General features: G+C 47.3%; 58 protein-coding genes (1 of these 58 running past the window's edge). 22 read left to right on the top strand and 36 right to left on the bottom strand.

Annotation, left to right across the window (positions count from 1 at the left end; all coding sequences use genetic code 11):
• Together hemC and Q0274_RS06820 are read left to right on the top strand one after the other, a co-directional pair.
• Window positions 1–138: the 3' portion of a hydroxymethylbilane synthase gene (gene hemC, locus Q0274_RS06825; RefSeq protein ID WP_298028473.1), read on the top strand. It extends 792 nt beyond the left edge of the window; 138 of the gene's 930 nt are visible here — the last part of the coding sequence; its start codon lies beyond the left edge, outside the window; it ends in the stop codon at window positions 136–138.
• 9 nt (window positions 139–147) lie between these two features.
• Entirely contained in the window at window positions 148–783 is a 636-nt protein-coding gene (locus tag Q0274_RS06820) for a hypothetical protein (RefSeq protein ID WP_298028472.1), read from the top strand.
• A gap of 525 nt (window positions 784–1,308) precedes the next feature.
• Here Q0274_RS06820 and Q0274_RS06815 read toward each other — a convergent pair.
• From Q0274_RS06815 to Q0274_RS06780, 8 genes are all read right to left on the bottom strand, one after another.
• A complete protein-coding gene (locus Q0274_RS06815) occupies window positions 1,309–1,548 on the bottom strand; it encodes a hypothetical protein (RefSeq protein WP_298028471.1) in 240 nt (79 codons plus the stop codon).
• Entirely contained in the window at window positions 1,545–2,327 is a 783-nt protein-coding gene (locus tag Q0274_RS06810) for a hypothetical protein (protein WP_298028470.1), read from the bottom strand. The genes Q0274_RS06815 and Q0274_RS06810 overlap by 4 nt, the downstream gene beginning before the upstream one ends.
• A 116-nt stretch (window positions 2,328–2,443) precedes the next feature.
• A complete protein-coding gene (locus Q0274_RS06805) occupies window positions 2,444–2,800 on the bottom strand; it encodes an MmcQ/YjbR family DNA-binding protein (RefSeq protein ID WP_298028469.1) in 357 nt (118 codons plus the stop codon).
• 2 nt (window positions 2,801–2,802) lie between these two features.
• Complete coding sequence (locus Q0274_RS06800) at window positions 2,803–3,999, bottom strand: replication-associated recombination protein A (protein ID WP_298028468.1); 1,197 nt, start codon at window positions 3,997–3,999, stop codon at window positions 2,803–2,805.
• A gap of 154 nt (window positions 4,000–4,153) precedes the next feature.
• Window positions 4,154–4,474 (bottom strand): hypothetical protein, encoded by a 321-nt coding sequence (locus tag Q0274_RS06795; protein WP_298028466.1) that lies wholly within the window; start codon window positions 4,472–4,474, stop codon window positions 4,154–4,156.
• A 261-nt stretch (window positions 4,475–4,735) separates the two neighbouring features.
• Window positions 4,736–5,650: a cysteine synthase A gene (gene cysK / locus Q0274_RS06790; RefSeq protein ID WP_298028465.1), complete on the bottom strand. Its 915-nt coding sequence runs from the start codon at window positions 5,648–5,650 to the stop codon at window positions 4,736–4,738.
• Between the two features lie 9 nt (window positions 5,651–5,659).
• Window positions 5,660–6,073: an Rrf2 family transcriptional regulator gene (locus Q0274_RS06785; protein ID WP_298028464.1), complete on the bottom strand. Its 414-nt coding sequence runs from the start codon at window positions 6,071–6,073 to the stop codon at window positions 5,660–5,662.
• Entirely contained in the window at window positions 6,073–7,344 is a 1,272-nt protein-coding gene (locus Q0274_RS06780; protein ID WP_298028463.1) for an aminotransferase class I/II-fold pyridoxal phosphate-dependent enzyme, read from the bottom strand. Before Q0274_RS06780 ends, Q0274_RS06785 begins: the two co-directional genes overlap by 1 nt.
• Before the next feature lie 191 nt (window positions 7,345–7,535).
• Between Q0274_RS06780 and Q0274_RS06775 the strand changes: the two genes are divergently transcribed.
• The 7 genes from Q0274_RS06775 (at window position 7,536) to Q0274_RS06745 (ending at window position 14,246) form a co-directional block, all read left to right on the top strand.
• Window positions 7,536–7,895 carry a hypothetical protein gene (locus Q0274_RS06775; protein ID WP_298028493.1) on the top strand — a complete coding sequence of 120 codons (360 nt, stop codon included), beginning with the start codon at window positions 7,536–7,538 and terminating at the stop codon, window positions 7,893–7,895.
• The gene (locus tag Q0274_RS06770; protein WP_298028462.1) at window positions 7,896–8,810 is read left to right on the top strand and encodes an HAD family hydrolase; all 915 of its coding nucleotides are present in this window, start codon (window positions 7,896–7,898) and stop codon (window positions 8,808–8,810) included.
• Between the two features lie 373 nt (window positions 8,811–9,183).
• A complete protein-coding gene (locus Q0274_RS06765; RefSeq protein ID WP_298028461.1) occupies window positions 9,184–9,465 on the top strand; it encodes a hypothetical protein in 282 nt (93 codons plus the stop codon).
• 279 nt (window positions 9,466–9,744) lie between these two features.
• Entirely contained in the window at window positions 9,745–9,990 is a 246-nt protein-coding gene (locus tag Q0274_RS06760) for a DUF2018 family protein (protein WP_298028460.1), read from the top strand.
• Window positions 9,990–10,982, top strand: a complete 993-nt coding sequence (locus Q0274_RS06755) for a polyprenyl synthetase family protein (protein ID WP_298028459.1) — start codon at window positions 9,990–9,992, stop codon at window positions 10,980–10,982. Before Q0274_RS06760 ends, Q0274_RS06755 begins: the two co-directional genes overlap by 1 nt.
• Window positions 10,982–12,538 (top strand): glutamyl-tRNA reductase, encoded by a 1,557-nt coding sequence (gene hemA / locus Q0274_RS06750; RefSeq protein WP_298028458.1) that lies wholly within the window; start codon window positions 10,982–10,984, stop codon window positions 12,536–12,538. Before Q0274_RS06755 ends, hemA begins: the two co-directional genes overlap by 1 nt.
• Window positions 12,528–14,246 (top strand): proline--tRNA ligase, encoded by a 1,719-nt coding sequence (locus tag Q0274_RS06745; protein WP_298028457.1) that lies wholly within the window; start codon window positions 12,528–12,530, stop codon window positions 14,244–14,246. The genes hemA and Q0274_RS06745 overlap by 11 nt, the downstream gene beginning before the upstream one ends.
• A 633-nt stretch (window positions 14,247–14,879) precedes the next feature.
• Here Q0274_RS06745 and Q0274_RS06740 read toward each other — a convergent pair.
• The 8 genes from Q0274_RS06740 to Q0274_RS06705 form a co-directional block, all read right to left on the bottom strand.
• Window positions 14,880–15,518 (bottom strand): DUF417 family protein, encoded by a 639-nt coding sequence (locus tag Q0274_RS06740; protein ID WP_298028456.1) that lies wholly within the window; start codon window positions 15,516–15,518, stop codon window positions 14,880–14,882.
• Between the two features lie 498 nt (window positions 15,519–16,016).
• Complete coding sequence (locus Q0274_RS06735; RefSeq protein WP_298028455.1) at window positions 16,017–16,478, bottom strand: hypothetical protein; 462 nt, start codon at window positions 16,476–16,478, stop codon at window positions 16,017–16,019.
• 619 nt (window positions 16,479–17,097) lie between these two features.
• Window positions 17,098–17,676, bottom strand: coding sequence for an NAD(P)H-dependent oxidoreductase (locus tag Q0274_RS06730; RefSeq protein ID WP_298028454.1), 579 nt, complete (start codon window positions 17,674–17,676; stop codon window positions 17,098–17,100).
• A gap of 137 nt (window positions 17,677–17,813) precedes the next feature.
• Window positions 17,814–18,431: a Type 1 glutamine amidotransferase-like domain-containing protein gene (locus tag Q0274_RS06725; protein WP_298028453.1), complete on the bottom strand. Its 618-nt coding sequence runs from the start codon at window positions 18,429–18,431 to the stop codon at window positions 17,814–17,816.
• A 371-nt stretch (window positions 18,432–18,802) separates the two neighbouring features.
• Window positions 18,803–19,753: a UDP-3-O-(3-hydroxymyristoyl)glucosamine N-acyltransferase gene (lpxD, locus tag Q0274_RS06720; RefSeq protein ID WP_298028452.1), complete on the bottom strand. Its 951-nt coding sequence runs from the start codon at window positions 19,751–19,753 to the stop codon at window positions 18,803–18,805.
• A gap of 31 nt (window positions 19,754–19,784) precedes the next feature.
• On the bottom strand, window positions 19,785–20,255 hold the full coding sequence (gene ilvN, locus Q0274_RS06715) for an acetolactate synthase small subunit (RefSeq protein ID WP_298028451.1): 471 nt from the start codon (window positions 20,253–20,255) through the stop codon (window positions 19,785–19,787).
• Between the two features lies 1 nt (window position 20,256).
• Entirely contained in the window at window positions 20,257–21,951 is a 1,695-nt protein-coding gene (locus Q0274_RS06710) for an acetolactate synthase large subunit (protein WP_298028450.1), read from the bottom strand.
• 442 nt (window positions 21,952–22,393) lie between these two features.
• A complete protein-coding gene (locus Q0274_RS06705; RefSeq protein ID WP_298028449.1) occupies window positions 22,394–23,131 on the bottom strand; it encodes a helix-hairpin-helix domain-containing protein in 738 nt (245 codons plus the stop codon).
• A gap of 112 nt (window positions 23,132–23,243) precedes the next feature.
• On the opposite strand from Q0274_RS06705, the gene pta reads away from it, so the two are divergent.
• From pta to Q0274_RS06690, 3 genes are all read left to right on the top strand, one after another.
• Entirely contained in the window at window positions 23,244–24,842 is a 1,599-nt protein-coding gene (gene pta / locus Q0274_RS06700; RefSeq protein WP_298028448.1) for a phosphate acetyltransferase, read from the top strand.
• Window positions 24,842–26,074, top strand: coding sequence for an acetate kinase (locus Q0274_RS06695; protein ID WP_298028447.1), 1,233 nt, complete (start codon window positions 24,842–24,844; stop codon window positions 26,072–26,074). Before pta ends, Q0274_RS06695 begins: the two co-directional genes overlap by 1 nt.
• A gap of 527 nt (window positions 26,075–26,601) precedes the next feature.
• Window positions 26,602–27,222, top strand: coding sequence for a hypothetical protein (locus Q0274_RS06690; RefSeq protein ID WP_298028446.1), 621 nt, complete (start codon window positions 26,602–26,604; stop codon window positions 27,220–27,222).
• A gap of 244 nt (window positions 27,223–27,466) precedes the next feature.
• Here the strand turns inward: Q0274_RS06690 and Q0274_RS06685 are convergent, their stop codons facing one another.
• The 7 genes from Q0274_RS06685 to Q0274_RS06655 all read right to left on the bottom strand — a co-directional run bounded on the left by Q0274_RS06685 (window position 27,467) and on the right by Q0274_RS06655 (window position 34,840).
• The gene (locus Q0274_RS06685; protein ID WP_298028445.1) at window positions 27,467–28,639 is read right to left on the bottom strand and encodes a HAMP domain-containing sensor histidine kinase; all 1,173 of its coding nucleotides are present in this window, start codon (window positions 28,637–28,639) and stop codon (window positions 27,467–27,469) included.
• The gene (locus tag Q0274_RS06680; protein ID WP_298028444.1) at window positions 28,632–29,294 is read right to left on the bottom strand and encodes a response regulator transcription factor; all 663 of its coding nucleotides are present in this window, start codon (window positions 29,292–29,294) and stop codon (window positions 28,632–28,634) included. Before Q0274_RS06680 ends, Q0274_RS06685 begins: the two co-directional genes overlap by 8 nt.
• Window positions 29,294–29,527, bottom strand: a complete 234-nt coding sequence (locus tag Q0274_RS06675; protein ID WP_291936948.1) for a hypothetical protein — start codon at window positions 29,525–29,527, stop codon at window positions 29,294–29,296. Before Q0274_RS06675 ends, Q0274_RS06680 begins: the two co-directional genes overlap by 1 nt.
• A 431-nt stretch (window positions 29,528–29,958) precedes the next feature.
• Window positions 29,959–30,948 carry a methionine ABC transporter ATP-binding protein gene (locus Q0274_RS06670; RefSeq protein WP_298028443.1) on the bottom strand — a complete coding sequence of 330 codons (990 nt, stop codon included), beginning with the start codon at window positions 30,946–30,948 and terminating at the stop codon, window positions 29,959–29,961.
• Between the two features lie 44 nt (window positions 30,949–30,992).
• Window positions 30,993–31,979: a diaminopimelate dehydrogenase gene (locus Q0274_RS06665; RefSeq protein ID WP_298028442.1), complete on the bottom strand. Its 987-nt coding sequence runs from the start codon at window positions 31,977–31,979 to the stop codon at window positions 30,993–30,995.
• A gap of 58 nt (window positions 31,980–32,037) precedes the next feature.
• Window positions 32,038–32,184 (bottom strand): hypothetical protein, encoded by a 147-nt coding sequence (locus tag Q0274_RS06660; protein ID WP_297880516.1) that lies wholly within the window; start codon window positions 32,182–32,184, stop codon window positions 32,038–32,040.
• A 40-nt stretch (window positions 32,185–32,224) separates the two neighbouring features.
• Window positions 32,225–34,840, bottom strand: a complete 2,616-nt coding sequence (locus Q0274_RS06655) for a valine--tRNA ligase (RefSeq protein WP_298028441.1) — start codon at window positions 34,838–34,840, stop codon at window positions 32,225–32,227.
• Between the two features lie 233 nt (window positions 34,841–35,073).
• Between Q0274_RS06655 and Q0274_RS06650 the strand changes: the two genes are divergently transcribed.
• The 7 genes from Q0274_RS06650 (at window position 35,074) to Q0274_RS06620 (ending at window position 42,953) form a co-directional block, all read left to right on the top strand.
• A complete protein-coding gene (locus Q0274_RS06650; RefSeq protein ID WP_005870677.1) occupies window positions 35,074–35,850 on the top strand; it encodes a MetQ/NlpA family ABC transporter substrate-binding protein in 777 nt (258 codons plus the stop codon).
• Window positions 35,851–35,964: 114 nt separating this feature from the next.
• Window positions 35,965–36,789, top strand: a complete 825-nt coding sequence (locus tag Q0274_RS06645; protein ID WP_298028440.1) for a peptidylprolyl isomerase — start codon at window positions 35,965–35,967, stop codon at window positions 36,787–36,789.
• Between the two features lie 235 nt (window positions 36,790–37,024).
• Window positions 37,025–37,624, top strand: coding sequence for a DedA family protein (locus Q0274_RS06640; protein WP_298028439.1), 600 nt, complete (start codon window positions 37,025–37,027; stop codon window positions 37,622–37,624).
• Window positions 37,625–37,938: 314 nt separating this feature from the next.
• On the top strand, window positions 37,939–39,345 hold the full coding sequence (locus Q0274_RS06635; RefSeq protein ID WP_005870686.1) for an aspartate ammonia-lyase: 1,407 nt from the start codon (window positions 37,939–37,941) through the stop codon (window positions 39,343–39,345).
• A gap of 286 nt (window positions 39,346–39,631) precedes the next feature.
• Window positions 39,632–40,975, top strand: coding sequence for an anaerobic C4-dicarboxylate transporter (locus Q0274_RS06630; RefSeq protein ID WP_298028438.1), 1,344 nt, complete (start codon window positions 39,632–39,634; stop codon window positions 40,973–40,975).
• A 284-nt stretch (window positions 40,976–41,259) separates the two neighbouring features.
• Window positions 41,260–41,787: an NAD(P)H-dependent oxidoreductase gene (locus Q0274_RS06625; protein ID WP_298028437.1), complete on the top strand. Its 528-nt coding sequence runs from the start codon at window positions 41,260–41,262 to the stop codon at window positions 41,785–41,787.
• A 905-nt stretch (window positions 41,788–42,692) separates the two neighbouring features.
• The gene (locus Q0274_RS06620; RefSeq protein WP_298028436.1) at window positions 42,693–42,953 is read left to right on the top strand and encodes a hypothetical protein; all 261 of its coding nucleotides are present in this window, start codon (window positions 42,693–42,695) and stop codon (window positions 42,951–42,953) included.
• Between the two features lie 321 nt (window positions 42,954–43,274).
• On the opposite strand, the gene Q0274_RS06615 is transcribed toward Q0274_RS06620, so the two are convergent.
• The 8 genes from Q0274_RS06615 to Q0274_RS06580 form a co-directional block, all read right to left on the bottom strand.
• A complete protein-coding gene (locus Q0274_RS06615) occupies window positions 43,275–43,550 on the bottom strand; it encodes a hypothetical protein (RefSeq protein WP_298028435.1) in 276 nt (91 codons plus the stop codon).
• Window positions 43,547–43,957 (bottom strand): hypothetical protein, encoded by a 411-nt coding sequence (locus Q0274_RS06610; protein ID WP_298028434.1) that lies wholly within the window; start codon window positions 43,955–43,957, stop codon window positions 43,547–43,549. Before Q0274_RS06610 ends, Q0274_RS06615 begins: the two co-directional genes overlap by 4 nt.
• 322 nt (window positions 43,958–44,279) lie before the next feature.
• On the bottom strand, window positions 44,280–44,417 hold the full coding sequence (locus Q0274_RS06605) for a hypothetical protein (protein ID WP_298028433.1): 138 nt from the start codon (window positions 44,415–44,417) through the stop codon (window positions 44,280–44,282).
• An 85-nt stretch (window positions 44,418–44,502) separates the two neighbouring features.
• Window positions 44,503–45,189 (bottom strand): tyrosine-protein phosphatase, encoded by a 687-nt coding sequence (locus Q0274_RS06600; RefSeq protein ID WP_298028432.1) that lies wholly within the window; start codon window positions 45,187–45,189, stop codon window positions 44,503–44,505.
• Window positions 45,190–45,610: 421 nt separating this feature from the next.
• A complete protein-coding gene (locus Q0274_RS06595; protein ID WP_298028431.1) occupies window positions 45,611–46,066 on the bottom strand; it encodes a DIP1984 family protein in 456 nt (151 codons plus the stop codon).
• A gap of 17 nt (window positions 46,067–46,083) precedes the next feature.
• Window positions 46,084–46,764: a DUF799 domain-containing protein gene (locus Q0274_RS06590; RefSeq protein WP_298028430.1), complete on the bottom strand. Its 681-nt coding sequence runs from the start codon at window positions 46,762–46,764 to the stop codon at window positions 46,084–46,086.
• Window positions 46,761–47,255 (bottom strand): DUF4810 domain-containing protein, encoded by a 495-nt coding sequence (locus Q0274_RS06585; protein ID WP_298028429.1) that lies wholly within the window; start codon window positions 47,253–47,255, stop codon window positions 46,761–46,763. The genes Q0274_RS06590 and Q0274_RS06585 overlap by 4 nt, the downstream gene beginning before the upstream one ends.
• Before the next feature lie 9 nt (window positions 47,256–47,264).
• On the bottom strand, window positions 47,265–47,942 hold the full coding sequence (locus tag Q0274_RS06580) for a CsgG/HfaB family protein (protein ID WP_298028428.1): 678 nt from the start codon (window positions 47,940–47,942) through the stop codon (window positions 47,265–47,267).
• A 98-nt stretch (window positions 47,943–48,040) separates the two neighbouring features.
• Between Q0274_RS06580 and Q0274_RS06575 the strand changes: the two genes are divergently transcribed.
• The 3 genes from Q0274_RS06575 to Q0274_RS06565 all read left to right on the top strand — a co-directional run bounded on the left by Q0274_RS06575 (window position 48,041) and on the right by Q0274_RS06565 (window position 51,690).
• Complete coding sequence (locus Q0274_RS06575; protein WP_298028427.1) at window positions 48,041–48,721, top strand: response regulator transcription factor; 681 nt, start codon at window positions 48,041–48,043, stop codon at window positions 48,719–48,721.
• Window positions 48,718–49,770, top strand: coding sequence for a HAMP domain-containing sensor histidine kinase (locus tag Q0274_RS06570; RefSeq protein WP_298028426.1), 1,053 nt, complete (start codon window positions 48,718–48,720; stop codon window positions 49,768–49,770). The genes Q0274_RS06575 and Q0274_RS06570 overlap by 4 nt, the downstream gene beginning before the upstream one ends.
• Before the next feature lie 972 nt (window positions 49,771–50,742).
• Window positions 50,743–51,690: a hypothetical protein gene (locus tag Q0274_RS06565; protein WP_298028425.1), complete on the top strand. Its 948-nt coding sequence runs from the start codon at window positions 50,743–50,745 to the stop codon at window positions 51,688–51,690.
• An 80-nt stretch (window positions 51,691–51,770) separates the two neighbouring features.
• Here Q0274_RS06565 and Q0274_RS06560 read toward each other — a convergent pair whose 3' ends face one another.
• The 5 genes from Q0274_RS06560 to Q0274_RS06540 form a co-directional block, all read right to left on the bottom strand.
• Window positions 51,771–52,580 carry a hypothetical protein gene (locus Q0274_RS06560; RefSeq protein ID WP_298028424.1) on the bottom strand — a complete coding sequence of 270 codons (810 nt, stop codon included), beginning with the start codon at window positions 52,578–52,580 and terminating at the stop codon, window positions 51,771–51,773.
• A 642-nt stretch (window positions 52,581–53,222) separates the two neighbouring features.
• Entirely contained in the window at window positions 53,223–54,854 is a 1,632-nt protein-coding gene (locus Q0274_RS06555; RefSeq protein ID WP_298028423.1) for a DUF6138 family protein, read from the bottom strand.
• 90 nt (window positions 54,855–54,944) lie between these two features.
• Window positions 54,945–55,685 (bottom strand): sulfite exporter TauE/SafE family protein, encoded by a 741-nt coding sequence (locus tag Q0274_RS06550; protein WP_298028422.1) that lies wholly within the window; start codon window positions 55,683–55,685, stop codon window positions 54,945–54,947.
• Window positions 55,686–55,804: 119 nt separating this feature from the next.
• On the bottom strand, window positions 55,805–56,488 hold the full coding sequence (locus tag Q0274_RS06545) for a hypothetical protein (protein WP_298028421.1): 684 nt from the start codon (window positions 56,486–56,488) through the stop codon (window positions 55,805–55,807).
• 228 nt (window positions 56,489–56,716) lie between these two features.
• Window positions 56,717–56,926: a hypothetical protein gene (locus tag Q0274_RS06540; RefSeq protein ID WP_298028420.1), complete on the bottom strand. Its 210-nt coding sequence runs from the start codon at window positions 56,924–56,926 to the stop codon at window positions 56,717–56,719.
• Window positions 56,927–57,059 lie beyond the last annotated feature (133 nt).

The raw sequence follows: 57,059 nt of genomic DNA, 5'->3' as shown, positions 1-57,059 counted from the left end.
GGCAGCGAGAGCATCCACCAAAGCATCGTCGCACAAAAATCTCAATACCAAAGCGTAGGTGCGGAGCTTGCACGCGTTTTTATCGAAAAGGGCGCAAAGCAGCTTCTCGCGCGCGCTGAAGAGATGGCGAGCCTATAAGAAGCCCTAATGCAAAAAGAGCAAATGCCACTTTTTATAATCAAAGATTATTGGATCAGGATTTATATCGATCTGGGCGCTACTTCGTCCATCACCATGATTCTTTTTGAACTCGTCACTAGGGGTATTCACTGGCATTACTGGGTTGGAGTTTGGATTTTAACCTTAATAGGCCTTTTGGGGATAAATAAAAACAAATTTTTAAGCTTCTATCCCGGCAGAATAGAATATAACAAATCCTCTGCAAACTATCAAGAAACGATAGTTACAAAAAAATCTATCGACATAGCGCGTATTGATAAGGTAGCGATTTATAAATTCGTAGATTTTGCGGTAGAAGAATTTAGCTATGATAAAAATATTGGCACCTTTAAAAAGCTTATTTTAATGGCTTTTTCGTGGATATTGTATTTGATGGATTTGATATGCTTTGCCATTTTGCGGCTAAGGGGTAGGATAAAAAGTATAAATTTATATGTCTTGATATTTTTAGACGGCGAAAATGGGGTATTCGTCAGTATCCCACTTGCGATGTTAAGCGATTTTGAACGAAAAAATTTAGAAAAATATTTAAAAGATGAACTCGATCTAAACCTGGAGGATATCGAGGTTAGAGATAGGCTTTTGAATATAAATTTTATGTAACGCCGCTAGCTTACGTGACGATGTAGAATTTTACGTCGATATGAAATTTCTGAGATTTATGTGGCGAAATGCTAGATAAATCTGAAAGCATCGAAGTAGCGTATAAATTCTGGAATTTATACGGTAACAATGCAAAAAATTTAATGCTGCTCATCGGCGGGTAACTCCATGGGCTTTTTGCGGGTGCAAGACGAGGCGGATCTGCCGCAAATTAGTCCTAGCGAGTTTATAATGATAGAAAAAATTGCGCCGAATTGGTATCTTTTTAAAACCACATAAAAAGCTCTGCCGCAAGCGGGTTTGAAGCTTCGCGGCGATCTAAATTTAAAAGTGCTACCGGCGCCTTAATCATACCGCCGATCAAAAATCGCGCGAATTTTAAATTTAAAAGACGATCTGCGAATTCCGTCTACCGCGACTTTTGGGCGAAATTTTAAAATTTTGAAGTCTAAATTTAAACAAAGCGCCGTCAAAACGCGCCGCGTCTCCGTAAATTTAGAGCCAAGGGGCGAGGCGGCGGTAGCCTTAAACGCCACCCGACCCAGGCTTAAACTGCGCAAAGTCCACTCCCGTCGCGTCCAAAACCGCCCGCGAATAAAAATAGAGGCTGTAAAATAGCTCATCGTCGTAAAAATACTCCTCCCAGCGCTCCTCGTCATTCTCGTCGCTCTGCGGCCACAGATATTTTTCCGCAAGCATATCCGAAAACCTCGCCAGCGGCGCTGCGTGCGAGATCTTATCGGCATCATCGCAAATCTCAATCACAAACGCAAAAAATCCGCCGAGCCGAGCCGCGATAAAGCCCGCTGCATCATTTTGCCGGCTTTTATCCGCATTTCTATCCGCCGCATTCTGATTATTTCCACCGATTTCGTCTGCCGCAGCGTTTTGATTATTTTTATTCGCGTTTTTGTCCGCCGCAGCGCGCGCCTGCATAAAGATGCGCGCCAAAAACAGCAGCGCAAAAGGGGTTCGTGCCAAAGCGTACTTTGATGTTCTATCTCGTTAAAAATCTTATCAAGCGCGTTCTGAAGGGCCTTGGCGTCAAATTTTTCCCGCTCGCTCGCATCCGAGCTCTTATCCGCCGCGCTCGTTTTAAATTTACTCGCCTGGCTCGCTTTAAATTTTATCGCCGCGCCATCCGCACTCTTAGATTCCGCCTCGCCGCACTTCGCCGTGCCCGTTTTAAGCTCCGTCTCTCCACCCGCTTTAAATTTCGCAGCCTCGTTATCCGCCTTTTGAAATTTGGACTCGCTCTTTTGCGCTAAATTTATGGAATTTTGCGCCGCGCCGCATCTTGTCGCATCCGTAGAATTTTTCCCGCAACCGGACTTGCTTTTTAAATTTTGCCCTGCTCCGGGCTTGCTTTTTAAATTTTGCTCGCCGCCCAAGCCGCGCGCCGCATCACAAGCTTCGATTGCCCGTGCGAGTTTCTCAAAAATTTTGGGAAATCCGCTCGCCCTGCCGTAAGCGGTCGTGAGCCTGCTCCACGGCACGTCCTGCACTTTTAAATTTGCGATATATTTTAAATTTTGCTCATTCATCCGCGCTCCTTGCGAATATTTTTAAATTTAAGCCTCACGAGCCGCTAAAATCTGCGCTCTCGGTTCAAATTTAGCCTCTTTCGCACGCAAATTTAAACCGAGCCCAGGCGCAAATTCTACCTCGTAAGCTCCCTACTATGCTCGATTAGATCCTCGATCTGTTCGCGCGGCACCGCATCAAGGCAGACGCTGATCCAGTGCTTTTTATTCATATGATAGGCTGCAAAAATTCCTTTTTCGTCACGCAAAATTGCCGCCAAATCGGGCGAAACTTTTAAATTTATCACGTCGCTTGAGCCAGGAAGTGCGCGACCGAGCTTTTCGTTTGCAAGCCCGCGCATCAGAAGTGCAAACCACTTGCGCTTCCCTCCTGCGTGACGAAAAACCGCAAAATTGGGATATTCATCCCACAGATACTCGCCATCCGCGTCGTAGCGCTGCTTCATTAGTTTTAGGACGCTGCTGAAGTTCATTCTCACTCCTTGATATTGATCTTTTCTTTGCGCAATCGCGCCAGCCACTCATCCAGCGTCTTTTCAAAACCGATCCCCTTGCTTTCGTAAAATTTCGCCGCCTCGCTCATATAGGCCTGCTCGACCCAGCCGCCGAAGTCGTGCGGGTATTTGTAGTCTGCGATCTGCTTGTCGGAGTTGACGAGATAGCGCGGCGTAGGCAACGGTGCAGCGGAGCGGACGAACTTCAAAGCGGCGTTGATGCCCAAATACGCGGCGTTTGATTTGGGGCTGTGCGCCAGATAGATCGCGCATTGCCCTAAGATAATGCGAGCCTCGGGGTAGCCGATCTTGCTGACGGCAGTTAGCGTGCTAGTAGCGATATTCAGGGCGTTTGGATTGGCATTGCCGATATCCTCGCTAGCTAGGATCACCATCCTGCGCGCGATAAAATCCGCGCTCTCGCCCGCATCTATCAGCCTCGCGACGTAATACAGCGCGGCGTCGGCGTCGCTGCCGCGCAGGCTTTTTATCATCGCGCTAGCAAGCTCATAATGCAGATCGTCGCTGCTAACGCCTGCAGCGACGGCATTTGCGCGCAGCGTACGAAGCGTATCCAGCGTAATGGCGCTATCTGCTAAAAGCGCAAATTCGAGCAAATTTAACATACTCCTCGCATCGCCGCTGCTGGAGTTTAGCAGGTATTTTCGCGCCTCTTCGTCCATCTCAAAGCCGATCTCGCCCTGCACCCGCGCCAAAAGCGCCTCCAAATCCTCGTAGCTAAGCGGCTCGAACTCAAAGATCATCGAGCGCGAGCGGATGCCGCTGCTTAGCACGAACTGCGGATTTTCCGTAGTCGCGCCGATGATGATCGCGGCGTAGTTCTCCATCGGGATGAGCAGCACCTCCTGCTGCGTCTTGCTGAGGCGGTGGATCTCGTCGATGAAAATGAGCGGCTTGATGAGCGAGCCGGCGTGCGAGGATAGAATTTTGCGGATATCCTCGACCTTCAGGCTCGTGGCGTCAAGCTCGTAAAAATCGTAGTTCAGCTCGCTTGCGATCACGCGCGCCATCGTCGTTTTGCCGCTGCCTGCGGCGCCGAAAAATATGCTGTGCGGGATGCTGCCTGCGGCGACGAATTTTTTAAAAACCGCTACGATCTTGCCCTGCCCCACGATCTGCTCTAAGCTTTTGGGGCGAAATTTCAAGCTCAAACTCATTTTGCAACCTTAAAAATTTTGCACCGATGATAGCGTTTTTATGATTAAATTTTTAAATTCGGCTAAATTTAAAGAGCGGTTTGGGTTTTACATACGGCGAGGATTTGAAATTTATGCGCGGTGAGAGCTTGAAATTTGCGGCCCACAGCGAGCTTTAAAATTTCAGTAGAATTTTAAAAATTTTATGCCGCGCGCGAGCTAGCGATATAAAATTTTGCGGCAAGAATAGATCGCGCAGATTTAGCGAGCTTGGCGGCTTTAAATTTAATGCCTTGCGCTGCGCGATCGCGCCGTCATACATAGCGCGCCCAAAAATTATTGTCTGTGAGCGAGGCGAAATTTTAAAATTTAGCCCTATTTTGGGGCTAAATTTTATCTCGCGGCGGGCGACGAGCCGCCAAATTAGCAAATCAATAAACGCAAAATCGATAAAGTGCAAAATCACGATGCTCACATAAACCCATCGCGTAACCATCGTGACTATCGCCTCGCCTGCGCAGAAACTATCGTATTAATCTCGCGCCTACGCAACGCGAAAAATATAAAATATAGTCGCGCAATCGTCGCAATAACACGCGCGATCGCGTAAAACTCATCGCGCCAATTCCGGCGCCAGCGTGAAATTTAATCGCGCAAAGCTGCGCACCTGCGTAAAATTTAATCGCGCTAAGCTACGCGCCCGCGTAAAATGCGTAAAAGTTACCGCGCTAACGTCGCACTGGCGCAAAACTGCTGTCTATTTAAAAAGCTCGGTAGAAAGATACCTCTCGCCGGTATCGCAGAGGATCGTAACGATCACTTTGCCCTTGTTTTCGGGCTTGGCGGCGATCTGAGCGGCAGCATAAACGTTCGCACCGCTTGAGATGCCCACGAGCAAGCCCTCTTTTTGTGCCAGCTGTCTAGCCGCGGCGAACGCATCGTCGTTCTCAACGCTCAAAAAGCCGTCGATGACGCTTCTATCAAGATTATCAGGGATAAAATTTGCGCCGATGCCCTGGATCTTATGGCCGCCCGCACTACCGCACGTAAGAAGCGGCGAGCTAGCAGGCTCCACGCCGTAGGCTTTGAGATTTGGATTTTTAGATTTTAAAAATTTCGCCGTACCGCTGAGCGTGCCGCCGGTACCAAATCCCGCGACTAAAATATCTACCTTGCCGCCGCTTTGCTCCCAAATTTCAGGTCCAGTGCTTTGAAAATGCGCCTTTGGATTGCTCGGGTTATCAAACTGGCTCGGGATAAAGCTATTTGGAGTGTTCGCCGCTAGCTCATTTGCCCTATCTACCGCGCCTTTCATTCCAAATTTTGGATCGGTCAGCTCGATTTTAGCCCCGAATGCGGCTATGAGCTTTTGGCGCTCGATACTCATCGAGCTTGGCATCGTTAGAATGAGCTTCATACCGAGCTTTGCTGCGATCATCGCAAGCCCCACACCCGTGTTTCCGCTGGTAGGCTCTATCAAAACGCTATTTTTATCGATTTTGCCTGAGCTTAGCGCGTCTTTTACGATCTGCCATGCGATGCGATCCTTGACCGAGTGGCTTGGGTTTAAAAATTCCGCCTTGGCTAGGATGAGGGCATTTTTGCCAAACGTATTGATTCTGACTAACGGAGTATTGCCGATGAGCTCCGTAACATCGTTTGCTATTTTCATATTTTTCCTTTAAATGCTGAAATTTAAATACTGGACGCTTCGCGCCATCATCTCCTCGTAGCTGCTTAGAGGCTCGTTAAATATATCTGCCAGCTTGACGTCAAATTTCTCAAAAAACGCCCGCAGTCCGGGATCACTCATCTGAATGCTAGTCATCCGCAGATCCTTTTCAAGAGCGGTAAAAATTTCACCGAAAGTAATCTCGCTAGCATCTCTGGCTAGGTGATAGCCGCCGTTTTTACCTTTGATGCTACACACTAGCTTTTCGTTTCTAAGGGTATTTAGAATTTGCTCCAAATAATTCTTAGAAACTCCCGTACGCTCGGCGATCTCTTTTATACTTATCGGCGCTACTTCGCTAGCTTTGGCGATCTGCAAAATCGCAGCCAGCCCATAAACGCCCTTTGTGCTTAAAAGTGCCATTATTTCAGTGCCTCACTAAGATCGGAAATCAAATCATTCGCGTCCTCTATACCCACGCTTAGGCGGATTAAGCTCGTAGGCACGCCAGCGCGGTTTAGCTGCTCCTCGTTTAGCTGCGAATGCGTCGTGCTCGCAGGATGAGTGATGATCGACTTCGTATCGCCAATATTTGCTACGACGGAGAAAATTTTAACCTTACTAACCGCCTTTAGCGCTGTTTCTTCGCTATCTACGATGAAACTCATCAGACTGCTTGCATAGCCGTTTTTAAATTTTGCTTTGATTGCGGCATTAAACGGCGAGCTTGCAAGCCCCGGATAATTGACCTGCTTTACCTTCGGATGATTTTGTAAAAATTCTGCTATTTTTAGCGCGTTTTGCGAGTGTTTTTGCATGCGAAGCGGCAGTGTTTCAAGTCCCTGGATGAGCTGAAACGCGTTAAACGGCGATAGAGTTGCACCAATATCGCGAAGCAAGGATAGGCGAATCCTAAGCGTGTAAATATCAAAATTATCTACTAAATCCGCATAAACTAAGCCGTGGTAGCTCTCATCAGGTTCGTTGAAATGTGCGTAACGCGGATTGCCTTTGAGTTTGGAATTTAATCCCTTGCCCGAAACGATCGCGCCTGCGATGCTAAGCCCCTGCCCGCTTATATATTTGCTAGCGCTGTGGATTACGACATCGGCGCCGTCATCAAGCGGATTGTAAAGCGCAGGGCTTGGGATCGTGTTATCCGCAATCGTTACTACGCCGTGCTTATTTGCGATTGTAGCGATTTTAGTGGTATTTGCGACCGAAATTTGAGGATTTGAAAGCGTCTCAAAAAAGATCGCTCTAGTCTTATCATCGATTAAACCTTCCAAATTATCCGCCGTTTCGGAGTCAAAAACCCTAGCTTCGATACCGAAACGCTTGATCGTATGCGCCAAAAGCGTAGTTGCGCCGCCGTAAATTTTCTCGGCGATGATAATATTTTCGCCCGCTGCGGCTAAATTTGCCACCGCAAAAAATATCGCCGCCTGCCCGCTAGAGACCGCGATGGCGGCTTTACCGTTTTCCAGCGCCGCAAGTCTCGCCTCAAAAACATCAGTAGTAGGATTTGTCAAACGCCCATAAATTGGCCCTAGATCACGCAGCGCGAAGCGATCGGCGGCCTTTTTGCTAGAACCGAAGTTAAACGCGGTGCTTTGATAAATGGGAACTGCCATCGTGCCGTAGCCGGCGACGGAGTCGTAACCAAAATGAGTTGCGAGGGTTTCTTTTTGCATTTTTGTCCTTTGTAAAAAATTTGGCGAATAATAGCGAAATTTTAAAATAAAGTCAAGTATTTTTATATGATTTTAAAATGCCTATAACAAGGGATTTATAGAAAAAACATTATTAAAATATAGTTTTACAATATGCGCAATTTTGCCAAAATTTCGAATTTTGCTATAATGCGCGCTTTAATTAAGGAAAGATCATGCAAATCAGAGAAAAAGATGAGCGCGTTAAATATATCCGCGCATTAGAACGCTTTGTAAAATCCGCCGTAGTGCTGCTAAAGCGCGAGGATTTCGACGCAGAGCTTTTTGCGAAGCGAATAGCTAAAAACTACGAAATTTTATCTAAAGCGGCCGCTGTAAATCTCGATAGTCCCTACACCAAAGCGCTTGAAAGCTTTGCCAAAAACGTCCTTGATGCTAGCGAGGCAGGACAGATCAGCGATGCTGTGTTTAGATCGGCGCTGCAGCATGAAGCAAACGCCTTGCAAAAGCTCAAAAACAATAAAAGTTACAAAAAAGACAAGCATAAAATCGATTTTTTAAAGGATTATTAGATGAAAACCGTGATTTTTGATATGGATGGCACGCTGCTTGACTCCTCGAGCGCGATCGAAATCAGCGTCAATAACACTCGCCGCGAGCTCTACGGCCTAGCGCCGCTACAAAAGAATTTCATCGTCCACACCATCAACGATCCAAGCCAAAACGCCTTTTTGGAATTTTACGGCAAAACCGAAGCGAGCGCCGAAGAGCTTGCTTTTTTCGAGAAGGAATTTGTAAGCAATTACCGCGATTTTGCCGTGCTTTACGAGGGTATCGAAGATCTTTTGCACTCGTGCAAAAAAGCAGGATTTTTTCTCGCAGTCGCTTCCAATGCACCTTCCTATACCCTAAGCGCGATCTTAGAAAAAACGGGCGTGCGCAGGCTATTTGATCTGGTCGTAGGCGCGGACGAGCAGATGCCCTCAAAGCCCAACCCTGCGATGCTGCTACACGTAATCGCGCGCTCGCCGCACAAAAACGCGATTTTTTTGGGCGATAGCAAAAAAGATGAGCTAGCCGCACTCCGTGGCGCGGAATTTTTACAAAATTTAGAATTTCAAGGCGGCAATGACGGCGAGAGCTTAAATGCCAGCCGTGACACTAGTAGAAAGAATTTCAGCGCTAGCAGCGGAAGCTTAAGCTCTTGCGGCGAAAATCTTAACGCGGATGAAAAAATCCGCCCTAACGACACAGGTGCTGACGGAGCGGCAACGCTAAGCTTTAAAGGCGCTAAAATTTCCACAAAAGCAGAAGCGACGGAAAGCGCACGAGCTGCGGCAGCGCGATATTTTCAGGCAAACTTGGCAGATCTAAAAGGCGCAAAACTTGAGTATTTGCAGGTATGCTGGGGGTTTGGCGAGCCTAGCGAACTAAGTCGCAATGCCCTAAGCATCGCGCAAGCGCGCGAAATCATCGGCGGAATTTAAAGCAGCCTGGCTTTTTAGGCATAGCTAATTAAAAGTAGTATTGCAGCATGGCAAAATCACGCTTAGGCTCTTAAAACGGAGTAAATTCCATCCTCGCGTGCAACGCAAGCGAGCTTAAATTTAAAAATAATCCTTGCGCGAAAAATTCCACTAGCACAAAAACCGAAATTTCATCTGCGCGAGTGGAATTTAAAATTTTAAAGTATCTTTTGCAATGCGATATTTTATCTGCGCGAAAAATGAAATTCTATCTGTAAAAGGGGGCGGAATTTTAAAAATTTAAAGACGCCCTCTCGCGGCTTAATTTAAAATTTGCCTCGAAAACCAGACTTAAAATTTAATGCAAACGCGATTTTAGCATTCTACCGCGTCCATGAAATTTCAAATTCTCGCAAAGCGGCGGAATTTTAAAATTTTAAAAAGCCTGATCTGTGTTATACACACGATTAGATTTTGTGAGAATAGAATTTATCCGCCGCGCAAAAATCAAAATTTTACCGCACAAACAAAGCGAAAATCCTCTCCACCTGCGCAAAATTCAAGAATTTTATCGCTCAAACAAAGCGAAATTCTATCCACTCATGCGAAATCTAAAATTTCACCCGCACCACAAAATTTTAAAATTTCCGCAAAAAATCAAGCCGCTTATCTGTAAATTTAAAATTCCGCCTATCTGCAAAGCTTCGCGTTTAATCCGCCACGCGACCAAGATTAAATTTTTAAATTCCGCTCGCTCTGCCTATCTCGCAAACAAGTAAAATTTTAAAATTTATGAAATTTAAAGCTCAAAATCCCGCGCTTAAGTTTAAAATTTACCACACGCAAGCGCAAAATCTATGCAATCGTTCCTGTTTAAAAGCCCCGATAGTTTGCCGCGCCCTAACCTAAATTAAATTTTACATTTGCTATAATCGCGAAATTTTAAGGAAGGTAAATGGATATTTTTGAAGGCAGCCCAAGAGAGAAATTTTTTGAAATTTTATCCGCTGCAAGCCCTACTTTAGTGCAAAACGAGATCGAAGAAGCTCTAATCCGCCTCATCGCCTGTGAGCGGCTCTGCAAAGCGCGCGGCATTAGCGAGCGCGAGATCGAAAGCTTCATCACGCAGCAGGATCTACAAGACGAGCTAAACGACAAATTTTTGCAAATGAGCGGGAATATCCTAAGCAACAACGAATAATGCAAGATCAAATTGATTTAATTATGAAAAGCTTCATCGCAGACTGCGGCTACGAGCCTGCTAGCGAGATGTTTGATAAGCTAAGCCCCGGCAAAAAACTGCGCTCCAAGCTGCTGCTAAACATCGCGCAAAAGGATGAAAAATCGCTGCGTCTGTGCGCGATCATCGAGCTAATTCAAGCCGCAAGCCTGCTGCACGACGACGTCATCGACGAAAGCTCGGTGCGCCGCGGCAAACCCTCGATAAACGCCACTTACGGCTCCAAAAACGCCGTGATGCTGGGCGACATACTCTATTCCAAGGCATACTTTGAGCTTTCTAAATTTGAAAGCTGCATCGCCGCTGCGCTTTCGCTCGCCGTCACGAAGCTCGCAGTGGGCGAGCTGATGGACGTGAGCTTAAGCAACGATTTCAACGACGATGCGAGCAAATATCTGCAGATGATCTATCTAAAAACCTCCGCCTTAATCGAAGAGGTCGCGCGCTGCGGGGCTTTTTTGAAATTCGGTGGCGCGGAAAATCGCGGCGAAATTTCAGATATGAGCTGCGAAAAAAACGAGGGCGAAATTCCAAGCGCCGCGAAAGATCATGATAAAATTTCAAGCGCGAGCGCAAAATTTGGTGAATACGGCAAAAACCTTGGGCTTGCCTTTCAGATCATCGACGACATCTTAGACGTCACGCAAAGCTCAGGAGCGCTAGGCAAGCCGAGTCTGAGCGATTTTGCGGAGGGAAAAACCACCCTGCCCTACATCTATCTATACGAAAATTTAAATGATTCTGAGCGGCAAAAGCTAAAATCGTTTTTTAAAAAGCAGCTCTGCCAGAGCGAAATTTCATGGATCAAGGCGAAGCTTAGCGAGCACGGCATCATCGAGCGCTGTATAAACGAAGCTCGCGCCTACGGGCAAAAGGCGCTTGAAGCCGTGGTGGAATTTAAAAACGACAAGCTGGAGCAAATCGTGCGAGATATGATAGATAGGGAGTTTTGATGGCGTATATGAGCGTGAGCTTCACCCACAAAAACACGGACATCACGGTGCGCGAGAAGCTGTCGTTTTCAAACGATGTGCGTAAGAAAGAAATTTTGCGCCTTTTGGCTTCAAACTCCGCGATAGAGGAGTGTTTGGTGCTTAGCACCTGCAACCGCGTTGAAATTTTTACCGCCGTAAGCGACTTCAAAGCAGCCAGCAAATTCGTGCTTTTGGCGCTTTCACGCGTAAGCGGCGTGAGCTACGACGAGCTAGCCGAGCGCGCCGATATTTACGAGGATTACGGCGCGATACACCACCTTTTCGCCGTTGCAGCCTCTCTTGACAGCCTCGTAGTGGGCGAAACGCAGATCGTAGGCCAACTCAAAGACGCCTTTAAATTTGCCAAACAAAACTCCCACGCTGGCGCGCAGATCGCAAGAGCGATAGATGAAGCGCTAAAGTGTGCGGCACGCATCCGCAACCAGACCGAAATTTCAAAAAACCCGATCTCGGTCTCAAGCGTCGCCGTGGCGATGGCAAAGGAAAAGCTAGGCTCCTTGCAGGGCGTAAACGCCGTGGTAGTGGGCGCGGGAGAGATGAGCGAGCTAGCGTGCAAACACCTGCTCGCAAGCGGCGCAAATATCACGATCTTAAATCGAAATTTAGCCGGCGCGCGGAGGCTAGCCGCCTCGTTGCTTGGCGAAAATTCCTTGGATGCGAAAAATTGCGCGGATGAAAATCCCGGCGCAGGAAAAAATTCAAATGGCTTAAATTCCGGAAATGTCGCGAATTTCGCAGGCGAAAATGTCGCGCAAAAACAAAATTCCAAAGACAGCGTAAATTTTAATAAAAAGATTTTCACAGACGGCAATAAATCTCACATAGCAGGCGAAAATTCCAAAGGCGATAAAAATTCTGCCCCCTTCGCGAATTCCTCCGCGCAGGCACAATCCCGCATTAAAATCGATAGTCTTGATAATCTCAAAAAATACTTAAACGTAAATAGCCTATTTTTCAGTGCTACTGGCTCGCAAGAGTCGATCATTACCGATAGCTTGCTAGAACCCAAAAGCTTTAAGCGATATTTTTTCGATATAGCCGTGCCGCGCGACGTAGAGCTTAGCCAAAGCGAGGACGTCGAGGTTTACAGCGTCGATGATCTGGAGGAGATCGTAAAGAAAAATTTGCTGCTTCGCGAGGAGCAGGCGCAGATCGCCTATTCGATCGTGGCAAAATGCACGAACGAGTTTTTCAAATGGCTGAGGGCGGCGGCATCCACGCCGATCATCAAGGCTTTGCGCCAAAGCGCAAAACAAGTAGCCGAGCTAGAGCTAGCCAAAGCGCTTAAAAAGGGCTATCTAAAGCACAGCGATGCAGAGGAGGCGCGCAAGCTGATCCATCAGGTTTTTAAAGCGTTTCTGCACGCTCCGACGGTAAATTTAAAAAACCTCGGCGACGCAGATAATGCCGATAACGCGGTAAACGCGCTGGTCGAAATTTTTGAACTGCAAGAAAACTACGAAAAATTTTTAAATCAAGAAAATGAGAAAAAGGACAAACAAAATGAAATTTAGCAAGCTTTTCGCTCCAAGCCTAAAAGAGGCCCCCAGAGACGCGGTACTACCTAGCCACGCGCTTTTGATCCGCGCGGGATTTATCGAGCAGCTGGGCAGCGGGCTTTATAATTTTTTGCCGCTAGGAAAGATAGTGCTAGAGCGGATCTGCGCCGTCATCAGGCAGGAGATGGACGCTGCGGGCGCGCAGGAGGTCTCTTTTAGCGTCGTGACGTCCGCGGATGCGTGGAAAAAAAGCGGTCGCTACGCCAAATACGGCAAGGAGCTGCTGCGCTTCAAAGATCGCAAGGATAACGACTTCGTACTAAGCCCTACCAACGAGGAAGCGGCGGTTTTGATGGTAGCGGATAAGATCACGAGCTACAAGCAGCTGCCGCTAAATATCTATCAGATCAATACGAAATTCCGCGACGAGGCGCGCCCTCGCTTCGGGCTTCTGCGCGGACGCGAATTTACGATGAAGGACGCCTATAGCTTCCACGCAGACACTGCGGATATGAAGCGCGAGTTTGAGGTGATGAGGCAGGCGTACTCGCGGATTTTTACGCGACTGGGGTTAAATTTTAGAGCGGTCGATGCGGACAGCGGCGCGATCGGCGGCAGCGGCAGCAAGGAGTTTATGGTGCTAGCGGACAACGGCGAGGACGATATCGTTGTGTGCAAGCGCTGCGAGTATGCCGCAAACATCGAGGCTGCGCGCCGTGCGCCCAAAACCACGAACGCCGCAGCACCCGAGACCGACGGCATGATGAAATTTAAAACCCCCGCGATGAAAACGATCGACGCGGTGGCGGAATTTTTCAAAGTGGATAAATTCTACACCGTCAAAGCGGTGATCAAAAAAGCGCTATACGAGGATCGCAGCGAGATCGTAGCGTTTTTTATCCGCGGGTGCGACGAGCTGCAAGAGACCAAGGCGCAAAATGCCTGCGGCGCGCTAGAGTTAGTCGATGCTAACGAGGAGGAGATCGCGCGAGTGGGCTTTACGGCGGGCTTTTGCGGACCTTTCGGGCTCGGCGAGGGAGCTAAATTTTATATCGACGTCGAACTAAAAGGAGCGCGCGAGATGATCGCAGGCGCGAACGAGCCGGATTACCACTACGTGGGCGCAAGCGTGATAAATTTTAACGAATCGCGCTTTGCGGATCTCGCGGCCGTGGGCGCGGGCGACGCATGTCCGTGCTGCGGCGGCGAGCTTGGCATCACGAAGGGCATCGAGGTGGGTCATATCTTTCAGCTCGGCACGCGCTATTCAGAGCCGATGGGAGCGCGATTTTTGGATGCAAACGGCAAGGCTCGTGCGTTTTACATGGGCTGCTACGGCATCGGCGCAAGCCGCCTTATCGCCGTGGCGATCGAAAGCAGCCATGACGAGAAAGGCTGCGTGTGGCCGCGCGAGCTGGCGCCTTTCGAGCTTGAGATCATCATCTCAAATCACAAAGACGCGGCAGCGGTAGAATTTGCCGAAAAACTATACGAGCAGTGTCGCGAGCGCGGCATCCGCGTACTACTGGACGATCGCGCGGAGCGCTTTGGCGTGAAGATGAACGACTTCGAGCTGATGGGCTTTCCGTATGCCGTGCTCGCGGGAAAAGCCCTAGCGGAGGAAAGCGTCGAGTTCATCACTCGCGCAGGTCTAAAGCGGCAGAGCGTAAGCGAGGATGAAATTTTAAAATTTATAGAGAAAAAATTAGCCGAGGAAAATTAGGAAGCGCGTAAAAATTTAGCCTTAAATTTGGGCTAAATTTTATAATAAAAAAGTAGGTTCTCTCTTTAAATTTGTCGCTTTGGTCGTGCCTTCCAAATATCTGCGTAGAGTGATACTCAATTGCTCATTTGCCTCCGGCTTTTAAACTTTTTGGAAGCCCTATCGGTATGCGGCTCTCTAAACTAGCTCGACCGGCTTTGACCGAGCGGGCATTTAATTTCTAGCTCTATCGACCTCTATACGTGCCTATCGGTGCAAATTTCAGCGCATCCATCGACGCCGACTACCTCTATCCATATCTGACTGCAAAATTGCAAGCATCACTTAAAATCCACATTTACAAAGCTTGCACGGTCCGCATCTAAAAGCACGGGCCATATCGCCTCAATCAAGACGCTGCGAGGAGCAAATCGGAGAATTTAGAAAGACGGCCGCAATTAAGCTCTTTTGCTCCAAAGAAATTAAACCGCAGATCAAATCTAGCGGTAGCGCACCGCGAAACACAACGGGAAAATTTATGCTACGTACGTATTTTAAGCTTGCAGGCAAAACTACAGGAGCGTTAAATTTAGCGCTCGCGGCGGTAAAATTTAGCCCTGCGCCCGCCGCGAGATAGAATTTTAGCTTTATAATTTACTTCGAAAGACTTTGCAGCCACCTTTTAGCCGCATCCGCAGCCGCTATCAAACCGCCGCACATCATTATCAGATCCTTTATCACCAGCCTGCCCGCGCCAGAGAGATACGGGAAGCCGTGGTTCGGGCTCTCTGTTATGCCGAGGGCGGGATTGCCCAAATTCGGCACCCAGGTTTCGGGCGTCGTTATCAAAAACGATAGCGTAACGATAGCCATACCGAAGGTCAAAAGTCCGCCTACGACGCCAATTTTTGGGAACCATATGCCAAGCAGCATCAAGATGCCGATCGAGCAAATCGTCGCGCCGATAATGTAAGAAGCTGTGTAGGTGCCGTTTGATTTATGCCATTTGATATTATCCGGCACGACCAAGCCTTCGGGGTTTTTGTGCAGATTATACTCCGCGACCATTTTGCTCTTGCCGTTGTCGACTACATCTTTATTTTTCATCAGATAGCTGAAAAACGGGCTGTTCGTGACGAAAGGCACGATGCCGTCCGCCTCATACTGCACGACTTTTAGGCCGCCTATCCAGATCATGACGACGAAAATTGCAAACCTTATGCAATTTACAAATATGCTTTGCGAATTTGACAGGCAATTAAGCACCTTATATAGGAGGGAATTTTGATCCATCTGTGTTTCCTTTGCGGTAAAATTGATGCGATAGTTTATCAAAAGAGGGTTAAATAAGTCAATAGTTTTTATAAAATAATACTAATATTGTTTTAAAAAATTTTATCAAGTGAATATAATTTAAGATCTATTTGCAGATCTTTCAGCTTCAGGATCGATTGTTATTGGCAAGTTTTATGAAATTCCGGCTAAATCATGCTTTGAAATTTTAAAAAATATCTCGAGCTAGCGCAGAATGAACCCAGTAGGACGTTTGTGAGATAGATGAACAAAACATACAGCGCGAATAAACAAAGCCTGCGATATAGATGCACAAGTGCTCACAATGCCGATTTATGGGTACTCACGGGCTTTGCGTTAAAATTTCGCCTAAATCCTTACTCGTTAAATTTCATCCGCGAAATTTTGCATTTTTGGTCAAATTTTATCCAAGCGGCCGCTTATTTTCACTCGGCTGAATTTTACTTTGTTACCTAGATTTCGCCCACGCTTTTCCGGTTAAAATTTTATCCAAAATGCGGCAAGCTCGTAGCCACGGGGCTCGCCCAACCCGCTCAAGCTTTCAAACGCAAGCGTAACGCCGTTGCTTAAGCTTAGCTTCAAACCCTCATCCGTTGCGCGCTCGCGATACTCGATTCGCTCACGATTTAAAGCGCCTTTCACCGCCGCAAGATCGATAGGGGCTCCGCTAAATATCCAAGGCTCTATTTCGATTTGCCGCGCCCTTGCGCCGCCGAAATTTAGAGGCCCACTTCTAAAATGATCCGAAAAAATCATAAAAATTTCGCCCCGAAAAAAGTGAAATTCAAAGGCGCCGTATCTTAAAATTTCAGCTCCAGCGCTCTTAAAGCTCGCATCCGCAGAGCCAAGCATCGCGATGGTCTGCGCGCAGCTCAAGCCTCTTTCTACGCCCGCAAACTCGCCCAAGCGAAAGAATTTAAGCATATCGAGTTTAACCATCTCTTCCCCTATAGTAAATACACATCGCGCCTCTTAAAGCCACTAGCAGCACTGAACGGCACGCTAATAGTTACACGAGCCAGCCATCGCGCTCATCCATACTTAGGCACTCGCCGACATGGCACTAACGAGCAACGGCAAGCCAGACGCGTACATCACATAAAAGTGCGCCGCGTAAAATTTTATCTCGCGCCGAGCTAAAATACAGCGCATTTGCAAAATTTAAAACGATCGCAAAATGCCACGTCGTTTCGCAAGTTTTATTTCACACAGACTTAAAAGCTGCGACAGCCGTATGAAATTTTATATAGTGACTGCATAAATCGCGCGCCGCAAGACTCGAAATTTCACGCCGCAAGACTCGAAATTTCACGCCGCAATGCCGCAAATTTCACACCTCCCACACATCACGCAGTGTCACTCAGCCGAGCAAAGCTCGAATCTCGCGATTTACGAAAACCTCGCGCGTCGCAAGCCACACTCGAACAAGTACTGCTTGGCATTATTTTAAAATTTCACAAGTGTCGTAATATCCGAGTTTAAGAAGCGATTTTATAATCCGCTTTAGCTCATCTGGCGCTGTATTAAGAGCAAATAAACTCGTTTGAGTCCGTTAAGGCTAGCCGAAAACCCTTTTTAGATGCGCTTCGTAATCTTTCATAAAACGCTCCACATCAGGATTTTTAACGACGTCGTTGCACATAAAAGTAGGTAGCCTTTTCGTGCCTAAAAACTCATTTGCCTTATGAAAATGCAGATAAACGCCGTCCACGCCCACGCCCTCGAAAAAATCGCCCGGCTTATCAAACGCCTGAAGCGGCGCATTCCAAGTAACGCTTAGCATGTGCGATTTGCCCTTTATCAGCCCGCCTGTGCCGTAGCCGTCGTTTGGGCTCGCGCTGTGCCGCCCGTCGTTTGCCACTATCTTGCCTATGCCGCCCATAAACACCTCGTCCACGTACTTTTTGACTAGCCAAGGCTCGCCCATCCACCACGCGGGCATCTGCCAGATCACGGCATCCATCCATAGAAATTTTTCTACCTCGCCCTCTATATCGTAGCCCTCAAATATCGTAGTTTCGCGCGTTTCGTGCCCTAGGGCTTGTAGCGTTTTTTTGGCTAGCTCGTGCAGCGTCTTGCTTAGCTTGCCGCCTTTGCCGTTAAAAGGTGCTCCGCCATTGATAAGTAATATTTTCATTTTGATCCTTTGATTAAATTTATTCGTTAGCGACTCGCTGCACCTAAGTTCAAATTCCACCTCGCAGCCCTATGCGAAAATATAAGCGTAAATTTTACGAAGCGTTTAATTACTAAATTTTACTTTTACGCCGCAGTTTACCGCCCTAAAATTTCAAATTTATCGCCGTGCACTGCGATTGCTTCGGCGTTATTTATCGGCGTCAAATTTAGCTTGCCGCCGTAAATTTTTAAAATTTCGTCCGCGCTTTGCACGAAGGGCTCTTCGCCGTAGTGCGGCACGGGGTAAAATTTCACCAGATCAAGCCCCGTTTGCGCCGCAGCCCCGTAGTTGCCCGCATCGTCCATCACTGCCACGTACTCCACGCTGGGTGCAGCGATCATCGCGCCTGCCGATTCGCCCACGTACACGAGCTTGCCGCTTCGGACGCGATCTGCGATGAGGGTTAACAGATCCTTCTTTTTAAGCTCGCGCAAAAGATAAAATGTGTTGCCGCCGCTTACGTAAAGCACCTGCGCCGCGCCGATCTTTGCCTTCGCTTCAGCCTCGCTAGCTTTGGAAACGTCTAAAATTTGAAGCGTAAAGCCCATTTTAGAAAACGCCTCTTTCGCCTCGTCCACGTAGTCTCGGTACTCCTCTACGTTTGCGGCGGTCGGGATAAAAAGCACCTCCTTAGCGCGGATATTTTGTCTCGCATAGTCCTCAAAAAGCGTCGCCGCACCCGCAAAATAGGAGCATAAAAACATCTCTATCATTGTTTTTCCTTTAATTAAATTTGCGCTGATTTAAAAGCGCTCGTAAAGCTTTGCCGCAATGACTGCGAGCAATGCAACCCAAACTAGCAGAGTAAATTCTACCGCGCCCACAAAGCAAGCGCACGATAAAAAATAGCGCGGACAGAATTTTGCCGATAAAAGGGCAAAATTTATCGCCGCAGCGATTACAAAATACACCAAAGCCCGAACGGCAGCGCAAACCGCTCCACAATCACCAACTGCCTGACGGTTTCAAACTTCACTAAAACGACGCGAACCGATCAAATCGAGCTGGCTAGAGGAGTCGATCAGAGCGAACGATCAAAACGATCAAATCAAGCCGATCGATCTAATCAGCCAAGGCAAAACGGCTAGTGTTTTTTATCTCTAAAAAATCTAACGATCTTAGCCTGCAGCTTGAACCACTCGCTAAGCTCCATTATAGGATGCCCTGCGTAGTTTTTGCCACCCGCTAAATCCTTGCTTATGCCGCCGCGCGCCGCGATCTGAGTGAAATCGCCCACGCTTACGTGCCCGCCGCTGCCGCTCTGTCCGCCCATCACGACGTTACGCCCAAGCGTCGTCGAGCCCGCAAGTCCAACTTGAGAGACGATGAGGCAGTTTTGCCCAAGCTCGCAGTTGTGCCCGATTTGAACGAGATTGTCGATCTTGCTGCCCCGCCCAATTATCGTCGAGCCGAATACCGCGCGATCGATCGTCGTGCATGCGCCGATTTCGACCTCGTCTTGCAGCACGACGTTACCGTTGTGATAAATTTTAACGTGCTCGCCCGTTTTGGTGTGCGCATAGCCGAAGCCGTCGCTTCCGATGACGGCGTTTGCGTGGATTATGCAGCGCTCGCCGATGATCGTGTCATTGTAGATGACGGCGTTTGCGTGGATCACGCAGCCGCTTCCGATATGCACGTCATCGCCGATATACGCGCCGCTTAAAATGACGCAATTCTCGCCGATCGTGGAATTTACGCCGATATGCACGCCCTGCTCGATCTGCGCGCTGGCGGCGATCTTTGCGGGCGCACCGCTGCGAATGAGCGGCTTAGCAAAATGCGCGCTTAAGATCGCAAAGGCTAGATGCGGATTTTCGCACTCCAGCGCTCGCACGCCGCTTGGGGCTGCGGTGCCGATTTTTACCAATACGGCGGCTGCTTTGGTGGCGAATAAAAATTTCTCGTTTTTGTCGCTATCGCAGTAGCTTAGCTCGCTTTGCCTTGCGTTTTGAAGCGAATTTATCGCGGTGATCTCCGCGTCCGCTCCGTTAAGCTCTATGTTTAAAATTTCGGCAATTTTAGATAATTTCATTTGCGCTCCTTTGATTAAATTTTATCGCCGCTTACATATCCAGCGCGACGCTGCCGCCGCGGACGACGTCGATCGGATTGTATTTTTTTATCGTCTTTAAAAATCCGTCGATGCGGTCTGCGTCGTCGCACGCCATGATGACGATCTTGCTGTCGTCGCTGTTTGCGATGCTGCCGTTGTAGGCTTTTAAAACAGCATCAAGCCCCGCTAAATTTTCGCCCAGCGCGATCTTTACCAAAACCATCTCCTTTTCGACGAATTTTGCATCCTCAATGACCTTGTAAACGGGGATCAGCTTATGAAGCTGCTTAGTGATCTGCTCTATGACGCGCTCGTCGCCCGAAGTGACGATGCTAAGGCGCGATAGACCCGTATTTGGGATCGGCGCAACGGTGAGGCTGTCGATATTATAGCCGCGCCCCGCAAAAAGCCCCGAGATCCGCGACAAAACGCCGTGCTCGTCGGTAACGACGACCGAGATTACTCTTCTTATGCTATTCATCCTAAGACTCCTGCTCAAAAATCATATTATAAAGTGCGCCGCCTGCAGGCACCATCGGCCAGACGTTTTCGAAGCGATCGATCTTGGCCTCGATGACACTTACCTTTTTACTCGCAAGAGCCTGCTTCAGCGCATCTTCAAATTCCGCTTTGGTGCTAACGCTAAAGCCCACGCCGCCGAAGCCCTCCGCAATTTTTACGAAATCGGGCTGCGAGCTAAGATCGGTCGATGAGAAACGCTGCCCGTAAAATAGGCTCTGCCACTGCCGCACCATGCCTAAGAAATTGTTGTTTAATACGATATTTACGACGTTTAGGCCGCTCGCGCTCGCAGTCATCAGCTCTTGGATATTCATCAAAATCGAGCCGTCTCCGCTGAAATTTATAACCGGTCTATCTCCCGCATAAGCCTTCGCGCCCAATGCTGCGGGCAGGCCGTATCCCATCGTGCCCTGCCCTCCGCTACTTAGCAGAGTGCGCGGCTTGCAAAACGGATAAAACTGCGCGACCCACATCTGATGCTGCCCCACGTCCGTAGCGATGATAGCGTCCTCGCCCGCGATTTTTGCGGTACTTTGTATAACCCACTGCGGCTTTAAAATTTCATCGCTGTCGTTAAATTTAAGCGGGTGAATTTCATCGTATTTGCGGATGAGCTCGCGCCACTGCTCGAAATTTGCAGGGCTAACCTCGCTTCTAATACGCGGCAGCATCTCCTCTAGCACCGATTTCACGTCGCCCACGATCGGATAATCCGCGTTTATGATCTTTGAGATCGAGCTAGGATCGATATCGACGTGGATGATTTTCGCGTTTTTGCCGAATTCGCTAAGCTTGCCGGTGACGCGATCGTCAAATCTCGCGCCCAAGCAGATTATCAGATCAGACTCGCTAAGCGCCATATTTGCGGCGTAGCTGCCGTGCATTCCGACCATACCTAGATTTAGCTTATCATCGCTTCGCATAGCTCCCAGTGCCATAAGGGTTTGCACGACCGGGATCTGCGCAAACTCGCTAAGCTCGCGCACCAGCTCGCTTGCGCCCGCGCTAATAACGCCGCCTCCGATGTAGAGGATAGGCTTTTTGGAGTTTGCGATTAGCTCGACGGCTTTTTTGATCTGTTTAGAATTACCCTTATAATTGGGCTTATAAGTCTGCATCTTGATTTCGCTAGGATATTCAAAAACGCCAAGCTTCGCTGTTACGTCTTTGGGAATATCAACGTGCACGGGTCCAGGTCTGCCGCTGCGAGCGATATAAAAGGCTTCTTTTAAAATTCTAGGCAGCTCTTCGATCGTTTTAACTAGATAGTTGTGCTTAACGCAGGGGCGTGAAATTCCGATCGCGTCGATCTCTTGAAAGGCGTCGGTGCCGATAAGCGAGGTCGCCACCTGCCCGCTGATAAGCACGATTGGGATGCTATCGCTATACGCCGTAGCAAGCCCCGTAAGCGCGTTCGTAAATCCGGGTCCGCTTGTGACGACAGCCACGCCGACCTTGCCGCTGACGCGCGCGTATCCGTCCGCAGCCATCGCCGCAGCCTGCTCGTGGCGCACCAAAATATGCCTGAAGTATTTTTGTTTGTAAATTTCATCATAAATGTTTAGCGCTGCGCCGCCCGGGTAGCCGAAAACTACCTCGACCCCCTCCTGCCGCAACGCCTCCACGATCATCTGCGATCCGCTAATTTCTTTCATACGCCCATCCTGTTTCATTGGAATAATTTTGTGATTATATTATTTTGTAAATTAAATTTCACGAATTTAAGGCGTTAAATCGGGTCGAATTTAAAATTTAATAGCAGCAAGACGGGGCAAAATTTCGGAATTTAGAAAGAGTGGAAAAGGCAAATTTAAAATTTATCATGTGGCTGGATTTTGAATTTAAAATTTTAAGGTGCAAATTTTATCTTGATAAAACGCGGCGCAGCAGTTTTAACATAAAATTTTAGCTTGAAATTTTACCACGCGAGGCTCGATTAAATTTATAAAATTTTTTGAAATTTTATTGTAGCGTAGAGCGATACCTGCATAAATTTTAAATTCTACACTACCAAAATTTTAAAATTTAGCCGTAAATTTAAGGCGGGCGGAATCTCGATTGTAAATTCTAAAAATTCCGCCTGCGTAAAATTAAATTTTAAAACCCTCTATCTACCTGCACGCCTACGCCCACGCTAGCGCAGTTGCCGCTTTGTGGATCGCAGTCGCCGAAGCTTGTGACGCTACTGGATCTTTTCGAGCGGATCGTTCCCATATGCATAGGCACCGGCATGTTACGGCGCGAGCTTCCGCCAATTTCACTATCGCTCATACGGTTAGAACTTCTGTGGTAATAGTCACTTGATGGAGGTGGCGGTGGCGGAGGAGGCGGTTTTATACCTCCCGGAGGTGGTGGCATGCCTCCCGGAGGTGGTGGCATGCCGCCAGGAGGTGGGGGAGGAGGCGGCATCATGCCGCCGTGCCTACCATATCCTCGCGGAAGAGGAGGCGGTAAAGTGCCAGTCTCTGTGATCGTGATGCCGTTTCCGTAATTTTCCACGCGTCTGTAAGTAGAGCCTCCGTAAACCGTGCGGGTGCGGGTCTTTTCGACCACGACTATATCGCGATCAGGCTGCACCGGCTGCTGCACGTTAGCTCTAGGCGATATTTCAAAGCTCTTCTGCAGTTTAGCAGTATCGTAACTTGCAAAGCCGTTGATGCCCTTTAGCTCATCTGCACTTGAAATTTCGCGCTTTTGGCGGTATTGCATAAGCATATCCGCCCTACCCGCATCAAGCCCACCGATCGTCATCAGCTCGTAGCGACTAGCTTCGTTTATGTTGATTTTCGCCGCGGCGAGGCTCACTAAAAGAGCCAAAATCACTAAATTTTTCATGTGCGCTCCTTTGTTGGAAGTTACCAAATTTTAAACCCTCACGATAAATCTTTGATTAACACGCAAGCAAAATTTTGCTACAATTGACTATCTTATTTCAAAGGATCAGCCGATGAACGGAATTTTGCTCCTATGCGACGAGCCTGCCGCCTACCAATCCGAGCTAAAAAAACTAGATAAAATTTTATCCATGAGCTTTCACAACGTTTTGCAACTTTGCATCGCTGGCGACAATGCCCTTTTTAGCAGGAGCGAGCTTGAAAAAGCGCTCGCGGATGGGCAGGATGAGCGTGTGCGAAAGGCGGCGATAGAGCGCTTTACGCAGATTTTAGAGCAGTGCAATTTTGTACTGGTTCGCGGCGTAGCGGGAGCCGATCTGCGCGAGCTAAATTTACAAATCGCAAAGGATCTAAATATCCCCGTTTGCGGATTTTATCCTAACGAAATTGCCGCGCGCATTGGCACGCACTCGATCGCCGCAGCAAAAGCGATAAGCTTTGCCAGCATATATGAGGATAAAATTTCATTTTCCGCGCTAAGACCTGCACAAGAGGGTGCAAATTCTAAAAAATCGGAGCTTTGCGATAAAAATTCCGCCTGCGAAAGTGATGCAAAATTTCACGACGAAAATTCTGCGTGCCAAAGCGGCGCGATAGAGCTTGATAAAGTCGTTACCGACAAAAGCTACTTCACTGATGCCGCAAACTCCACGCGCTGTGAAATTCTAACCCCGTTGAAATTTGAAAGCAAGCTCTACGCCAAGGCTCGCGCGAACGTTAAAACCGTCGTACTTCCAGAAAGCGACGATGAGAGAATTCTGCGCGCGGCCGCGATTATAAAACAAAGCGGTGCTGCAAATTTGATCCTTTTAGGGCGGCAAGACGAAGTGCAAAAAAGCGCAAGCAAGCTAGGTCTTAATCTAGCGGGTGTTAAAATTTTAGATCCGCAGACGGATGCGAGCTTAGAAAAATTTGCGCGCGATCTATATGAGCTTCGCAAGGCAAAGGGTATGAGCGAGGCGCAGGCACGCGATTTAGTGCGCGATCGCACCTACTTCGGCACGATGCTCGTGTATGAAGGGCTGGCCGATGCGATGGTAAGCGGTGCCGGCACGACTACTGCAGAGACGATCCGCCCCGCGCTTCAGATCATCAAGACAAAGCCCGGCATCGCTACCGTTAGCGGCGCATTTATAATGTGCCTGGATACGCAGGCTCTGCTTTTTGCCGACTGCGCCGTAGCGCCGAGCCCGAGCGCAGAGTATCTGGCGGGTATCGCGATCTCAAGTGCCGCGACCGCAAAGGCGTTTGGGCTTGAGCCGCGCGTGGCGATGCTAAGCTACTCCAGCGGCGATAGCGGCAGCGGCGATAGCGTAGAATTCATAAAAACTGCAACGCAAAAAGCGCGCGAAAAGGCGCCGGGGCTCACAATCGACGGGCCGCTGCAATTCGATGCCGCAGTCGATGCTGCAGTCGCTAAGAAAAAGATGCCCGGCTCCGCGGTCGCAGGGCGTGCGAACGTATTTATCTTCCCCGATCTTAACTGCGGAAATATCTGTTATAAGGCCGTTCAGCGCACCGCAGGCGCCGTGGCGATCGGGCCGATTCTGCAGGGCTTAAAAAAGCCGATAAACGATCTAAGCCGCGGCTGCAAGGTCGCCGACATCGTAAACACGATACTTATCAGCGCCATTCAAGCGGGAGAGAATTAATGGATATCCTAGTCATAAATTCCGGCTCGAGCTCGGTTAAATTTAAATTCCACGATATGCTAAATCACGCCTGCATAGCAAGTGGGCTCATCGAGGAGATCGGCTCGACGCACGCAAGCGGAAGCATCAATTGCGCCAACGGACGAAGTATAAAGGTTGAAAACGAGCAAATTCCAAATCACGAAACCGCGATCGCAATCGCGATTAATCTTTTAAAACAAAGCGGAGTAATCAAAGATCTGACTCAAGTGGGCGGCATCGGACATCGCATCGTTCAGGGTGCGGATTATTTCGACGCTCCTGCACTCATAGATGAGGACGTAATGGCTAAAATCGCCGAGCTTGCGCCGCTTGCACCACTACACAATCCCGCAAATTTAGCAGGCATCAAATCCTGCCTGAAGATCGCTCCAAAAATTCCAAACGTCGCGGTTTTTGATACGATCTTTCATCAAAGCATCCCACCATATGCATATATGTACGCACTGCCATATGAATTCTACGAAAAATATAAGGTTCGTCGCTACGGCGCGCACGGCACATCGCATTGGTTCGTCTCGACGATGGGAGCGAAATTTTTACGTAAAAAATACGAAAACTTCAATGCCATTACGCTACATCTTGGCAACGGCTCTAGCGTAAGCGCCATAGAAAACGGCAAGTGCGTCGACACCTCGATGGGGCTAACGCCTCTTGAGGGGATCATCATGGGCACCAGATGCGGCTCGATCGATCCTGCGATCATCCCATACATCGAGCGCGTCGCGGGCTACAACGCGCAGGATATGGACGCCATAATGAACAAAAAAAGCGGACTTTTGGGCATCTGCGGTGCAAGCGATCTGCGAAAAGTATATGAAAAGATGGAGGATGGCGAGCCGCGCGCGAAACTTGCATTTGAGATGCTCGTGTACAGCGTCGTTAAGACGATCGGAGCGTATTACGCCGTACTCGGGCGCGTGGACGCTTTGATCTTTACCGGCGGTATCGGCGAGAATGCGCCGCATTTTAGGCAAAATGTCTGCGAGAGGCTCGCTCATATCGGCATCGAAATCGATGCGACAAAAAACGCAAAAAATACTGGCTCGATTAGAAATTTAAGCACGGCAGATAGCAAAATAAAAACGCTTGTAATCCCTACCAACGAGGAGCTGGCGATCGCCGAAGCTACGGTCGATACGATCAACAAAAACTCCGCGCAGATCGACTATCAGAAATACTCGGAATTTTAAATTTAAATTTTATCTAGTGGGATTCCGCGGTTATTTTGCGAGCAAGCAACGCCAACCTGCCTTTTTTGTTAGGCAATTAATTTTGGGTCTTGGCTGCGAGCTTGCGTGAAATGAAAGGGCTTTCTTTATTTTAGTGGCTTTCTGGCTAAGACGATACGAGAAATTGCCACGCTACGCGCGGGTTTAAATTTTATTTGTCGCTTCCGATAAGGCTTAAATTCTTGCTCGGAAGAGGCGGAGCGGAAGGGGCTATACTTGTGAAGCGCCCTTTTACTTTGCTTCGGCTAGCAACCGCAAGCAGGTCTGCCGCCAAAACCCCCACCTACCCCACTGCACGTTAGAGGCGGCGAGACTTTGTTTGTAAAAAAGCATTGCTCGGTTAAATTTAATAAATTTTATTTCAAATTTGACCGCGAAATTCCAAAGCAAGTCCTCGTCGTGAAATTTTACCGAATGATAAGGCATAAAATTTTAAAATTTAGCGCAAGCCGGGTTTTGGCACGCAAACTTTATTAAAGGAGCGAACGATGAGCGATCTGCCGAATTCTCAAGGCGCGCAAGAGCAAGAGGCGTCATATCCCGATACGAAATTTACTAAATTTTTCGGGCGGCTTTACGCGGCGGTTTTCGCGCTGTTTGCGATCACGGCGCTTAGCGTATTCGTGCTACCCGAAAATATTTTAGACGTAAGTGCGGCATGCGCGGACTTCGTTGGATTTATGAAGCGGTTTTTTCCAAACATCGCCGCAATCGGCAAAATAAGCCCGCACACGCAGCTTGCGGAATTTTACGTCGCGGCATTGTGGGTACCTATTTTAACGGCTTTCGCGCTAAGCTGCGTGTATTATCCAATCGCCGTATTCTTATATGAAAAAGAGCTTCCCGCCGTCAAGACGCAGCTAATTATGCTTATCGGCATACCTTTTATCTATTGGCTTCTAAATAATTATTTCTACGCCGATTTTGCCATAAACGGCATCCCACACAAAGTAGGCAACGGGCGGACGTTTCCAACTTTTGCGAGCAGAGAGAGCCTGTTTGGTTGGCTATCGTTTTTTGGAGGCGGCTCAATGTTTTTTGGTATATCTGTTCCGATTTTATTCAGTAATATAATCCACTGGATATACTTATCAAGAAATAAAAGCTAAATTTTATGAAATCGCGGACGAATAAAATTCCGCACCCATAACTTTTAGGGTCATTTTACGAGCGCAAAGCGAACGACTGATAAAATTCCGCGCTCCGTTTTAGAACAAAAACAAGCGACGATTAAATTTAAACGCTCCGGCAATTAGAGCCTTTTTGCGCGGAATTTAAGCGACCAAACGACGATTAAATTTAAACCGCAGGCGGTCGCTTTTAAATTTTAAAATTTCACTAAATTTTAAAATTTTATTCGCGCCACGTAAGGCGGAAGGTCGTTATCTCGCCCGGCACGCTGTCGTAGGAGATAGAAAAGGAGTATTTTTTGCAGACCTCGCTTACGATGCTAAGCCCGATTCCAAAGCCGCCCTCGCTTGAGTTAAAGCGCGCAAAGCGCCTGAAAATTTCGTCGCCTTTTTTCTTATCGATCCCCTCGCCGCTGTTTGAGATCGCCAGCTCGCCGTGCCTTAGCCGCACATCCACGTAGCCGCCTGCGTTGGCGTATTTTACGGCATTACTTAGCAGATTATCGATCAGGCGCGAAATTTCATAAATATTTGCGTTCATGCTCGCATCCGAAAGATCGGTTTTAAGGCTTAGTCTGCGCTTTTGAATAAACGGCGCGAAGTATTCGCAGCGCGAAGCAACGAGGCTTTTTAGATCGATCGAGCTAATCTCGCCCTCCTTATTCATACCGAAGGTTAAAAACACAAGATCCTCGTAGATGCGCGAAAGCGTCTTAGCGGCAAGATCGATATTAGCGACGCGCTTGGCGTTGTATTCTCCAAGCTCTGCGTGCCGCATCGTCTCGACGCTCATGGAGATAATACTAAGCGGAGTATTAATCTCGTGGGTACTATCCTTGATGAAGCGATTTAGCGTGTCAATCTTATCGTAAAGCGGCTTTGTACCTAGCCGCACCAGATAAAACGCCACGGCTAATATCACACCCAAAAGCGCTATCATCATCGCTGCGGTTTTGATACGAAGCGTTAAAATTTCGCCCTGCACGCTACTTCCAAGCAGAATGATTTTAGCCTTGGAAAAGGCGTTTCGCTCCTCCATATTTTGCAGATTTTCATAAATTCCTAGCCTTCCGCCACTTATAAATTCCGCCTTTAGCTTCGCTTTATCAAGTGCGCCAAGCTCACCACTGCAGCCGTAAATTTCATCAGAGTTTGGCTTAAATATACACGCACTCACGCCCTTTTCGCGCTCAAAGTCCGCTAGCGATTCCAGCCCGTCCATGCTTGCTTTCATATAGATCATCATTTTGATCTCTTTTAGCTCTTTTATCCTGTGCGAAAGTAGCGCGGCTTCGTTCATCCTGTAATTTATCTTGAAAAAATATCCTAAAAATAACGCGCTTGAAATGAGATATAAAGATAGAATTTTAAGCGTTAAAGCAGTCTTTTCAGACATACAGATACCCTGCGTTGCGGCGATTTATGATATGCTCTTCGCCTAGGACGCGGCGTAGATTTTTGATATAAGTTCGTAGCGCTTCTTCGCTTGGCGTTTCGTTAAAAACATAGATCGCGGAGAAAATTTCATCCTTGCTTAAAAGCCTGTTTTTATTTTGCAAAAAAAGCGCCAGCAGCTCGCGTTCTTTGTTTGAAAGCGCGACGGGCACGCCTGCCTTGCGTAGCTCTTTGCTTGCAAAGTAAAATTTAAACTCGTCGTCAATAGTTACAAAATCATCAAAATTATGGCTGAAGTTTCGCTTTATGAGTGAATTAACGCGCAGCAGCAGCTCTTTTAATTCATACGGTTTTTTGAGATAATCGTCGCAGCCGCTTTTAAAACCAACCTCAAGATCATCAAGCGTATTTAGCGACGTGGCGAATATCGCAGGGGTGCGATCGCCGCTCTTGCGTAGCTCTTTTAAAAGTGAGAATCCGTCGCCTTTGGGGATTTTTACGTCAAAGATAAAAAGATCAAATTTTTGTTCATAAGCAAGATCCGCGGCGCTTTGAGCGTCGCTGCAAACGCATACGTCAAAGCCCGCGTCTTTTAGATATTCGCCGATGAGATCGCAAAGCGTCTCATCGTCCTCTACGAGTAAAATTTTACTCACTACATCTCTTTTTTCATCTCTTTTTTCATTTCGCCTTTCATCTCATCCTTCATATGTTTACCCTCTTTCATAGCATCCTTGTGCATATCTTTCATGTCGCCCTTCATCTCTTTCGCACCATTATGCATTGATGTATTGGCGTCCTTCATCTCATCTTTCATGCCCATGTCGGCAGCTACGGCAAAAGTGCCAGCAAATAGCGCACTAAGCGCAAACAAAGTAAGTTTTTTCATTACGTACTCCTTAAAAGAAATTAGCGGAATTATACTTCCGCAAAAGTGAAGTATGTGTGAAATTTCAAAAAAATTCAAATTTAAATTTAAACGCCTGTAATTTCAAACGCGGCGCGGCTTAAATGCGCTCGGTCGGTCGCGATCCCTGAAATTTAAATCGCCTCGCTATGGCTAGTCGAATTCTAAACGCGAATCAAAGCTAGCCAGAGCGCACGCCAACAGCGCATCGCCGAGCTTGCTTTACCGCGGCGAGATAAAAATTTAAACCGCTGGCGAAACTGATTAAATTTATTATGCCACGACGCGCACGTCAAATCCAAAACGCCGAGCCAGCCTTTGAGTTCGCGACCTCACGCGAGCTTTTAAATTCGCCATGCCGCGTAAGCCCTTAAATTTAGTGCGGCGCAAGCGCACAGGGCGCGAAATCGCACCTAGATCGCGGCGCAGCTTTTGATCTCATCCTCGCTTACGATCTCATAGATCACGCCCGCGTTTTTGATAAACTCCTCCACGCGCGCGACGTATGCGGGCTCTACGTTGATCACGAGGCTTCCGACGACGTTTTTATCAAGGCGCTCGAGCTTGCCCCAGACGATATTAAAATTTATCTCCAAAGCGCGCGCCATATGCGTGATCACGCTGTCAAACGCGACCGCGGGCGGGAAAAAGAGCCTGATATTCACGCCGCTTGCAGGCAGCACCTCCTCCTCGCCCAAAAACTCCTTCATATTCTCATCCGGGTGCAAAAACAGTGAGACGATATCGCCCGAGTTGCTCACGCGCCCGCCCTTAAGCAGGATCGCTCGCTGCGCGATGCCCTTTACGACCTCCATCTCGTGCGTGACGAGCACGATCGTGATGCCTAGCTCGCGATTGATGCGGCGCAGAAGCGATAAAATTTGAGCGGTAGTGTTAGGATCAAGCGCCGAGGTCGCCTCGTCGGAAAGCAAAATTTTAGGGCTTAATGCAAGCGCGCGCGCGATCGCCACGCGCTGCTTCTGTCCGCCGCTAAGCTCGCTAGGATAGGCATTTGCTTTATCTGCAAGCCCCACGAGCTCCAAAAGCTCGGCGACGCGGCTCTTTGTATGGTCCTTCGAATAGCCCCAAAATGCTAACGGCGTGGCGACGTTTTGCGCGACGGTGCGGCGGCTCATAAGCGCGAAGTGCTGAAAAATCATACCGATATTTTTGCGCAGCTCGCGGATCTGAGCGGCGTTTAGCTCTCTTACCTCCCTGCCCTCTACTTTGAGGCTTCCTTCTTGATAGTCCTCAAGGCCGTTTATGCAGCGCAGCAGAGTGCTTTTACCCGCGCCGCTGCGGCCGACGATAGCAAAAATTTCACCCTGCTTTACTTCCAGGCTCACATCGTCAATCACGCAGGTTTTGCCGTAAAATTTCTTTAAATTCTCTATCTTTATCACTCAGATTTCCTCGTTCATAATTCCGCCGAAGCGCCCCCAAAAATTTATAAAATTTCGCGCCTTAGCTCATCTGCGCTCTTTGGCGAAATAAGCGCCGGAGCGATGTCAAATACGCTAAACGCGCCACTTTCGCCTCTTTGCGCTAGGCGATACGCCGCGCGGGCGTAGGCTACTAGTACGCTTGCGGTAAATTCGGGATTTGAGTCAAGCTTTAGCGAAAACTCGATCAGGTGTTTATTTTCGCCGCGCTCGCCAGTCGCTCCGCTTCGCAAAACGAATCCTCCGTGAGGGATGCCGCCGTGCTCTTTTTTAAGCGTCGCAAGATCTATGAAATGCACGCTCGTGTCGTAATCGGCGAAGTAATTCGGCATCGTTTTTATCTCACGCTCGATGCGCGCTTTATCGGCGCCATCCTCGGACACTACGTAGCACTCGCGCAGGTGTTTTTCGCGCGTGTTAAGTCTCGGGTTTTCGCCCGCGCGAACTCGCTCAAGAGCGCTTTCTATCGGCACGGTGTATTGGCGTGCGTCCACGACGCCCTCGATCCTGCGGATAGCGTCGGAGTGGCCCTGGCTCACGCCTTTACCCCAAAACGTGTAGCTGCTGCCGTTTTCCAGCACGCTTTCGCCAAATAGTCTATTTAACGAAAACAGACCCGGATCCCAGCCAACGGCGATGATGCCTACATTTCCGCCCGCTTTGGCGGCGGCGTCTACCGCGGCGAAGTGCTCCGGGATTTTTGCGTGCGTATCGAAGCTATCAACGACGTTAAAGCTCCGCGCAAATTCTGGCGTCTGAGTCGGTAGATCGGTCGCGCTGCCGCCGCAAAGAACTAAAACGTCGAATTCGCCCTTGTGCGATAAAATTTCATCCGCGCTGAATACCGGCGCACCGCATGTTTGCACGCTGTGCGGCTCACGGCGAGAAAACACCGCCGAAAGCTCTAAATCCTTGCTATTTCGCGCGACAAGCTCTACGCCGCGACCTAAATTTCCATATCCCAAAACCGCTATTTTTATTTTTTCGCTCATTTTTTATCCTTCAAATTTTAAAATTTAGCGCGTAAAACGGCGCGCCGCCGATAAAATTTTACCTCAGTAGGAAATAATAAATCACGTATAACCAACTTAAAAATCCGTGGATTATCGCCCACATTATGCTTTTATTGACTCCCCATGATAGTGCGACGGCTATGACCGTGCCTAATGTAAATCCACCGATACTACCTTTTGACATATTTTTCTCCTTGATTTAAATTTAGACTCAAATGAGCGGACTACTCGTCAAACGCCTTTAGCTCGTCGCATACTTTGGCGAATTTTTCCTGCGCGCTTTGCAACCCTTCGCGGTTTGCGGTGACGACGTCAGCGGGCGCGGAGGAGATAAATTTTTCATTGTCTAGCATCGCAGAGAGCTTTTCGATCTCTTTTTGCAACTTCGCTTTTTGCGCGCTAAGGCGCGAAACCACGCCGCTAAGATCAACTCCATCAAGCGGTACGAAAGTTTCTAGTCTCTCGCTTACGTCGCGGGCGGAATTTGTGATATTTTGCTGCGTAAATTCCACTTCATCTACCTTGGCAAGCGTTTTAATGTAGTCTGCGGCGGCGCTTAGATCGACTGCAGATTTGACGTAGGCTTTGGCTACGCGCGCATTGCCGAGCTCGATCGTCGCCTTTGCGCGGCGAATGCTAACGATCGCTTCAATAACGAGCGAAAATAGCTCCTCGATCCGCTCGTTGCGCTCGCCAGGCTGCGGGTATCGCATCACCATGATGGAGCGCGCGTCTTGTAGCTTCGTGCCGCTTAGCTCCTGATAAAGATACTCGCTTAGAAACGGCATAAATGGGCTTAGTAGCTTCATCGCTTCTTTAAAAATCATCCCTAGCTCACCGATCGCGGCCTTGTCCGCCTTGCTAAGCTCAATGCCCCAGTCGCAAAACTCGTCCCAAAAAAACTTATAAAGCTCGGTCGCAGCGTCGTTGAAGCGGTATTCGTCTAAATTTTCCCGCACCGCGCTCACGCAGCAATTAAAGCGCGAAAGCATATATTTGCCGAGGCTCGTTTTGATCTGCGCCGCGTCTAAATCGTCGAATTTAGAAGCGTTTAAAAGCAAAAATTTGCTCGCGTTATAAAGCTTGTTCGTAAAATTTCGATATATCAAAAGCTTATCGTCGCTAAGGCGCAGATCGCGCCCCTGCACGCACAAAATCGTAAGCGTAAAGCGCAAAATATCGGCGCTAAATTCATCGATTTTTAGCAGCGGATCGACTACGTTTTTGCTCGATTTGCTCATCTTTTTGCCGTCTTTGTCCTTAACTAAGGCATGCAGATAGATGTCGCGAAACGGCAGCTCGCCCATGGCGTTTTGGCACTGAAACATCATGCGCGCGACCCAGAAAAACAAAATGTCAAAGCCGGTAATCAGCATCGTATTGGGATAGAATTCCGCCAAATCGCCCTCAAACCACTTCTCGTTTTTCAGCGCCTCGCCGTTGCCCCAGCCAAGCGTACTGATCGGCCAAAGACCGCTTGAAAACCACGTATCGAGCACGTCGGGATCTTGAGTAAAATTTTTACCGCCGCATTTCGGGCAGACATCGGGGCTCTCTCGCTCATCCGCCCACTGATGGCCGCAGTCGCAGTAAAACACGGGAATTCTATGCCCCCACCACAGCTGGCGGCTGATACACCAATCCTTCAGCTCGCGCATCCAGGCGTTGAAGCTATTGATCCAGTGCTTCGGGAAAAATTCCGCCTCGCCGGAATTTACCTTAGAGATCGCATCTTTTGCGATATCTGCGCGCACGAACCACTGCTGCGAGATGTACGGCTCGACGACGTTTTTGCAGCGGTAGCAGTAGCCGACTTGATTTTCGTAGTCCTCGATTTTTTCGATAAAGCCCAGCCGATCAAGCTCCGCTACGATCTGATCGCGCGCAGCAAGTCGCTCTAAACCATTAAATTTACCGCACTGCTCGTTTAAAATTCCTTTTTCGTCAAAAACAGTGATAAACTCCAGCTCGTGGCGCTTGCCGACCTCGTAGTCGTTGGTATCGTGCGCGGGAGTGACCTTTACGGCGCCCGTTCCGAAGCTCATATCGACGTATTCGTCGGCGATGATCTCTATCTCGCGGCCGATTAGCGGCAGCACGAGCTTTTTGCCGATCCAATTTTTATAGCGTTCGTCCGCGGGATTTACCATCACCGCAGTATCGCCGAAGTAGGTCTCGGGTCGCGTAGTAGCCACTACGATAAATTTATCTTGCGCGTCCGAAAAGTAATAACGCAGATAATAAAGCTTGCCCTTGTTCTCCTTGTGCTCGACCTCCACGTCGCTTAGTGCGCCGTCGTGCGTGCACCAGTTTACCATGTAGTTTCCGCGTACGATTAGTCCCGCGTCGTATAAGCTTACGAATGCTTTGCGCACGGCGTTTTTAAGCCCCTCATCCATAGTAAAGCGCTGTCTGCTCCACGCAGGCGTGACGCCCAGGCGCTTCATCTGCCTTACGATCTGCCCGCCGCTTTGCTCCTTCCAGTGCCAAACGTGCTTTAAAAACTCCTCGCGCCCTATCTCTTCTTTTTTGATCCCTTGCGCCAAAAGCTCGCGCTCGACGACGTTTTGCGTTGCAATGCCTGCGTGATCAAGCCCCGGCTGCCACAGCGTGCGGTAGCCGTCCATTCGCTTGTATCGCGTCATTATGTCTTGCAACGTAAAAGTGAGCGAGTGCCCGATATGAAGCACTCCGGTGACGTTAGGAGGGGGCATCATAATGCAAAAGTTTTTGCCTTTTTGCTGGATATCTTTATTGCCGTCGATCTCGAAATAACCGCGCTGCTCCCAAATTTTATAAAAGCTCTCCTCTACGGCTTTCGCGTCGTAAAAATCTGCCATCTTTAGCCTTTTTTTAAAATTTTAAATTTTGCGATTTTAGCGGAATTTATGTAAAGCGCTCATTAAAGCGTGCCAATTCTGCATTATACAATAAAATGTAGTATTTAAATATATGTAAAAATATCGAATTTTAGAATATTTTAGATAAAATTTTAAAAAATCATATAAAAACACTTGACATTAAAAATTCTACCTGCTATAATACCGCGAAATTTTAACCAAAAGGATTAAATATGAAGAAATTTCTTCTCGCTTCGCTTCTTAGCGCCAGCGTCGTCAGCTTCGCTCTTGCCGAAAAAATCGTAGTCGCCGCTACTCCGATACCGCATGCCGAAATTTTAGAGCAGATTAAGCCTGATCTAAAAGCCCAAGGCTACGATCTTGAGGTCAAGGTTTTCAACGACTACGTAACCCCTAACCTCGCTACTGATAGCGGCGACGTGGATGCGGGATTTTTCCAGCACGTGCCATATATGGAGGAATTTAACGCTAATAAAGGCACGAAGTTAAAAGCGACCGTGGGTGTGCACTTAGAGCCGATGGGCATCTACAGCCATAAGATTAAAAATTTAAAAGATCTTAAAAACGGTGCCAAAGTTGCCGTGCCGAACGATCCGACTAACGAAAGCCGCGCTCTTGATCTGCTCGTAGCCGCAGGGCTCATCGAAGTAGATCAAAACGCTAAGCTTCGCACGCCGCTAGATGTCACGAAAAATCCTAAAAATTTAGAAATTTTAGAGCTTGAAGGCGCCGCGCTTCCACGCACCCTGGGCGATGTCGATATTGCGGTTATCAACTCAAATTTTGCCTTTAACGCAAATTTAAACCCAATCAAGGATTCGCTATTTTTAGAAAAGGCTGAGGGCAACCCTTACACAAATGTTATTAGCGTTAAAGAAGGCAACGAAAACAGCCCTAAAATCAAGGCGCTAGATAAAGCAATTCAAAGCGAGAAAGTGAAAAAATTCATCGAGACGCAATATAAAGGCGCAATCATTCCATCGTTTTAACTCCTCTCTTTTTAAAATTCGGCGCACGATTCGCGCCGAATTTGCTGGCATTCGCTATTTTATTTACTATCTTTTTTTATAATTGCGCGAAATTTACCGAGTAAAGGAAAAATAATGAAAAGAATTTTATCTTTCAGCTTTGTTGCCGCTATGGCTATATCTTCGCTTAATGCAGGCGTTTTGGCTACTGCAAAAGACGCGAATATCACTATTACAGATGAGGATGTTGCACCGTTTTTAGCTCAAGGTATGCAGCACGGCGGACAGGAACCGACCGCCGATGAGAAGAAAAAACTAATCGATGATCTAATCAAATACAAACTTCTAATCGCAGAGGCGAAAAAATCAGGCATTGAAAACAGCGACGAATATAAGCATCAGCTAGAGCTTGCTAAAGATGGCATCGCATTTAATCTATGGCAACGCGAAGAGGCCAAGGGCGTAAGCATCAGCGACGAGGAAGCTAAAAAAATTTATGATGAAAATAAACAAAATTTCATGCAACCAGATTCCGTTACCGCAAGCCATATCTTAGTAGCAGACGAAAAGGCTGCTAAAAACGCGATTGCGAAGCTATCAAAAGTCAAAAAAGAGAATTTAAAAGAGGAATTTAATAAGCTAGCCAAAGAAATTTCAATCGATCCAAGTGCTAAAGAAAACGGTGGTGATTTGGGCTCTTTTGGCAAAGGAATGATGGTGCCGGAGTTTGAAAAAGCGGCGTTTGCGCTAAAAGATGGTGAGATGAGCAAAACGCCGGTAAAGACGCAATTCGGATATCATGTAATCTACAAAGAAAGCAGCAAAAAGGCTGAGACTATGCCGTTTGAAAAAGTAAAAGATCTCATCAAAAATCAATTACTTCCAAGCAAAGTAAACAAAAAAATCGATGACAAGGCTAATGAGCTATTCGGCAAACTAAACATCGAATACGCAAAATAGTTTTAATTTTAAGGCGCGAGACTATTAAATTTATATGCAAGTTCGCTGCGGCAGTAACTTGCAAGAATAAATTTTAGCCCGCGCTTTTGTTTTATATACGCTAAATTTTGTGAAATTTTAAGATCACTCTTATATCGTCGGATTGTTAAATTCTAAATTTATTCGCTCTACCGATGCTAAATTTCGCGGAATTGTAAGTACAGCCGGTTTTTACACATTAAATCAAGGAATTCAAATGCTTTCTAATATCGTAAATTTTATCGTAGAATTTGTCGCAGGTTGGGGATACCTTGGCATTTTTATGATGATGTTTTTAGAAAGCAGCTTCTTTCCTTTCCCAAGTGAAGTCGTGATGATCCCTGCAGGCTATCTGGCCTCAAAATCGCAGATGAGCTTTGTTCTAGCATTTGTTTGTGGGCTTGGCGGCAGCATCACCGGCGCGCTGTTTAATTACTATCTATGCTACTTTTTTGGACGTAAGATTATCGCTAAATACGGCAAATACGTAGGCATCACCGAGGAGAAATTTGCAAAATTCGAAGCTTTTTTTAACCGCCATGGCGAAATTTCAACGTTTAACTGCCGCCTAATCCCAGGTATTCGTCAATACATCAGCCTTCCTGCGGGGCTTGCAAAGATGAATGTCGCGCGCTTCGTGCTATTTACCGGGCTTGGAGCTGCGATTTGGACATTAATACTGATGAGCTTAGGATATTTCATCGGCGAAAACGAGGAGCTAATCAAGCAAGATCTGCATCTAATTACGATCGCTTTGTTCGCCATCGTCATTATAATCTCGCTTCTATATGTTTATTTTATAAAACGCAAAAGATAGCTCCGTTCTAGTAAATATAAATACAATGAAAAATTCCATTTTACCGCCTTTAACTTCAAATTTTTCAAATTATAATTTAAGCTAAACAAGAATTTTTATAATTCCACTTTCATAATCTGCGTGCGATACGATATTTCTATTAAAGTGTAATTATGCCTTAGTAGCGAATTCCAAAATATTTTTAAGTAAAATTCTATTTAAAGCCTTAAACAATCATACTAATTTCTAAATTTTAATTTTTCGTTACGTTTTAAGCTACTTTTAATACTAAAAGCTTTAAAATTCCATTAACAATTTCAACGAAAGGACTTATTATGGCAAAGACCAGAAAAGAACACGATTTCATCGGTGAATTAGAAATTTCCGACGATTTTTACTACGGTGTGCAAACATTTAGGGCACTAGAGAACTTCCACCTAAGCGGACGAGCACTCAAAGACTATCCGTTTTTTATCAAAGCATTTGCACAAATCAAAAAAGCAGCTGCGCTAGCCAATAAAGAGGTCGGAGTCCTAGACGCACAAAAAGCCGATGCGATTGCAAAAGCTTGCGACAGACTTATCGCAGGAGAGTTTAGAGATCAATTCGTAGTCGATATGATCCAAGGCGGCGCCGGAACTTCAACGAATATGAATACCAACGAGGTCATTACCAATATAGCTTTGGAGAGCATGGGACATAAAAAGGGCGAATACCAATACCTTCATCCAAACGATCACACAAATTTGGGTCAAAGCACCAACGATACCTATCCTAGCTCGATCAAAGTCGCCGCTTACGCCAAGCTAACCGATCTACTAAAAGCTATGGAAAATTTGAAAAAAGAGCTTGAAGTTAAAGCCAAAGAATACAAAGATGTCATCAAAATGGGAAGGACAGAGCTTGAGGACGCCGTTCCTACTACTCTTGGAAACACTTTCAATGCTTTTGCTACCTACATCAAAACCGATATCGCGCTTATCAAAGCCGCTAGGGAGTCTATGACTTACCTAAATATGGGCGCTACGGCGATTGGTACGGGCATCAACTGCCACCCTGATTATAAAAACGTAGTCGAGAAAAAACTGGGCGAAATCACCGGCGTTAAATTTAAAGCCGCAGAGGATTTCATCGCCGCTACACAAGACACCGCGGACTTCGTCCACGTTAGCGGCGCGTTAAAAACAGCAGCCGTCCGCCTAAGCAAAATCGCAAACGACCTACGTCTTATGAACTCCGGTCCTAGATGCGGACTAGGCGAAATAGAGCTTCCTAAGATGCAACCGGGCAGCTCCATCATGCCGGGCAAAGTAAATCCAGTCATCGCCGAGGTCGTAGGCGAGGCATGCTATGAAGTTATCGGCAACGACGTTACGATCATGCTTTGCTCCGAACGCGGAGAATTTGAGCTAAATGCGTTCGAGCCTGGCATCGCATATGCGTTATTTAACTCGATCGTGCTTTTAGAAAATGCGATGAATACACTAGCCGAAAAAGCTATCAAACATCTAAAGGCAAATCCTGAAGCTTGCCTAAAATCGGTGCTAAATTCTGTCGGTATCGTTACGGCGTTTAATCCCTACATCGGCTACGAAAAATCCGCAAGTATCGCCAAAGAGGCGTTGCAAACAGGCAAATCCGTAGGCGAAATCTGCTTAGAGCGCGGATATTTGAAAAAAGAGGAGATCGATAAGATCCTAGAGCCTAAATCTATGCTCAACCCACATATGAGCAAAAAATAGTTCCAAACTAGGTGCGGCGCGGAATTTCATCAGTTAATTTAACAGGCGAAATTCCGCAAAGTAGAATTCAAAATAGATAAGATCGATCGTGCAGAATTCCGTAGATGCAGAATTTCATCAAGTTAGATTTAGCTTCCGTGGAGTAAAATTCCACTTGCGAAATTTTAGGATAAAATTCCGCATAGAATTCCGACCACTGAATTATAAAGATAATTCGGATTTTACCTGCTGAAATCTTTAGAATTCTGCGCGCCGTTAAAAAAATTACTTTATAAGGAGTTTTGCAATGGACTTTATGGTGATATTGCAATTTATCGTTTTGCTAGGCGGCATCTACCTAGGCGTTAAGCTAGGCGGCATGGGCGTCGGTTATGCAGGCGGCTTGGGCGTTGTCGTCCTAGCCATTTTGGGCATGAAGGTCGATATGAAGGATATCCCGATTGACGTTATCCTAATTATCGCATCGGTAATCTCCGCGATTACGGCGCTGCAAGTCGCAGGCGGACTTGATTATTTGGTGCAGGTAGCATCTAAAATTTTAAGGAAAAATCCTAAGCAGATCAACTTCCTAGCGCCTATCGTTACCTATCTACTTACGATACTTGCGGGCACCGGACATACTGCGTTTTCTATGATCCCGGTTATCGTCGAGGTCGCAAAGACGCAGAACATCAAACCTTCCGCTCCTCTTGCGCTTTCGGTCGTTTCATCTCAGGTAGCGATCACTGCGAGCCCTATTTCAGCGGCGTTCGTCGCTATGAGCGGCTTGTGCGAGAAGCTAGGCGTTAGCTATCCTAAGCTTTTGTTTATCTGCATCTCTACTACCTTCGTAGCTATGATCATCACGGCTTTCATCGTAAATAAATTCTACGATCTCGATCTTTCAAAAGACCCTATTTACAAAGAGAGACTTTCAAAAGGTCTTGTAGCCGAGATCAAAGCCGAGGAGTATAAAGAGCCGAAGCCTTATGCGAAAAGATCGGTTGCGATATTCGCTATCGGCGTTTTGATCGTCGTTTGCTATGCGCTTGCGATCTCAAAGAGCGTCGGCCTGGTAGAAAAACCAATCCTTTCAAGAGATAGCGCGATCATCAGCTTTATGCTAACCATCGGCTTTCTTATTGCTGTTTTATGCAAGATCGATACAGGCAAACTGCTCTCTACCAGCACTTTCCAAAGCGGTATGAATGCGTGCATCTGCGTCATCGGTATAGCATGGCTCGGTACTACTTTTGTTAACGGACATATTGACAGTATCAAAGAGGTAGCTAAAAACGTCGTTACGCAGTATCCTTTCGTACTAGCCGTCGCGCTATACTTCTTAAGCTGCTTGCTATACTCGCAGGCTGCAACCACAAAGGTTATGATGCCTGCCGTTGCTGCCGCGCTTGGAATGACTAGCCCTGAAAATTCAGGTCAAATTTGGATCTTAGTCGCATCGTTCGCAGCCGTTTCAGGCTTGTTCGTGCTCCCTACTTATCCTACGACGCTCGGCGCGATCGCCATGGACGATACCGGAACGACTAGAGTCGGTAAATTTGTATTTAACCACTCGTTTTTCCTTCCGGGAACCATTATGGTTGCGATTTCGGTCGCTCTAGGATTTTTAGTAGCTCCTGCGCTAATCTAAGATTAGTATTCCTTTCATTTGCGCCGAATTTTTCGGCGCATTTTTCATACCATTTAAAATTTTTAATACAATTTAATAGATAAAATTCTATCGATTTTGGGGTTTGCCATATTTGCTTATAAAATTTAACTTCTAATCGCATGCAAAAAACTATAAGCCTTCCAGTAGTATTTGAGTGGAAGTAAAATTTTATTTGAAATTTCATATCCATATTATGCTAGATGATAAATCAAAATTTCAGCCAAAAAACATATAATGTAAGAAATTCAAAACAAGGAGAAAATATGAAAAATCTCATCATCATCGCTCATCCCGATATGGCAAGCTCACACGCAAACAAGGCGTGGCGCGAGGTAGCCAAAAAGCAAGCGGATAAATTTGATATTCACGAAATTTACGCTACTTATCCGAACGGCAAAATCGATGTTGCGCGCGAGCAGGAGTTACTTTTAAGCCACGATAAAATTATCATTCAGTTTCCACTTTATTGGTACAGCTATCCGCCACTTTTAAAGCAATGGTTCGACGATGTATTCGCCTACGGCTGGGCTTACGGCAGCACCGGCGGCAAGCTGAAAGGCAAAGAATTTGCCCTAGCGATCACTATCGGCGATGAGCAAAATAACTATAAAAAAGACGGCACGATCGGATTTGGCATAGAGGAAGTTATCATACCTTTTAAATGCGCGATGAATTTTACGGGCGCTAAGCTGCTGCCGTGCCACTTCGGCTATGGATTTTCATTTCATCCAGATAGCGAATATATCGCAAAAAGTGCAGAAAAATACGAAGAATTTTTACTAAAATTTTAAAATTTACAAAGGCACAATCGCCTTTTTAGTCGCAAAATTTTATTTTAAAAAGTGACGGATGAAGATCGTCTTTTTATCCGCACTACTCGATACGCTTCCTGCATTGCTATTTTCGCGTTGCACACGCAGCCTGCTGACATAATCCCACGCCCTTTTGATCGAAAAATTTTACTCCCTTCTCCTCTCCCCCTAAATGGGCAAAAAGTTTACGTTAAAAATTTATAAGAAATTGACGTATGAAGCATGCTTTAGTACAGCCATATAAAAATCAATAAGCATAAAATTTTACCTAAAAATTTGCACCCGCTCGCAATAACACTCGTCTTAAATTTCCACAAGACGTTAAAAAAACTATGAATATCCGCCACAGCACTCAGCTCAAACTCTCCGCTAATCATAAAACGCTGCGAACTACGTGCTTACCGCTACTGAGCTTGTATATGCTGTCTATGCGCCCGCCAAGCTCATCCTCATTAATGTCAAAACAACAATCACTCGTCTTGCTAGAAACGCATCAGCCAGCAGGTATAAAAGAGAACTATTGCGAAAGCGGTGCAAAATACGATATCTCCGCGCCTAGCTGCTTAGTGCTTTCTGCTCTGAGCGTGCAAATTCCAAGATCCAAAAAGAGATTTAAAGTAAAGTAGCACTTGCTACCCTGTGCGCGTGCAGATAGCTTAAAGCTGCCAAAAGTTTGCGCTCACTTCGCCACTGAGCGCAATTTGCCTATTGCGCAGCTATTAATACTTTCAGATTTTAACTTGTTTGCTTTTACTTTCCGTCTTTTAAATGCCTGCATGCAGCTAGCTGCAAAGACGTATTTGCTGGATACGCCTTGTAGCTCACCCCCATACCCTAGATAAAAATCCGCCGTAATTTATGCGGATATTTGACAGAAGGATTGTTTGGATGCTATCTTTCATACGAAGCCTAAAGCGCTACGCCGATATACTAATGCGCGCCATTTTTTTTGCTCTGCGCGCGCTGCCTACGTCGCTGCAGTCACAATTTTCTCTGATACGACATTAAAGACAACCTATCGCCAAAACTACCGAAAAGCTTTTAGCCTTGTTTTTTCTGATTTAGAATTTAGTCTCAATCAGTTCTTTGCTAATAAACCAACAGAACTTCCATGCTTTGATATAACCCATCCACGCGGAATTTAGCTAAATTTATTTGGATTCTTAAAAACGTGCCAACTTTTCTATCACGTCTTATTTCAAATAGCAGCAAAATTCTACCGCCACACTGCAAAGAGTTAAATTCTATCAGGCAGATTTATTAAAAATTTTAAAAGTAGCAGAAGCAGTAATAGATGATTAATACTTTTCCAAATGGATACCGCTACCATTAAAATTTTAATCAAAAGATATCCATTAAATTTACGCTCTTTAAATTAGCAGTAAAAGCTTAAATTTCACAAGGTTTCCTATGAAAGCAAACCTCGCAATACTTCATCAAGCGGCGCAAAAAAGCCGCTTTAAATTTTATCCTGCGACGCAATTTACCCAGATCAAAAACTCATCGCTCGGCTTCTCGTCGTCCATATGCGCGGGCGTGACGAGCTCAAGCGCGGTTTGCGGGATCGTCGTTTTAAACGTGTCCTTAAGCCACTGCTGAAATTTTACGTTTGGATGCACGAAAAAATCGTCCTCCTCGCTGTTTGGCGGCGCGCTAAAATCCTCATCCCAGCAGATTTCATCGTATCCGATCGCGAGCAATCGCAAAAAATCAAGCCCGCTATGAGCCAAAACGCAGGTCATGGTCGAGCCCGAGCCGGAGCCCATGTGCGGGGTCTAGTCTCGCCCGCATCATCCAGCCACAGCGCGCACATCGAGCCCTCCGAGCCGCTGCCTGCAAACACGCAAAGCCTCTGCTTGATCTCCGCGGCAAGCTCGCGATCCTCGCCGTAAAACCAATACCTTAGCTCCTCGTCGCGATTTTTCGGCTCATCCGTGAAAAATACGATGTCCGTGCCGCCCTCGCGCTCATCGTCGCTCCAGCTCTGTTGCAGCCGATCTTGCGGGTAGAGATAGCCGCGTCTGCGCCCGCCCGCGTCGTCATAAAAGCCGTTTGCTTCGATCCACGCATAAAGCGCCTGGGTCTCGCTCGGCACGCGCATGCCCTGCGGTAGCGCCTCGCGCAGCTGCGCTAGTAATAAATTTTCCACCGATCGCTCCTTTTGCTTAATTTACCGCTCGAATTTTACTACGTTTCGGCTAAATTTACGGATATTTTTCTAATATCTGCGGCGTTTTACGCGCCCCGTCGCCGCAAGCGCAAATCGGACTTTTAAAATTTAGCCGATTTTCGTTGCGATACGCACGCAGAGGCGTGAGCGCATATTTGAAAAAAGGTATGAGAATTTTCAGTAGAAAAATGCGTAAAATTTTACGACTTAAATTTTACATCTTGCAATCTCTTTGCTATATTTTTTAGAAATTTTCGGTTTTAAATTTAGCTCGCCGCAAAGAGTGAAATTTTAGCGATACCTATAAATTTAAAATTTCCCGCGCCTTTTGTTTGCACGCCTCAAATTTTTGCTCAAACTCCGCGCGTCTTTGCAGCTCGTTTTTTGCCCCTATTTTGGCGTATCCCGAGCCTCGCCCCAGAAAATATACATAGCCCATATTCTAAAATTTCGTTATAAACGGCATTTTGTCATTATTAAATTTACAAATTTTGCCGCCGTCTGATCGGACGGGCAAATTTCGTCTAAATTCCAAGCTCGGCTCTTACGAGCGCTTCGTTTTGCGGCGTCAAAAAGCCCACGATATCCTGCCACATCGAGTGAAAGCCGTATCCGCCGTTTATCATCTCGCTGCGCGCGGCATCCAAGCTCCAGCCCTGATAGATCACGCGGTACATCGCCACCACAAGGCCCGTGCGATCGGCTCCGTGATAGCAGTGCACGAGCACGGCGCCCTCCTTTTGGCGCTCGCGAATGGTGCGCAAAACATCCGCGATCTGCGCGGGCTTTATCTCCCAGCTTTGAAGCGGCTTGTTCGAGAGCCAAAATTGATCCCCAAACGCCCTTCTGTCGCCGCCTCTGCTAAAATGGCGCAGATTTACAATGCTTTTGATGCCAAGCTCATGCAGTTTCGCGGCATCACCTCCGTCAAGCTGAGCGCTGCGAAACAGCAGCTCATCCACGCGGTAAAAATTTTTTGCTTCGTCGATGAGGGTTGCTTTTTGCGATGAGTTTGAGCTTGCGCCGTGCGCCGCGGTATCTGTATCTTTAAAATGCGCGTCTTTAAATTTGGCGTCTTTTGCGTCCGCGAGATTTTGCTCCACGCCGCTCGTTTTTCTAAAATTTATGGAATTCGCTTCTATCGCAAGCTCTGCATTTATGCCGGTTGCAAAGAAAAGCGCGGCTGCTAGCGCAAGGGTTTTAAATTTCAAATTTCATCCTTTAAATTTGGCTAAATCTTATGATTTTTGTAAAAATTTGACGCCAGACGGGTCAAAATGCAAAATAGCAGGCGCGTCTAAATTTAACGTAAAATTTGAGCGTCAAATCCGCCCAGATCGCCGCTAAATTTCGCCGCGAGCCCGCAAACCGCGCCGTTAAAATCAAAATTTCGTTTTAAATTTCCCCGTTCCCGCCCTCGGTATCGCTAGATCAGTACGCGGTAGTTACATTGCGTAGTTACATTGCCCTTGTAAATTTACTGAAAATAAATCGTAAAAGGGGTGCGCCGTTTCCGCGAGCGCTGCCATAAACCTGCTTCGCAGGTGAGTTTCGTACTCGCCTCTTGCGATACTTACCCGAAATTTTATTTTTCGCGAAATCCTTTCAAATTTCGCCGCTAAATTTGACGCTTTAGTCGATCAGATCGGTCTGCCAGTTCGCGCCTTGCAGCGTCGTATCAAGCTGTCTGATCTGCCTAGCTAGCTCGTCCACCTGCTTTTGCAGCGCCGCAACGTCGACCGTGCTTAAAATTTTAATCTCGCTGCGCGAATAAACATCCACCTTTTGCGCGGAAGCTTGCGCGAAAGCCCGCAATACGCCCGCTTTTAGCGTGAGTATGTCGCGCTTGGCGATTAGCTCGGTTAAGCTCTTGTCGTCCGCTTTTGCGGTGCAGTTGGTTAAATTTATCCGAACGATTAGCCGCTCAAGCTCGCTTGTGAGCGCGTCTAGCTCGGCTAGCAGCGCCTTTGGTTCTTCGCTGGGATTCTCGCCCTCTTGCACCTTTGCATTATCCGCGAGCCTTGATTTTAACTGCTCGATGCGTTTTTGTATATCTGCGCGCAGTATCAGCGCCTCGGCTAGTTTCATTTTCGTCCTTTTAAAATTTATTTTCCGCCGCCAAGCTGTCTATCCTGACCGTAGTGTGGCGAATACGGGCCGTAGAGCAAGCATTTGTTGCAGTTTTGAGCCAGCAGCATCGCATCTGCACTTGCAGAGAGCTTGTATCCCGCATCGGTGATCGTATCACCAACCTGCTTAATGACAGCGGAGATCAGCATACCCACGAGATTGTTACCGCCTCCGCCCGAGTCATCGCTGACCTGCGCCGAGCCCTCCCAGAGCGTCGCGCCGCTTCGCAGATCCACGAGCTTGGCATTGACTGCCACGACGCTTACGCTATTTAGCAGCATATACGAAGTGCCGTATTTAACGATATCCATGTATAGCACGGCGTCTGCGCCGAAAATCTGTCTTAGCTTGTGCGCGGAGACATTTTGGATGTCGCTAGCCTCGTAAATTCCGTTATTTTTGAAGGTCTCATGCACGAGCGCGGGCGAAAATACGTAATAGCCCGCCTCGCTTAGCGGATAGATCGCATTGGCAAGCACGGCAGCACCTGCGTCCACTTCGGTAGTTTCGTTTGTAGGCATCAGCACCAAAATCGATCTCGGCTTAGCCTGCTGAAGCGCCGAGTAGTCGTAAATTTCAGGCTCGCTTAGAGCGCACGCGTTAAAAAACAGCGCCACGAATACGCTAAAAATAGCTATTTGAGCTTTATTTTTCATTTTTTAGCCTTTTTATTCGTTTTGCCGCCCTGTTTCGCGGCAGCTTTACCTTGCTTTGCAGAGGCCGTTTTGGCGGCTTCGCGTCCGCTTGGCCCTTGAGCTTTATCGGCGCCGGGCTTGGTCGCAGCCTCAGCTTTTTTAAGCGCGGCGGGGTTTGTAACGAAGGTCAAAAACGGCTTTGATTCAGGGAAAGCCTGAGCTTCTTTTTCAAAGTTCTCTCTCGCCCTCGCGCCGTTGCCCGCGCTTAGATACAAAAGCCCCAGATGCGAATAAAGCCCCGGCGGGACTTTACGCCCTTTTTCGTATGCCTTTTGGATAGATTTTTCAAGCACTTCGATCTGTTCGCCTACGTCGCCTTCCTGCTTTAGATACTGATAGGTCGAGTCCGTGTAGCTGCCGTCCCAGTAATAAATTTGATTCCGCGCCCCGCCGCCGCAGCCGCAAAAGATCACGGCCGCAGCGGCAAGCGCAAGAGCGCTACCTGCTTTCAAATTTTATCCTTATCTTAGCTTAAACGCGCCGTTTTCAAGGCCGTTTACGAGATTATTGACCGCTTCGATGATCGCCAGACTTAACACCTTGCCGTTTAGCGTCGAATCATAGCCCGCAGTGCCGCCGAAACCTAGCACTTCGCGGTTTGATAGCTCGTATTCGCCCGCGCCCTGAGTCGAAAAGACCACCTCGGACGTTCTGACGTCAACGATGTTTAAATTTACTTTAGAATACGCGGTTTGGGTCTTTCCCTTGCCTAAAATTCCAAACAGCTGATGATCTCCGGTCGTCTTGCGGCCAAATTCCGTCACGTCGCCGGTGATAACGTATCTGGCACCTTTTAGATTTTGTGCGCTTTTAGAGATTGCGCTTTCCTCTTTGATGGCGCGCATATTCGTGCGGTCAAGCACCGAGAAACGTCCTGTTTGCTGTAAGCTTGAGATCAAAATTGTCTGCGCTTGGTTGCCCAGTCTGTCCTCGCCGTCGGAGAACACGCCGTTGTTGTAAGAGGATTGGTTGTTAAAGCGTCCTACCGACACGGCAATTCGCTCGCCAGAGTAGTTGGTGTTTATGCTTGCTACCGTAGGGGTTTGCACTACGCGAGAGCTCTCTTTCGCGCATCCGCTAAATAGCGCCAGCACCGAAGCCGCAATAACGGCAACCGATATTGTTTTTTTGAAATTCATTCTTTACTCCTTGAAAAAATTTACGTATAATATCTCATTGTTTCTTAAAATTTTATGTATAAATTTAAGCGCATAAATTTATCAAAACGGGAGCGATGATGCTTAATATTTTACTAGTCGAAGACGACGAGATTTTGAGCTCGGCGATAAGGGAAAAGCTGCTTGATGAGGGCTTTAGCGTGAGCTGCGCCTTCGATGGCAAGCAGGCGGCAGAAGCGCTGGATGAGGCGCACTTCGATCTAATCATCTCGGACGTGATGATGCCTAAGATGGACGGCTTTGAGCTTAGCAGATACGTTAGGCGCGACGGCAAGAGCCAACCGATACTGATTATAACGGCAAAAAGTGAGATCGAGGATATGCAAACGGGCTTTAAAAGCGGCGCGGACGATTATATGAGCAAGCCGATAAATTTAAAAGAGCTCGTGCTGCGCGTGCATGCGCTGCTAAGGCGCGCAAAGATCGCGAACGAAAAGCGGCTTCTCATAGGCGGAAGCGAGCTTGATTATGATACGCTTAGCGTCTGCGCGGCGGGCGAGCGGATAAGCCTGGCGCCGAAGGAATTTCGTCTTTTGTTTTTGCTGCTAAGCTACGCAGGCAGAATTTTTACGAGATTTGAGATAATGAGCGAAATTTGGGGCTACGAAACGGACAGCGACGAGCGCGTCGTAGATACGCACATCAAAAAGCTACGAGCAAAATTTGAAAACTCCAAGGACTTTGAGATAATCACCGTGCGCGGGCTCGGCTACAAAGCGGTAAAAAAGGAGCGAGTATGAAAAAATACCTCATCAGTCTCAAAAGCTTCATCGCGTTTTACTCCTCGCTCGCATTCGGCGTGATAAATTTCATCGTCTGCTTTGCGGTTTGCATGCTTTTTTACATCGGTATCGGCGGCAAGATCGGCGGCTTTTGGGACGGAGTGGCGCTGTGCGCGATCATCTGTCTAATCACGATGGCGCTAAATTTTACTCTGCTTTACTTCGGACTTAAAATTTTATTTCGCCCGATCAAGCGGCTACTAGGCGCGATCACCGCGATCGCAAACGGCGATTTTGAGGCGCGCGCCGAGCGTAAGATACACAGGTACCGCACCGATTACGTCTATATGCACGAGCTGGACGAGCTTGTGGTAAACGTCAATAAAATGGCGCAGAAGCTGCAAAAGCACGAGCAGCTGCAAAAGGAATTCGTCTCAAACGTCTCGCACGAGATGAAAACGCCGATCTCCTCGATCGCTGCGTTAAGCGAGATGATAGAGGGCGGCGTGAGCGAGGAGCGCGCGGTGCGATATGCAGCCTCCATCGGCGCAGAAGCAAACCGCTTAAGCAAGCTCTGCACCGATATGCTAAAGCTGACGAGACTCGATAGCGGCGCGGCGGTGCGCCTAGATGAGACGGTACGTATCGACGAGCAGCTTAGGCAATGCATCATATCGCTGAACCAAAGCTACGGAGAGCGCGAGTTTGAGCTAAATTTGTCGCCGCTTAGTGTGCGATCAAACGCGGGGCTGTTAAATCAAATTTGGCGAAATTTGACCGAAAACGCGCTTAAATACTCGCAGCCGAGCGGTAAAATTTTCGTCCGTTGCTGCGCTTGCGATGGCTTTGCGCAGGTGAGCATCAAAGACGAAGGCATCGGCATCGCGCGCGAGAAGCTGGATAAAATTTTTGACCGATTTTATCAATGCGAGGAATCGCATAAGGAGCTCGGCAGCGGGCTTGGGCTTAGCATCGTACGCACGGCACTTGATCTTTTAGGCGGACAGATCGAATATGAAAGCGAACCGGGCGTCGGAACCGAGGCGCGCGTTAAAATCCCGCTTTAAATTTCAGATCAAGACGGTGCGGATGAGCCGCGTCTTACAATTCGTAGCTCGCCGTAAAATTTCGCCCCACAGGCGCAAGCCACGCCGATACAAGCTTTGACGATACGGGCCCTGACGGCACAATCATGGCCGATGCAATCTCTAATGATACAAGCTTTGACGACGTAAAAAAGCGCGGGTGTGTCGCGCGCCGCATTCACAAAAAATTCTGCTTTAAATTTTATATCGATTTGCCGCGGACGCCTCGCGCGGCGCGACGAGGTCGGAATTCTGCTTTAAATTTACCGCGCGTTGCGACTTTGCCGCCCTTTACGACTTTACCGCGCATTACGGCGGGCGGCAGGCTCGCTTAAATTTGCCGCGCCTTAACGCAGACGGTCGAATTTTGCCTGAAATCTGCCGCCACTCGCTCGCGCTTTGCAACGGACGGAGAAATTTTGTCCTAAATTGCAAAAGACACATTAAGAACACAATCACCTTATATAATCCCGCTCATAGATCGATCGGACACGCCCCTAGCGGTCCGAGTCTGGCAAATAATGAAATTAAAAACAAAGGAGAAGCGATGAGCAAGGCCGTACTTCATTCAGTGCTAGCGATAGAGGCCATTTTATGGGGACTTTTGTCGGCTGTGATTATAGGTGCGTAAAATTTTACGCTTTGAGCTAGGCGATCCGCCGAAAATTTATAAAATTTGCGCCCTGCCTCGCATCCGCTGCGAAAAGGGGCGCACCCTCACTAACGATAAATCAAAATTTTAATCCACCCGCCGCCTGCGCGCAACCTGGCCGCACATAAACCTCGCTACGCATAAATCTGCCGCGCAAAACCCCGCTACATACAAATCCATACCGCAAGCAAGACGGCCGCGCGCAAACCTCGCTATACGCAACCTCGCCGCGGATAAGCCGGCTGCGCAACTAAAAATCGAATAAAATTTTAAATACTACGAGCGGACGGACGAGCTAGTTGATGCCCCATTTCATCCGCGCCTTTTGCAATATGTGCTCGCCCGCAAAACAGCTTGCGATAGGAAATGATTTGAACCGCGCAAATTTCAAAAATACGCGACCTGTTCCAAGCACGCAAATTTATGCCTTTGCCGCTAAGCGATTTTTAAAAGCTCTCAAGCTAAAATTTATCCCGAATTTGAGATCAAATTTAAACTCAACCCAGACGGGCGAAAATTTCACGAAAGACGTCGCAAGAAGCGAAATCTCAAAGGAGCCTAGCGTGAAAAGATTGATAAATTTCCTGAGGCGCATTTGCACAGACCTGCTTGTAGGCAGAGCGCTACTACATCCGATCCTGCTTACGGCTGCGTTTTTAGCGGCGAAATTCGGCGCGCTATATGTCATAGATGAAAAAATTTTAGGAAGCGGCTATGATTTGGGGATATTTGGAGAATTCGCTTATTACATATTTTTCGATTTTGTCGCAGGTGCCTATTTTATAGCTCTTTGCGCGCATATAATCTATGCTTCGCCCGAAGTCAAATCGCTTAAAATTTTACGTAAAATTTTATTCGCGATAATCTTAGCGTCTTGCGCGCTGGGTTATTTTGCTTCGGACGTAAACTATCAAAAACTAGGCGTCCTTGAAGCCTTTTTAATTGCCTCGCTAATTTGCATTTGCATCTATTCGGTCGCAACCGAAATATCAAACGACCGCTCAAACGCGGTATTTTGGGGTTTTGCCTATGTTCTTAACTACATAGGTGCCTTATTTGTAATATTTCATGCGCAAGCCGCCGAAGTCGTAGCCGTCATTTTAATAATCCTCTGTCCGCTCGCGTGGGCGTTTTATTTCAAATACGAATTTCAAAAAGCGCTTGCGAAAGACGCCGCAAGCGGCGATGAAATTTTAAATAATACAAGCGGCGATGAAATTTCAGCAAGCAAAGCGCGCGCGGAGAGTTAAATTTATAAAATTTCGCCGCAAATGGCTAAATTTATGAAATTTCGCCAGGGTCAAATTTTAAAATTTCCCACGCGGCGCTTTTATCTATCCACATCCTCGATCACCGCTTCTACGAAACGGGCTGTATTAATTAGCCTAAAGCCCCATATTTTGGGATCTGCCGTGATTTTATTATAAAAATCTTCCAATTCTTTCGCGGGAGATAATTCGCCTAATTTAAACGGGGCAAATTTTACCTTTCCGATCTTTTTTAGATAAGGCAGCAGCTCCTTTAAATCCTTATGATTAAACCAGCGGTCCGCCCTAAGAAACTCGCCGTTTTTCGAGCTCGCGATCTTGCTTTTTAAAAAATCATCCATGCCGGGCGGCTCTTTTTGCAGCAGTCTAGTGCAGGCCAGATGATACTCGAGCTTCCTAGGCGTTTGATCTACCGCCGAGACAAAGCAAACGCCATATCCCTGCTGCATCTGGATAGACAAAACGTCGCCCTCCTCAAAATACGGCGTTTTTTGTTTCGCAATTTTGGCTCGCTTAAGCGGTCTTGGGTTTTCGCTTTTTAGCTGAACGGCTAATTTATCGAGCGCTTTTTGGCGGCTCTTTTGAGATCCGTCAAAGACCTTATTCCACATCCCGCTTGCACCGCTTTTTATGATGGCAAGGGCTTTTTCGCGGATTTCGTCGTTTAAAAATCCGATCTTCCAAAGCGAATACGCCAGAGCCGTCCAATAAATCTCGCTATAAAGCTCATCGGTGCAGAAATTCTCCGCCTGCGCCAAAACATCTTGCAGGATAGTTTCAACATCTTCGCCGTCCTTGTATCGCTCGGTGATAGTCAAATAGATATCGTATCCGTCGTCGCTATCGATGATTTTTACTCCGTCTATCGCCATTTTTTCTCCTTTATTTTGATCTTTTCTCTGCCGATTTCGCTGAGCCGAATTTTGATAAAATTCGTAAAATTTTATCATACAAAAACCACATAAAAATCGACATAAAAAATAGCAAAAAAGCTAAGAAGCCGCCCGTATTGTAAAACGCATCAAAAAATAGCTCGAAGCAAATCAGCGTGAGAAAGAGGATAAAATTTATACTCCTAACCTTAAAAATTAAGAATAAAATCGGCGATGCAATATAAAAATAGTAAAAATATCCTCTACTGAATTGATAAAAAGCCAATAAATACCAACCAGCGGCGATAATCATAAATTGTGGCGTTAAATTTTGATTTTTTGCAAATAAAAGCTTGCTTTTGTCTATGCAAAAATAGACTAAAAATAGCGGCACGGAAACTCTAAATACAAAGTAGATAAAATCGTAAAAAATATTAAAAATAGGTGTATGAAATGAAAATTTCGGCAAGAAATCAAATGCCAAATACAAAATCAGATATGCCGTTCCTAAGCCGAAACAAAGCTTTTTACGCTTAAACGAAATTTTTATAATTTTCAAAAGTCTGCTAAATTTTACAGCGATCAGGCACCGTTGCCCGCTTTGAATTTCGGTCAAAAACCAATATAAAATAGTGCTCAAATTTACCCTTTTAAATTTTTCTGCCAGTTTTTACCCCACACGGCATACGCCGCGCTCTCCTTCTCATACTCGCTCAACCCCGAGATCGCGCACAGAAATAGAGTTTTGTTCGCAGGCTCGCTCATTAGTGCCTTTAAGCTCTTGTAAATTTTATCCTCCTGATATGACAGCAGCCCCGCAACGATCACCTCTAAACTGCGCTCGCTAATGCCGTAGCGATCGATAAATGCCTCGATAAATTTTATATGCGCGCTCTGGTGTTCGGCATCTACCGTCTCAAAGTAGCGCCGCGCGAGACCAAAGTATTTTTCGCTCTTTAGCGCAAGGCCGAAAACTGCGTAGCTGCCGCTCATCAGGCACTTTTCGCCGTCCGTGTCGGTGTAGAACTCAAACTTGTGCTTTAGCGCCTCGTTCGCGTAAAGCTTAAGCTCCTCGTCGAGCCCGTGCGCGAGTGCGGCGGCGAAAAAGCGGTGAGTTTGCGTCTGTGCAAGGCCTTTGATCGGCAGATAAGTTTTCTGCGCCTTGGAGCTAAGCTTTACGGCGTAGCTCGCGGGAAAGCCCGCTAGCAGCAGCTTTATGATGAAATTTAGCGCCTTTTTATACGCGCCCGCCGTTTCGTTTTTGATTTTTACTCGAACCTGCGCGAAAACGTCGTTTGCCAAGCACTCCGCGTCCGCGTCTTTAAATTTTACTAGCTCTTCGCCAAGCTCGCCCGTGCCTTGGTCCAGATAGCTTTGCGCCTGAGCCGAGCCGAAAATCTTCGCCGCACACTCCAAATCCTTGCGCGCAAGATTCACATCCCAGCTATAGCGCTTAAATTTGATATTCCAAAACGCCGCCCGCACGAAAAACGCAAGCTCGCCCGCATCCACGTTTTGCCGCGTAAAATCCTTTTTAAGCTCGTAATATTTGCTCCAGCGGTCATCACTAATATCGTAAAATTTCGGCAGGAATTTCTCCTCTTTCCATCGCCTTAGATTATTCTCTAGCGCGATGATAAAATCCCCAAAAAGCCGCCTGTTTTTGACGTCTTGCACCGCGGCGATAACTCGCTCAAGCAGCGCCGTTAGCGCCGCTTCGTCGTAATCCATAAGCGAAAGATCAAAAATGCGGTCCATAAACACGAAAATCTCGCGGCCGTCTTTGATCTTTTTATCGCGGCGGATGATGAGCTCGTCTATATAATCATCCATTTTGCGCTTTAGCCCTACTTTTCGCACAGTGTTTTCAAAGTAAAATTTATGCTCGCAGCTACGCTGTGCCAAGCTTTCGCTCGCACCTTCAAATTTGACCGCTAGATCCAGCTTATACGCAAAAAACGGCAGATTTGCTTCAGCCAAAAACTCCTCCTCCGCGCTCTTTGCGATAAGTGGGACGATGGCCTCAAACTCCTCGCGCTCTAGCTCGTCTATCTCGGGCGCATCGGCTCTAAAGCTGTCCGCACCGAAGTCGTGAAGGTAGAGCCTGATGCGTGATCCGCGGCACTCCACGCCCAAAAAATCAAAATACCCCTCCTGTACCAGACAGCCAGAATACGGCGCCTCGCCCTTGTACTGCGAGCCGAGCTTGCTAGCGATCAGGCACTTTAGCGCGTCTGAAATTTTACCCGCTAGCGAAATTTGAGCTTCGTTCATTGATGGTCCTTTTAAATTTAAGTTAAATTTGTGGCAAGGCGCCGCGACTAAATTTAGATCTAAATTTTAGCTTCGATTCGGCAAGCGCACCTAGCTCAAAGCCAAAAATTTCCTAACCGTGATACAAAGTATCGTAACGATAAGTGCGATCATCCAGCGCTTTTGAGCTTTTTTGCCGATCTTGTGCGAGGTTTTGACGCCCGCATAAACGCCCGCTAGTGAGCCGACGCCGAGCAACGCGCCGATTTCGTAGTACACGAGCCCATGCGCGGAGAGGCTAATAAAGCCCGCGCTTGAGGAAAATATCACGAAAAATAGCCCCGTGCTGACGGCCTTTTTGATGTCGTAGTTTAAAAAGCTGATCAAAATAGGCATCACGAATACCGCGCCGCCGATACCCACGCTGATCGCCACGGCGCCGACGAACAGCCCGACCAAAAATAGTAAAATTTTGGATTCATTGGCCTCGCCCGTGGGCTCGGTCGGGGTTTTGAAGAGTTTGATTAAATTTATAATCTGCACCAAAATAAGCGTGCCCAGAAGAAATTTTGACGAAAAATAGCTTACGATAAAGCCGCTGCTAAGCGCGCCGCAAAAGCCTCCGAGCCCAAGCACCAGCGCGGGCGCGATGTCTAGCATTTTGCTTTTAAAATTTACGAACGAGCCAAAGATCGAGCTAAAAATCATCTGCATGATGCTGATGCCGATGGCGTATTTGACATCGTAGCCGAAGAGCATCATCACGGGCACCACGACCGTGCCGCCGCCGATACCGAAAAACCCGCTGATAAAGCCTACCGCAACGCCGATTAAAATGTATTCAAAAAACATCCGTATTCCTTATTTCAGCCCCTTTGATCTCGCTGAATTTCGCTTTTTCCGGCTCGTCATTAAAATTTACCGTTTTGCAAGCCTTGAAATTTAAGCGCGAAATTTAGCAAATTTAAGCCTTATAGCCGTTTTGCTTCGCACATCCATTCGCGGTAGCGCTCGCGCGAAATTTTTACTTTTTCATATCGCAAGGCGTCCGCACGAAAGCATTTTAAGCTCAGTTCATTACCCTCAAAGCCCGCAAAATCAGCCTGCTCGTAGATGTCGCAACCGCTCTGCATGCAGTCTAAAACATCGACATATCTCTGCTCTTCGCTCATCGGCTCGGCAAAGCTCACCAAATGCACGCCGTTTGGAGCGCCCCAGTAGCAGCCGCTCACCGCCAGCGCGTCCCAGTCCCGCAGATAGTGCACGCCGCCCCAAATGAAGCTCTCCTTGCCGAGCGTCCAGGCGTCCGGCACGAAGCGCATAATCCGCCCGCGATCCAGTTCAAGCACGCTGTAGCCGTATAGATCTTGGAGAAAGACGAGGTAAAATTTGCCGTCTGCGTGGCGGATCAGGCTAAAAAATTCCGCCCTATCGTCTATACAGCGCCAGCTTTTTATCTGCGTTTTGTGAGTATCAAACGGCGTGTATTCGCCGCCGCTAAAGCTTGTCGCGCCGAGCCTATATGCGTCCTTTACGATCTCATATCCGCCGCTTAAATTTATCGTTTGGCACTGGGTAAAATTTTGCCCCTCGAAAAGAGCTTCCGCCTGCTTGATGCGCGCTTGGTACTGCGCGGAATTTACGGCATTTGCCATCGTGCGCTCCTTAAAATTTTATGCGGGCGGGTTAAATTTTACGCTGCCGCCAACAGCTCGCGCTTCCTGAATTTAATGCGAACCGAATCAATTTTGCCTCGCATGGCGGCAAAATTTGACCGATAAACGGCAAGCTCAATCATTTGGCGGCAAATCGACAACCGTTAAGCGCAGCCTATAAGCGCTATGTACCAGCGCCGAAATTTTAAATCTTGCTTTGCGAATTTTTTAAAATTTACTCGCAGTTTCGGCACTCTGCGAATACTTGCGATACCGCGCCGCCTTTAATGCTCGCGCACAAGGGCGTGAAATTTTACTAGCGTTTAAAATTTCGAGGTATTTAAATTTCGCGATATTTAAAATTTCGCGAGGTTTTAAAATCCCACAAAAATCCGAAATTCCGCGAGTATTTGAAATTTCACAACCTTTAAATTCCACTAGCGCCTTAAATTTTATCCAATGCGGACAGCCAAACCGCCCGGACGAGCGGACCGCTCAAATTTGCTCGCCAGCGCGGTGCCGCTGGCTATCATTCAAAATTTACTCCCCAGAATTTTGCTTCTATCAAGAG

This window comes from uncultured Campylobacter sp. (assembly GCF_937973075.1).
Lineage (GTDB): Bacteria > Campylobacterota > Campylobacteria > Campylobacterales > Campylobacteraceae > Campylobacter_B.
This window is presented reverse-complemented; position numbering and strand designations above follow the sequence as displayed.

Coding starts and splice junctions, on each gene's coding strand:
- Q0274_RS06820 (WP_298028472.1), top strand. CDS start 148: ATGCAAAAAGAGCAAATGCCACTTTTTATAATCAAAGATTATTGGATC.
- Q0274_RS06810 (WP_298028470.1), bottom strand. CDS start 2,327: ATGAATGAGCAAAATTTAAAATATATCGCAAATTTAAAAGTGCAGGAC.
- Q0274_RS06805 (WP_298028469.1), bottom strand. CDS start 2,800: ATGAACTTCAGCAGCGTCCTAAAACTAATGAAGCAGCGCTACGACGCG.
- Q0274_RS06800 (WP_298028468.1), bottom strand. CDS start 3,999: ATGAGTTTGAGCTTGAAATTTCGCCCCAAAAGCTTAGAGCAGATCGTG.
- Q0274_RS06795 (WP_298028466.1), bottom strand. CDS start 4,474: ATGGTTACGCGATGGGTTTATGTGAGCATCGTGATTTTGCACTTTATC.
- cysK (WP_298028465.1), bottom strand. CDS start 5,650: ATGAAAATAGCAAACGATGTTACGGAGCTCATCGGCAATACTCCGTTA.
- Q0274_RS06785 (WP_298028464.1), bottom strand. CDS start 6,073: ATGGCACTTTTAAGCACAAAGGGCGTTTATGGGCTGGCTGCGATTTTG.
- Q0274_RS06780 (WP_298028463.1), bottom strand. CDS start 7,344: ATGCAAAAAGAAACCCTCGCAACTCATTTTGGTTACGACTCCGTCGCC.
- Q0274_RS06770 (WP_298028462.1), top strand. CDS start 7,896: ATGAAAACCGTGATTTTTGATATGGATGGCACGCTGCTTGACTCCTCG.
- Q0274_RS06765 (WP_298028461.1), top strand. CDS start 9,184: ATGAAATTTCAAATTCTCGCAAAGCGGCGGAATTTTAAAATTTTAAAA.
- Q0274_RS06760 (WP_298028460.1), top strand. CDS start 9,745: ATGGATATTTTTGAAGGCAGCCCAAGAGAGAAATTTTTTGAAATTTTA.
- Q0274_RS06755 (WP_298028459.1), top strand. CDS start 9,990: ATGCAAGATCAAATTGATTTAATTATGAAAAGCTTCATCGCAGACTGC.
- hemA (WP_298028458.1), top strand. CDS start 10,982: ATGGCGTATATGAGCGTGAGCTTCACCCACAAAAACACGGACATCACG.
- Q0274_RS06745 (WP_298028457.1), top strand. CDS start 12,528: ATGAAATTTAGCAAGCTTTTCGCTCCAAGCCTAAAAGAGGCCCCCAGA.
- Q0274_RS06740 (WP_298028456.1), bottom strand. CDS start 15,518: ATGGATCAAAATTCCCTCCTATATAAGGTGCTTAATTGCCTGTCAAAT.
- Q0274_RS06735 (WP_298028455.1), bottom strand. CDS start 16,478: ATGGTTAAACTCGATATGCTTAAATTCTTTCGCTTGGGCGAGTTTGCG.
- Q0274_RS06730 (WP_298028454.1), bottom strand. CDS start 17,676: ATGAAAATATTACTTATCAATGGCGGAGCACCTTTTAACGGCAAAGGC.
- Q0274_RS06725 (WP_298028453.1), bottom strand. CDS start 18,431: ATGATAGAGATGTTTTTATGCTCCTATTTTGCGGGTGCGGCGACGCTT.
- lpxD (WP_298028452.1), bottom strand. CDS start 19,753: ATGAAATTATCTAAAATTGCCGAAATTTTAAACATAGAGCTTAACGGA.
- ilvN (WP_298028451.1), bottom strand. CDS start 20,255: ATGAATAGCATAAGAAGAGTAATCTCGGTCGTCGTTACCGACGAGCAC.
- Q0274_RS06710 (WP_298028450.1), bottom strand. CDS start 21,951: ATGAAAGAAATTAGCGGATCGCAGATGATCGTGGAGGCGTTGCGGCAG.
- Q0274_RS06705 (WP_298028449.1), bottom strand. CDS start 23,131: ATGAAAAATTTAGTGATTTTGGCTCTTTTAGTGAGCCTCGCCGCGGCG.
- pta (WP_298028448.1), top strand. CDS start 23,244: ATGAACGGAATTTTGCTCCTATGCGACGAGCCTGCCGCCTACCAATCC.
- Q0274_RS06695 (WP_298028447.1), top strand. CDS start 24,842: ATGGATATCCTAGTCATAAATTCCGGCTCGAGCTCGGTTAAATTTAAA.
- Q0274_RS06690 (WP_298028446.1), top strand. CDS start 26,602: ATGAGCGATCTGCCGAATTCTCAAGGCGCGCAAGAGCAAGAGGCGTCA.
- Q0274_RS06685 (WP_298028445.1), bottom strand. CDS start 28,639: ATGTCTGAAAAGACTGCTTTAACGCTTAAAATTCTATCTTTATATCTC.
- Q0274_RS06675 (WP_291936948.1), bottom strand. CDS start 29,527: ATGAAAAAACTTACTTTGTTTGCGCTTAGTGCGCTATTTGCTGGCACT.
- Q0274_RS06665 (WP_298028442.1), bottom strand. CDS start 31,979: ATGAGCGAAAAAATAAAAATAGCGGTTTTGGGATATGGAAATTTAGGT.
- Q0274_RS06660 (WP_297880516.1), bottom strand. CDS start 32,184: ATGTCAAAAGGTAGTATCGGTGGATTTACATTAGGCACGGTCATAGCC.
- Q0274_RS06655 (WP_298028441.1), bottom strand. CDS start 34,840: ATGGCAGATTTTTACGACGCGAAAGCCGTAGAGGAGAGCTTTTATAAA.
- Q0274_RS06650 (WP_005870677.1), top strand. CDS start 35,074: ATGAAGAAATTTCTTCTCGCTTCGCTTCTTAGCGCCAGCGTCGTCAGC.
- Q0274_RS06645 (WP_298028440.1), top strand. CDS start 35,965: ATGAAAAGAATTTTATCTTTCAGCTTTGTTGCCGCTATGGCTATATCT.
- Q0274_RS06640 (WP_298028439.1), top strand. CDS start 37,025: ATGCTTTCTAATATCGTAAATTTTATCGTAGAATTTGTCGCAGGTTGG.
- Q0274_RS06635 (WP_005870686.1), top strand. CDS start 37,939: ATGGCAAAGACCAGAAAAGAACACGATTTCATCGGTGAATTAGAAATT.
- Q0274_RS06630 (WP_298028438.1), top strand. CDS start 39,632: ATGGACTTTATGGTGATATTGCAATTTATCGTTTTGCTAGGCGGCATC.
- Q0274_RS06625 (WP_298028437.1), top strand. CDS start 41,260: ATGAAAAATCTCATCATCATCGCTCATCCCGATATGGCAAGCTCACAC.
- Q0274_RS06615 (WP_298028435.1), bottom strand. CDS start 43,550: ATGACCTGCGTTTTGGCTCATAGCGGGCTTGATTTTTTGCGATTGCTC.
- Q0274_RS06605 (WP_298028433.1), bottom strand. CDS start 44,417: ATGGGCTATGTATATTTTCTGGGGCGAGGCTCGGGATACGCCAAAATA.
- Q0274_RS06595 (WP_298028431.1), bottom strand. CDS start 46,066: ATGAAACTAGCCGAGGCGCTGATACTGCGCGCAGATATACAAAAACGC.
- Q0274_RS06590 (WP_298028430.1), bottom strand. CDS start 46,764: ATGAAAAATAAAGCTCAAATAGCTATTTTTAGCGTATTCGTGGCGCTG.
- Q0274_RS06580 (WP_298028428.1), bottom strand. CDS start 47,942: ATGAATTTCAAAAAAACAATATCGGTTGCCGTTATTGCGGCTTCGGTG.
- Q0274_RS06575 (WP_298028427.1), top strand. CDS start 48,041: ATGCTTAATATTTTACTAGTCGAAGACGACGAGATTTTGAGCTCGGCG.
- Q0274_RS06570 (WP_298028426.1), top strand. CDS start 48,718: ATGAAAAAATACCTCATCAGTCTCAAAAGCTTCATCGCGTTTTACTCC.
- Q0274_RS06565 (WP_298028425.1), top strand. CDS start 50,743: ATGCCCCATTTCATCCGCGCCTTTTGCAATATGTGCTCGCCCGCAAAA.
- Q0274_RS06560 (WP_298028424.1), bottom strand. CDS start 52,580: ATGGCGATAGACGGAGTAAAAATCATCGATAGCGACGACGGATACGAT.
- Q0274_RS06555 (WP_298028423.1), bottom strand. CDS start 54,854: ATGAACGAAGCTCAAATTTCGCTAGCGGGTAAAATTTCAGACGCGCTA.
- Q0274_RS06550 (WP_298028422.1), bottom strand. CDS start 55,685: ATGTTTTTTGAATACATTTTAATCGGCGTTGCGGTAGGCTTTATCAGC.
- Q0274_RS06545 (WP_298028421.1), bottom strand. CDS start 56,488: ATGGCAAATGCCGTAAATTCCGCGCAGTACCAAGCGCGCATCAAGCAG.